Raw genomic sequence first — 54,460 nt, 5'->3', positions numbered from 1 at the left:
ACCGTGTCGATGAGGTAAACGGTGGCGTTGGCGGTCTGGACGCCGCCGCAGATGACCATCGAGTCGTTGACCATCCACTCCTCGCCCGAACCGGTGACCTCGACATCTGCACCCTGCACGGTGGTGTGCGTGCCGGCGATGTCGGCGGGCTCGATCTGGCCGGGAACGACGTGGTAGGTGAGGATCGACGACAGCGTCTCGGTGTCGGTCTTCAGCGACTCGATCGTGGCTGCGTCGATCTTCCCGAAGGCGTCATCGACGGGGGCGAAGACGGTGAACTCGTCACCGTTGAGCGTGTCGACGAGGTTGACGTCGGGGTTGAGCTGGCCGCTGACGGCCGCGACGAGCGTGGTGAGCAGCGGGTTGTTGGATGCCGCGACGGCGACCGGGTCCTGGGACATCCCCATGATCGATCCGTCGCCCTCCGGGACGGTCTCGGCGTACGCCTCACAGCCGGGGCCGACGAGGTTCGCCGCCGGGTCCATCATGTCGGTGGCCTCTTCCGAGGCCTCCGGCATCGTGGAGTCCATCGGCTCCTCGGCGGTGTCGCCGCTCATGGAACAACCCGACAGCACGAGAACGCTCGCGAAGCCGAGCGACAGAGCTGCGGTGATCTTCTTCTTGGTGCTGAACATGTCTACCTCCGGATGCTTGCAGCCGCGGAATTCCCGCGGCGTCGATGATTCTTCGGAATCCCCGATCGATCGGATGGGAACTCGACGAAAAAACTTCTCGGCAATCCGATTCGACCTCCGGGAGCGAATGACCGTGTGACGGAAGGCGAGGACATGGACCTCATCATCATCGGACTGCTCGGCGGTCTCATCACGGGAATCTCGCCGTGCATCCTGCCGGTGCTCCCGGTCATCTTCCTCACGGGAGGCGCGCAGTCCGCGCGCTTCGACGGCGAGGCATTGCCAGCCCGGCGCAGCCGCCCCTATCTGGTGATCGCGGGCCTGGTGTTCAGCTTCACGCTGGTGACGCTGCTCGGATCGATCGTGCTGGGCCTGCTCAATCTGCCGCAGGACATCCTCCGCTGGGCGGGGATCATCGTGCTGATCGTGATCGGCGTCGGCCTTCTCATCCCGCGGTTCGAGCAGTTGCTGGAGAAGCCGTTCCAGTGGTTGCCGCGGAGAGAGGTGCAGAACCGCGGGACGGGCTTCGGCGTCGGCCTCGCCCTCGGAGCCGTATTCGTGCCCTGCGCCGGCCCCGTACTGGCCGCGATCATCGTGGCGGGGGCGACAGGTCAGATCGGCGTCGGCACCGTCCTTCTGACGGTGTCGTTCGCGATCGGCGTCGCGATCCCCTTGCTCGTCTTCGCGCTCGCCGGACGCGGTCTCGTCGAGCGCATCCGTGCCTTCCGCAGTCGTGAGCGGGGTCTGCGCATCACGGCGGGCATCGCGATGATCCTGCTCGCCGTGGGGCTCGTCTTCAACGTTCCGCAGATGCTGCAAAGGCTTCTCCCGGACTACACCGCGGGTATTCAGGAAGATCTCGCCGACAAGCAGGCGGATGCGCTGGATCTCGGTGGCCTCGTCACGGATGAGAACCGTGAACTGTCGAATTGCACGAATGGTGCCGAGGAGCTCGAAGCCTGCGGCACGGCCCCGAGCATCCGGGGGATCGAGCAGTGGCTGAATACATCCGATGGCGCGGGCATCGATCTCGACGAGCTGCGCGGACAGGTGGTGCTCATCGACTTCTGGGCGTACTCGTGCATCAACTGTCAGCGCTCCATCCCGCACGTCGTCGCCTGGGATGAGGCCTATCGCGACGCGGGGCTCCAGGTCATCGGCATCCACTCGCCCGAGTACGCCTTCGAGAAGGACGCCGGAAACGTCGCATCCGGGATCCGGGACTTTGGCATCGAATACCCCGTCGCGCTCGACAATCAGCTCTCGACCTGGACCAATTACCGCAACCGCTACTGGCCCGCCCACTACCTGATCGACGCCGAAGGAGTCGTGCGCCACATCTCCTTCGGAGAGGGCAATTACGCAGCGACCGAGAAGATGATCCGGGAGCTCCTGCAGGATGCCGACGCGACGGTCGACCTTCCTTCCTCCACCGATGTCGTCGATGAGACACCCGAGAGGGGAACGCTGACCCGCGAGACCTTCCTCGGCTCGTCGAAGGACGTCAACTACGGCGGCGACGACGGATACCGTGCCGGCACGGGCGACTTCGGCTTCCCCGATGAGCTCGCCATTGATGCCTTCGCGCTGGAGGGGCGATGGGAGATCGCCACCCAGTACGCGGAACCGACCGCGGCATCCGGCCGAATCCAGCTGAACTACCGTGCCGCGGAGGTGCGGATGGTGCTGGCGGGAAGCGGCGAGATCATCGTCACGGGCGACGACGGCGAGACACGGAGGATCGCCGTCGACGGAGCACCGCGGTCCTATGAACTCCTCTCCCAGGACTCCCTCGGCGACGGAACGATCACCGTCGAGGTGCCCGCCGGCATCCAGGCCTACTCGTTCACGTTCGGATGATCCACGAACCGGCGCGTGCGCGCGCCCGAGGGAGATGATGCGGCATGCTTGTGGAGATGGTGATCGACGGCGTGGAGATGCCGGAGGACGGCACAGCGGGAGACCCCGTCGCCGACCTCCTCATCCGTGTCGCCACCGGCGATCAGACGGCCTTCGCCGAACTCTACGATCTGCTCTCCGCCCGTGTCTTCGGGCTCATCCTGCGCGTGCTCGTCAACCGCTCCCAGAGCGAAGAAGTGCTGCAGGAGGTCTTCCTCGAGATCTGGCAATCCGCCGGGCGCTTCGCTCCGAACAGAGGACAGGGACGCACCTGGGTCCTCACCATCGCACACCGGCGGGCCGTGGACCGTGTGCGGGCATCTCAGTCGAGCACCGACCGCGACATCCGCATCGGCATCCGCGATGTCGGCGTCGCCCATGACAGCGTCGCCGAGCAGGTGGAGCTCAGCCTCGAGGGCGAACGGGTCGTCGCGGCATTGGGGGCCCTGCCCGAGGCCCAGCGCGAAGCGATCGTGCTCGCCTACTACGGCGGTTACAGTCAGAGCGAGATCGCCGTCCTCACGGGCGCTCCGCTGGGAACCATCAAGACACGCATGAGAGACGGACTCTCGAGACTTCGCAACGAAATGGGGGTGAACGCATGAACGAGAAGGAATTCTCCGAGTTGGCCGCCGGCCGCGCGCTGAACGCGCTGTCGGATGCTGATCATCAGCGCTTCACGGACGCCCTCCGTGCGCACCCCGAGTGGTCGGCGATGCTCGAGCACGACCGCGAGACTGCTGCAGCTCTTGCCTCGAGCGCCGCCGCAGAGACACCGCCGCCGGCTTTGCGCGCAGCGCTTCTTGCCGAAATCGCGTCGACGGCTCAGGGGGAGGCGGAACCGGAGGGCGCTCCCGCCGCACCCGTCTCGAAGACCGCTTCTTCCACCGGCCGACCGAAGCGCCGCAACCGTGCGCTCTTCGCGCTCGCCGCAGCCGTGGTTCTCATCGCCGGTATCGGGATCGGCAGCGCGGTGCTCCTCCCACAGCTCACCGCCCCGGCATCCGTCGTCGCGCTGCAGGAGATCGAAGCGGCATCCGATGCGCAGCAGGTCACGGTCGAGCTCGAATCCGGCGCCCGGGCGACCGCGCACTGGTCCACGACGGTGGGCAATGCGGTGCTCGTCACCGACGGCCTCGACGACCTCGACGAAGGCCTGACCTACGAGCTCTGGTTCGTGCGCGGCGAGCAGCCGATCGCCGCGGGCGTGTTCGATCCCGACGCCGGGAGCGCGACCGCGCTGCTGGAAGGCGAGATGCACGCAGGCGACGTCATTGCCGTGACGGTCGAACAGGACGGCGGGTCTCCCGACGGACAGCCCACGACCGATCCGGTGATCGTCATCCCGACCGCCTGATCGGCGAGTAGCCTGGACGGATGCCCGAGCAGTTCCATCGCCCCGTCCGCCGCCCCTCGGCGTCCTTCGACAAGCTCGTCGGCGCGCGCGACTCGGCGGAGACGGCACGGGTCGCTCATGCCACAGCATCCGCTCTGCTCGCCCGTGCTCGCGCCGACGAGAGCGGGGAGAGCACCCGGCGACTGATCGCCTTCACCGCCGAGCACGGGATCGACGACATCGCCGAGCTCTGGGCGAGCGCCCCGGGCATCTCGCTTCCGGGTGCGTTGTGGCGGCTGTATCTGCTGCAGCTGTCGATCCACAACGACCCCGCCACCTCAGCGCTGCTTTACGAGCGCGGGCGCAACGAGCTCGCCTCGGCCGATGCCGTCATCGCCGGAGCGCCGATGCCCGCGTCTCCCGAGGAGATCGTCGCCCTGATCGACACGATCCTGCGCGGCGTCTTCCAGGGGGACTTCGCGGTCGCGCTCGAACGCGCCGCGGCATTCTGCCGCGTGCAGGTGTCGGGCGCCACGCACATCGCCGACGACTACGAGATGACGGAGCCCGAGCGTGCGAGTGAGCTGACTGCACGGGCGCGACGGCTGCACAGCTATTCCGGCGATCTCGCGGCGGCCGCGGGTCTCTGGCGCGTCGGCGATCTCGCCTGAGCGAGGCCTCCGCGGCACCCGCTTCCGGAGAAGGAAGGACCGGGCCGCAATAAACGCCTCTCGGCGGAAGGCCGCTCGCAGCGGCAGAATTTGGAGCCCGGGGTTATGCGGCCCGGCCACTCAATTGTAACGTGCCGCGGCACGCGCTATTCCCATCGGTCGGCTTCCCCGTAGAGTCGGGCGCATGGCACAGCGCTTCGCCCTCATCATCGCGCCCGTCGACACCGCTGATCCGCGCGATGACTTCTCCGAGACGTTCACGGTCATCGATCCGGATGCTCCGGCCCTCAGCGTGGGCGAGTTGAGCACGCAGCGCGGCGACGGTGTATTCGAGACGATCGGCGTGATCGATGCGCACCCGCAGGAGGTCGTCCCGCACCTGGAGCGGCTGGCGAACTCGGCGCGGCTGTGCGATCTTCCCCTGCCGAACCACGAGCAGTGGCGGCAGGCGATCGCCATGGCCGCCGCCCAGTGCCCGCCGGGGGAGGCCACGATCAAGCTCATCCTCAGCCGAGGCGTGGAGCACGGTCCGACCCCGACCGCCTGGGCCACCACGGGGCCGGCCTCGGACTTCTCTGCCGTGCGCGCCGCCGGCGTGCGTGTCGTCACTCTCGACCGAGGGTATTCGCTCGATGTCGCCGAACGTGCGCCCTGGCTCCTGCTCGGTGCGAAGACGCTGTCGTACGCCGTCAACATGGCGGCACTGCGTGAAGCGCGCCGCCGCGCCGCCGATGACGCGATCTTCCTCTCCAGCGACGGATTCGTCCTGGAGGCGCCGACGGCGTCATTGATCCTGCGGTACGGGGACCGCTTCGTGACGCCGGCGCCGAGCGGCGGCATCCTGCATGGGACGACGCAGCTCAGTGCTTTCGAATTCCTGACCGAGCGGGGCGTCGAAACCGGCTATGAGAGGATCCCGGCATCCGCGCTCGGCGAAGCCGATGCCGCCTGGCTCGTCTCCAGCGTCCGCCTCGCTGTCGCGGTGACCGCCATCGACGGCCATCCGCTCCCGGTCGATGCCGCTCTCACGGCCGAGCTCAACGGATATCTGCTCTCGCCGCGCGACTGACCGCCGGGCTCAGCCGAAGCGGCCGGAGACGTAGTCCTCGGTCGCCTGCACGCTGGGGGTCGTGAAGATCGTGGAGGTGTCGTCGTACTCGATGAGCTTGCCCGGCTTGCCGGTGCCCGCGATGTTGAAGAACGCGGTGCGATCCGAGACGCGCGAGGCCTGCTGCATGTTGTGGGTGACGATGACGACCGTGTACTCGTTCTTCAGCTCGCCGATCAGCTCTTCGATCGCATAGGTCGAGATGGGGTCCAGGGCCGAGCAGGGCTCGTCCATGAGGATCACCTCGGGGGAGACGGCGATCGCACGGGCGATGCACAGACGCTGCTGCTGACCGCCCGAGAGGCCGGAGCCGGGGCGGTCGAGACGGTCCTTGACCTCGTTCCACAGGTTCGCTCCGGTGAGCGCCTTCTCGACGAGCGCGTCCTGGTCGCTCTTGGCCATGCGGCGGTTGTTGAGCTTGACCCCGGCGAGCACGTTCTCCTTGATCGACATGGTCGGGAAGGGGTTCGGGCGCTGGAAGACCATTCCCACCTGGCGGCGGACGAGCACCGGGTCGACGCCGGGGCCGTAGAGGTCCTTGCCATCGAGGAGGACTTCGCCCTGCACGCGGGCACCGGGGATGACCTCGTGCATACGGTTCAGGGTGCGCAGGAAAGTGGACTTTCCGCAGCCGGACGGACCGATGAACGCGGTGACGCTGCGCGGCTGGATGTCGAGGGAGACGCCTTCGACGGCGAGGAAGTCGCCGTAGTAGACGTTGAGGTCGTTGACTTCGATGCTCTTGGACATGTGCGGTCTCTTTTCGGGTCGGAACGGCTCAGCGGCCGGAGGTCTTCGGGGCGAACCACTTGGCGATCAGACGCGCGGCGAGGTTCAGCACCATGACGATCAGGATCAGGGTGAGGGCGGACGCCCAGGCGCGGTCGAGCGCGGCCCCGGGGTTCGTGCCCTGGTTCATGTACTGGTTGTAGGCGAACACCGGCAGCGTCATCATCTGCCCGTTGAAGATGTTGGTGTTCATGCTCATGGTGAATCCGGCGGTGAGCAGCAGGGGTGCGGTCTCGCCGATGACGCGGGAGATCGAGAGCATGACGGAGGTCATGATGCCGGCGATCGACGTGGGCAGGACGACCTTGAGGATCGTCAGCCACTTCGGCACGCCGAGTGCATAGGATGCTTCGCGCAGCTCGTTCGGAACGATCTTCAGAAGCTCTTCGCTACCGCGGACGACCACCGGGGTCATGAGCACGGCGAGGGAGAGGGCGCCCATGATGCCCATGGAGATGCCGGGGCGGAAGAGCAGCGAGAAGACGGCGTAGATGAACAGGCCCGCCACGATCGAGGGGATGCCGGTCATCACATCGACGAAGAACGTGATGCCGCGGGCGAGCTTGCCGCGGCCGTACTCGACGAGGTAGATCGAGGTCATGAGCCCGACCGGCACCGAGATGACGGCGGCGGTGAGGGTGATGAGCACGGTGCCCCAGATGGCGTGCACGATGCCGCCGCCCTCGCCGACGACGTTGCGCATGGAGAAGGAGAAGAACTCGGCGTCGAAGCGGTGCAGGCCGTTCGTGACCACGGTCCACAGCAGCGAGACCAGCGGCAGCAGGGCGATGAGGAAGGCGGTGGCGACGAGCGCCGTCATCAGCCGGTCGACGGCCTTGCGACGGCTCTCGGCGATCGCCGAGGTGACGGTGACGAGCACCATGTAGATGAGGATGCCGACGATCGAGGCGCCGACGATGTTGAAATCGGCGAGGTCTTCGCCGATGCTCGCGACGCCGAAGACGGCGAAGGAGATGACGAAGGATGCCAGCAGCAGGGCCCACGGGGCCCACTTCGGCAGGCGGCCGGAGGTGAGGGATGCGGAGGCGGGGACGGTGATGACGGTCATGTCAGTTCGCTCCGGAGAACTCGGCACGGCGGGCGACGATCCAGCGTGCGAGGGCGTTGACCGCGAAGGTCACGATGAACAGGATGAGGCCGGTGGCGATCAGCGTGTTGACGCCGGTGCCGTGCGCTTCGGGGAAGGCGAGCGCGATGTTCGCGGGGATCGGCGTGGGGTTCGTGGCGGTGAGGACGAGGAAACTGACCACGGCCGAGGGCGAGAGCACCATCGTCACGGCCATCGTCTCGCCGAGAGCGCGGCCGAGGGCGAGCATGGCGGCGGAGACCATTCCGCCGCGGGCGAAGGGGAGCACGGCCATGCGGATCATCTCCCAGCGTGTCGCGCCGAGGGCGAGGGCGGCTTCCTCGTGCAGCGTCGGGGTCTGCAGGAAGACCTCACGGCAGATGGCGGTCATGATCGGGATGCACATGACGGCGAGGACGAGCGCCGCGGTCATGATCGTCTTCCCGGTGGAGGAGACCTGCCCCTGGAAGAAGGGGATCCAATCGGCGTTCTTGTTGAGCCACGCGTAGACGGGCTGCAGCATCGGCGCCAGGACGAGCCCGCCCCACAGGCCGAAGACGACGGAGGGCACCGCGGCGAGCAGGTCGATGATGTAGCCCAGCAGCGAGGCGAGGCGGCGCGGCGCGTAGTGCGAGATGAACAGCGCGATGCCGATCGAGATCGGCGCTGCGATGAGGATCGCCATGAACGAGGCCCACAGCGTTCCGAATACGAGCGGCCACACATAGCTGAGGAACGACTCGCCCCGCAGGATGTGGTTGTCGCTCGTGTCGATCTGGAATGCCGGCAGGCTCTGGATGATCAGGAACGTCGCAACGGCGGCGAGCACGATGAGGATGACGATCCCGGCCCCCAGAGCGGTGCCGGAGAACACGCGGTCGCCGAGGCGCTTCTTGGCCTGGATCGGCGCGGGTGGATCTGTCAGCGCGGGCGGCGCCTGCTCGGTCGTGCTCATGGTCTCCCTGTCTCGGGCGGAAGAGTGCGGATGGATCGGATCGGGTGTAGCGGCCGTGCTCGTGAATGCCCCCGCGTCACGGTGGACGCGGGGGCATTCACGTCAGAGGACGGTCATCAACCTGCCTGGATCAGGTCGACCGCGGCGATGACCTGCTCGCGCAGACCATCGGAGATCGGGGCGTTGCCGGCGTTCTCCTCGGCTGCGGCCTGTCCCTCGGCGCTGACGACGTAGCTGAAGTACTCCTTGACGAGCTCTCCGGTGTTCGCATCGTCGTACTGCTCGCAGGCGATCAGGTAGCTGACGAGTGCGATCGGGTAGGCGCCGCCGGTCGCTGCTGCGGGGTCGACGTCGAACACGAGGTCGCCGGCGCCGCGGCCTTCTGCGAGCGGGGAGTTCTCCACCAGCTTGGATGCCGCATCGGCGGAGTAGGCGACGTACTCGCCGTCGACCTCGACGTGGACCTGGCCGAGGTCGCCGACCTGCGAGGCGTCCGCGAAGCCGATCGCACCGTTGCCGGCGGTGATGGCCTGGACGACCCCGGAGGTGCCCTGGGCGGCTTCGCCGCCGGAGATGGGCCACTCGTCGGAGACCTCATAGGTCCAGACCTCGGGTGCGGCGGAGGCGAGGTAGGTGGTGAACGTCTCCTGCGTGCCCGAGGGGTCGGAGCGGTGCACGGGCGAGATCGCCAGATCGGGGAGCGTCGCGTCGGGGTTCTGCTCCGCGATGGCGCCGTCGTTCCAATTGGCGATCGTGCCGGCGAAGATGCTCGCGATGGTGTTCGCGTCGAGGTTGAGCGTGTCGACTCCGTCGATGTTGAACGCGAGGGCTACGGGGGAGATGTAGGCGGGGATCTCGACGATGTCGTCGGTGGTGCAGGCGCCGAAGCCGCCGGCGGCGATCTCGTCGTCGTTGAACGCGCGGTCGGAGCCGATGAAGTCGCTGCCGCCCTCGAGGAAGTTCTCGCGGCCGGTGCCGGATCCGGTGGGTTCGTAGTTGACGGTGACACCCGTGTGGGCGGTCTGGAATGCGGCGACCCAGGCCTCCTGGGCGGCGGCCTGCGAGGAGGCGCCGGTCGCGTCGATGGTGCCGGAGAGCGTCGAGCCGTTGCCCTCGTCGGTCGAGCCACCGGTCGAGCCGCCTTCGTTCGCGGCGCAGCCGGCGAGCGCGAGAGCGGCGACGGCGCCGATGGCGCCGATACGTGCGATTCGGGAGATCTTCACTGTGGATCCTTCGATCGTGGATGGTTGGGCCCGGTGCAGGGCACACAGTGACGCTAAGCGCGACGGTTAACGAGACTCTCCCGTGCAGGTAAACGGAAGGTGAACGGGGAGCGAACCGTCAGATCTTGGGAACGTGCGTTTCGATGGAGATGATGCCGGAGCCCGGGTTGGTCGATGACAGGTGGACGACCGAGAATGCGGCCAGATCCAGGGCTGAGGCGCTGCCGAGGTAGGAGCCGTGCATCGTGCCGGTCGCCAGGGCGATCTCGGAGAGGATGCCGGGGAGCACCGGTCCGTGACTGCACAGAACGGCGGGCTTGCGGGATCGTACGCGCTTGCCGATGACGCTGCGGATGTCGGCGACGCCGTCCTCCCAGGCGTCCTGGCTGATGTTCTCCGTCAGCACGGGTTCCCGCTTCAGCGCTCTCGCGAGCGGAGCGATCGTCTGCTGGCAGCGTTCGGCGTCGCTGGTGATGATCCGACGAACGCCGAATGCACGCAGGGGCGCCACGATGGCGCGCGCCTGCTTCTGTCCGCGTTCGATGAGCGGACGCGACGCATCCGACCGATCCCACTCCGAGCGGGACACAGCCTTCGCATGGCGCAGCGCGATCAGGGGGAACGTGTGCAGCACACCGTCGTCGACGAGCCGCTCGAACTCGTCGAGGATCTCGAGGTCGACCGGATAGCTCAAGAGCTTTCGGGCCTTCTTCAGCCCGACCCACTCCAATGCGGCGATCTCGCTGTTGGGAACGAAGCTCGACGCCCGGATGGCCTTCTCCGTGGCTTCGGCGGCCCAATAGTGAACGACCTTCTGTCGCTTCGGGCGCATGAAGTAGCGGCTCACACCGACGGGAACTCCGAGGTTCACCCGGATGCCGGTTTCTTCGAGCACCTCGCGCACCGCGGTCTGCGCGAGCATCTCGCCCGGGTCGACCTTGCCTTTCGGGAGGGTCACATCGCGGTACTTCGTCCGGTGGATCAGCAGGATCCGCAGTTTTCCCTCGACCAGGCGCCACACCACGGCGCCGGCGGCGTAGACGGCCTTGTCGTCGTTCATCTTCAGGGTCGTGGCCGTCATCGCACCGAGCGGGATCGGCGCCGGCGCCGGATCTGATTCATGGTCTTGTCCTGCAGGTCGATGAGCGGGTTTCCTTCGGAGTCCTCCGAGTGGCGCGTCCAGACGCCGCCCTCGCCGAGATGCCACGAATCGGTGCGGTCGTCCATGGCGAGGTCGAAGAACGCCAGCAGTTCGGCGATGTGCGCGGGGTCGGTGACGCGTACCAGAGCCTCAACCCGTCGATCGAGGTTGCGGTGCATCATGTCGGCACTGCCGATGTAGGCCTGCGGGTCGCCGTCGCCGCCGAAGGCGAAGATGCGCGAGTGCTCGAGGTAGCGCCCCAGGATGCTGCGCACGGTGATGTTGTCGCTCACACCGGGCAGGTCCACGCGCAGGCTGCAGATGCCGCGCACCCACACATCGACCTTCACCCCGGCCTGGCTGGCCCGGTACAGCGCGTCGATGATCTCCTCATCGACCATCGAGTTGACCTTGATGCGGATGCGCGCGGGCTTGCCGGCCTCGGCGATCTTGCGCTCGGCGTTGATGAGGCGCAGCAGGCCCTTGCGCAGGTGCAGCGGTGCGACGAGGAGACGCTTGAACTTCTTCTCGATCGCATAGCCGCTGAGCTCGTTGAACAGACGGGTGAGGTCCTTGCCGACCTGCGCATCGGCGGTGAACAGGCCGAAGTCCTCGTAGACCCGGCTGGTCTTGGGGTTGTAGTTTCCTGTCCCGACGTGGGAATAGTGGCGCAGCATGCCCTCCTCCTCGCGGATGACGAGGGCGAGCTTGCAGTGGGTCTTGAGGCCGACGAGCCCGTAGACGACGTGGACTCCGGCCTTTTCGAGCTTGCGCGCCCAGACGATGTTGTTCGCCTCGTCGAAGCGGGCCTTGACCTCGACGAGCGCGAGGACCTGCTTGCCGGCCTCAGCGGCGTCGATCAGCGCCTGCACGACGGGGCTGTCTCCGGAGGTGCGGTACAGGGTCTGCTTGATGGCGAGGACGTGCGGGTCGCGCGCTGCCTGTTCGAGGAAGGCCTGCACGCTCGTCGCGAACGACTCGTACGGGTGGTGCACGAGCACGTCGCTCTTGCGGATCGCGGCGAAGATGTCTGCGCGGGTGCTTGATCCCGCCGGCTGGAACGGCAGGGCCGTCGTGGGCAGGTGCGGGGGATAGCGCAGATCGGGGCGATCGACCTTCGACAGGGAGAACAGGGCGCGAAGATCGAGCGGTCCGGGGAGGCGGTAGACCTCCTGATCCGTGATGTCGAGCTCGGTGATCAGCAGATCGAGCGTGACATCATCCATGTCGTCGGTGATCTCGAGGCGGATCGGCGGACCGAAACGGCGCCGGAGGAGCTCGGCTTCGAGGGCCTGGATGAGGTTCTCGCTTTCATCCTCCTCGATCTCCACATCTTCGTTGCGGGTGAGGCGGAACGCGTGGTGGTCGAGCACCTCCATGCCGGGGAACAGGTCGTCGAGATGGTTGGAGAGCAGATCTTCCAGCGGGAGGAAGCGCTTGATCTCGCTGGTGCCGGGAACCTCGACGAGGCGCGGCAGCATCGCGGGCACCTTGAGTCGCGCGAACTCCTGGCGCCCGGTGCGGGCGTTGCGGATGCGGATGGCGAGGTTCAGCGACAGCCCGGAGATGTAGGGGAAGGGGTGCGCGGGGTCGACCGCCAGCGGCATGAGCACGGGGAAGACGTGCAGCTGGAAGTACTCGGTCAGGGCGCTGCGCTCGCTGTCGCTGAGCGCATCCCATTCGGAGATCTCGATCCCGGCATCCGCGAGTGCCGGGCGGACGAGATCGGTCCACGCGGCGGCATGGCGCAGCTGCAGAGCGTGCGCCTCGCGGGAGATATCGGCGAGCACGTCCGAGGGGGAGCGGCCGACGTTGGTCGGCACTGCGAGGCCGGTGAGGATGCGGCGCTTGAGGCCCGCGACGCGCACCATGAAGAACTCGTCGAGGTTGCTGGCGAAGATCGCCAGGAAGTTCGCCCTCTCCAGCTCGGGGAGCGAGGGGTCCTCGGCGAGCTCGAGAACCCGCTGGTTGAACGCCAGCCAGCTCACCTCGCGGTCGTGGTAGCGGTGATCCGGCAGCATCGAATCCGGCTTCTCGACGGCATCGAAGTCATCATCCTCGGCGTCGCCGAGTCCGGCGTCAGGGAAAGCGGGATCGATCATGCACTACATCTTGTCACCGGAGCGCGACGAGCGGGTGAATGAGATGCGACGGTTCAGCGCACCGGCGCGGGCGTCTGCTCGTCGTCGTAGACGTTGAAACGGTAGCCGACGTTGCGGACCGTGCCGATGATCTGCTCCTGATCGCCGAGTTTGGCGCGCAGACGGCGCACGTGGACGTCGACCGTGCGGGTGCCGCCGAAGTAGTCGTAGCCCCATACCTCGCTGAGCAGCTGTTCCCGGGTGAACACCCGAGAAGGGTGGGTGGCGAGGAAGTGCAGGAGCTGGAACTCCTTGTAGGTGAGGTCGAGAGGTTTGCCGTGAAGCTTCGCCGAATAGGACTGCTCGTCGATCGTGACGCCGGATGCCTGCACCCGGGCCGGAGCGGAGCTCTCGGCGCTGCGTGCCAGGGCGAGGCGGATGCGCGCATCGGTCTCGGCGGGGCCCGCATCGGCGAGCAGCACATCGTCGATGCCCCAGTCCCCGGAGACCGCGCTCATACCGCCCTCCGTGACCGCGAGGATCAGAGGCGCGTCCTGCCCTGTCGTGCGCAGCAGCTTGCACAAGGACTTCGCTGCGGCGAGATCTGTGCATCCGTCGACGATGACGATGTCGCTCTCGGGCGCGCTGACGAGCTGAGCCGGTTCTGCGGGGATCTGGCGCACGTGATGGCTGAGCAGCTCGAGCGCGGGAAGCACCCGTTTCGCGGGCGCGGGTGTCAGAACCAGGATCAGTGCCATGCGCACTCCTTCCCGGCGACGGATCCGGCGCCCTGAGCGGCGTTCGGGTACGGCGCCGTGGGCCCATGATATCGATCCCGAGAACCCGACTCGACGTCGCTGGGGCTGGTTCTGCGTCGGATGAGTAACAATGGAGTCATGTCCGAACCCGCACTCGCGCCGCGCAACCCTCTCATCGGCGTGGTCGCCGTCTGGGGTGCGGCGCTCATCGCTGCGATCGCCATCGGGGTCTTCGTGCCTGAGACATGGCGCATGCAGTGGCTGATCGTCGGCTTCGGCGGAGCCGTGCTGTTGTCCTTCGTGGTGCAGCTCGCGCACGGGCAGACGTCGGGCTTCATCTTCCGGACGGCGGCGAGCGTGACCGGCTCCCTCCTCCTGCTCGGCATCGTCTCCGCGGCCTTCGGGCTCGTCGCTCTGATCCCGGTCTGAGACGCGCACGGCCGAGAGGGGTAGAGTGGTGGCCATGGACCTCGTCGCTCTCGAATTCTTCTTCATCGGCCTGCTCGGTCTTGCAAGTCTCGCGATCGTTTTCGTGGCCGGTGTCGTGCTGCGCAACCTGTTCCGCGGCCAGCGCTGATCCGAGTCTTCCGTGCTCGAAATCCCCACCGATCTCCCCGCTGATCTCGCTCCGCTGAGCTGGCTCATCGGCGTCTGGGAGGGCTCCGGTGTGATCGACTACACCGCCGGCGACCAGCGGTATCAGGGCGAGTTCACGCATCGCGTGAGCTTCAGCCATGACGGTGCGGGCTATCTGAACTATTCGGCCACGGCGACGCAGACCTCCTCCGGTGCTCCGGATGAGGCCGTCGAGGTGTCGATCCCCCTCGTAGCCGAGACGGGGTTCTGGCGCCTGGCACGTCCGGCCGAGGCGACGGATGCCGGACCGGCGCTGCTTCCCGCCGTGGAGTCCGCGGCGGCGCGGACCGTCGACGACGTCGAGGCGCTGCGCGCAGCATCCGGCGGGTTCCCGATCGAAGTCTCGATCGCGCATTCCGACGGCGTGCTCGAGCTGTACATCGGCGAGATCAACGGCCCGCGCATCGACATCGGCAGCGACGCCATCGTCAGCCCGCCCGCGGGCAAGGCCTATGGCGCAGCCAGCCGCATGTACGGACTGGTCGACGGGCACCTCCTGTGGGCCTGGGACATCGCGGCGGTCGGCGGAGCGATGTCTTCGCACGCCTCTGCGCGCCTGGCCCGGGTCTGACATGACTCTTCTCGATTCCTTCGCCGCGCGTCCGGCGGCCGTGGTCGCCGACGGCGTCCTCGCCCATCTCGGCGATCCCCTGCGCGAACAGCGCGATCTCGCGCGCGGATCCGCGGTGGCACTGCTGGGCGATCGCGCGGTCATCGAGGTCTCCGGCGAGGATCGTCTCAGCTGGTTGGACTCGGTCACCTCTCAGTCCGTCGCGCGCCTGCGCGCCGGCGACAGCACGGAGCTCCTCGTGCTCGATCCGCAGGGGCGCGTCGAGCACGCCGCCGGCGTGCTCGAAGACGGAGCCTCTGTCTGGCTCATCGCCGACGCTGAGGATGCCCCGGGGCTGAGCACCTGGCTCGGCCGCATGGTGTTCCGCTCGCGGGTGACGGTGACGCCGCGCCCCGATCTCGAGCTCCTCGGCTTCTTCTCCGGAGGCGACGCCGAGCCTGTTGTGAGAGGGGCCGCCGCGTCGCCGAACGGCACTCCGCTGGTGTGGTCGGATCCGTGGGTCGCGGTCCAGACCGGAGGGCATCAGTATTCTGCCGCCGACGCCCACCCGGCTGCCGCGTACGCGTGGCGCGTGGCGATCGTCGGAGCGGATGCCGAGGCATCCGCTCTGGACGAGGTCGCCGTCGCGGGGGTGCTCGCCGCAGAGGCGCTGCGCGTCGCCGCGTGGCGTCCGCGCTGGACGACCGAGGTCGATGAGCGCTCGCTCCCGCACGAGGCCGATTGGATCCGCAGCGCGGTGCATCTGAACAAGGGCTGTTACCGCGGGCAGGAGACGGTCGCGAAGGTGCACAACCTCGGGCACCCGCCCCGCCGTCTGGCAGCTCTTCACCTCGATGGCAGCGATGCCGTGCTGCCCGAACCGGGCGCGCCGGTGTTTGCCGGCGAATCCGAGGTCGGCAGCATCACATCCGTGGCACGCCATTACGAGGACGGTCCGATCGCCCTGGCGATCCTGTCGCGACGGGCGCCGACCGGCGATCTGACGGTGCGCGTCGACGACGTCGAGATCTCCGCGGCGCAGCAGGTCATCGTCCCGGCTGACGCGGGGGCCGTCGCCGACGTCCCGCGTCTGACGCGTCTCTCGCGTCGCCCGGAGGGCCAGGACCCCCGCAAGGCCTGAGCTGCTCGCATCGCTCGGGTCGGTGGGAATCCGCTCAAAGAGGGCGGACGGCATCCCACGGCACGGTGAGCTCGCCGAGGCGCCAGCGGCGCGGACCACCGAGAACCGGCCACCCGGCATCGCGCACCGCGCGGACCGTCGCGAGGAAGCGCTGGGTCGCCCCGAAGGCAGACAGCGCGGCGGAGCGGTCCCACTCGCGGTCGAGAGCCGTGAGCAGATCGTGGATGCGCTCACCCGGCACGTTGCGGTGGATGAGTGCCTTCGGGAGGCGTTCGGCGACGATCCCCGGATGCTCGAGCTCGGCGAGGCGCAAGGAGATCGTGAACCGCAGAGGCTCGGCGGCGGAGGAGACGTCGACCCAACTGGCGATGCGGCCGATCTCGTCGCACGTGCCCTCGAACAGCATCCCGCCGGGGGCGAGGCGCGCGCTCATCGACCGCCAGGCGTCGGCGACGTCGGACTCGTCGTACTGGCGGAGAACGTTCATCGCGCGGATCGCGGCCGGCCGGCGATCTGCGGTGAGAGGCACCTCGAAACCACCACGGGAGAAGGCGACCCGCAGGTCGGGGGAGAACGGGGTTCGGCCCGCGCGGATGTCCTCGAGCTGCGCGGACGCGGTCGCGACGCGTGCCGGGTCGAGTTCGAAGCCGATCACCTCGGCGTCCGTCCGCACCTTCGAAAGGCGCGTCGCCAGCTCGAACGCGGTGACGCCGCTGGCCCCGTACCCGAGGTCGATCACGAGTGGGTCAGCGGCCCGGAGGAAAGCGTCGGATGCGGCGATCCACCGGTCGTTGCGGCGAAGCCGATTTGTTCCCGTGGTGCCTCGGGTGGGGTGTCCGAGGGGAGATGACGCCATGCTTCCATCCTGCCATCGCGGCGGAGCCCGCTGGATAGACTGGTGCCATGACGACGCGCACCCTGATCCTGCTCCGCCACGGCCAGAGCGAATGGAATGAACTGAACCTCTTCACCGGATGGGTGGATGTCCGCCTGACCGAGCAGGGCAAGGCCGAGGCCCAGCGCGGCGGCGAGCTGCTCGCCGAGACCGGCATCCTGCCCGATGTGCTGCACACGTCGCTGCTGAGCCGCGCCATCCAGACCGCGAACATCGCGCTCGACGCCGCCGACCGCCTGTGGATCCCGTTGACCCGCACCTGGCGCCTCAACGAGCGCCACTACGGCGCGCTGCAGGGCAAGGACAAGGCGCAGACGCTCGAGGAATTCGGCCCCGAGCAGTTCCAGCTGTGGCGCCGTTCGTTCGACGTGCCGCCGCCCGTCCTCGACGCCGACAGCGAGTTCAGCCAGGTGAACGACCCGCGCTACGCCGGCATCGACGGCGAGGTTCCCGGCACGGAGTCGCTGAAGATCGTCATCGACCGCATGCTGCCGTACTGGCACGAGTCGATCGTTCCCGACCTCGAGGCCGGCAAGACGGTTCTCGTCGCGGCGCACGGCAACTCGCTGCGAGGCCTGGTCAAGCACCTCGAGGGCATCAGCGATGATGACATCGCATCCCTCAACATCCCCACCGGCATCCCGCTGGTCTACGAGCTCGACGAGAACAACGTTCCCACGGGCCCGGGCCGTTACCTCGACCCCGAGGCCGCTGCCGCCGGTGCTGCCGCGGTCGCTTCGCAGGGCAACAAGTAACAGCGAGCCCCGTCTTACCGTCGAGCTCCCGCCGTACCTGCGCAGGTACGGCGGGAGCTCGACGTATAAGCCGGTGCTCGGCGAGGGCAGCAGACTCCGGCGATGACCGGATGCCGCGGATCAGTCCTCGAGCGTCGCGGCGTGCGCTTCGACCGCGAGGGGGATGTCCTCCTCTTCGACGGCCCAGTCGCCGGTTGCGAGATAGACGACCTTCTTGGCGATCGCGACCGCGTGGTCCGCGAAGCGCTCGTGGTAGCGGCTGGCCAGGGTGGCGTCGACGGTCGCCTCCGCCTCGCCCTTCCAACTGTCGCTGAGGACCTTCTCGAAGACGCGCGCGTGCAGTTCGTCGACGTCATCGTCCGCGTTGCGGATGTGGTCGGCCAGACGCAGATCTTGCGTGCGCAGCAGTTCGGACAGAGTACGGGCGATCTCGACATCCTGCTCGCCCATCTTCGTGAAGGTGCTCTTGAGGCCCTTCGGGATGGCGCGCTCGGGGAAGCGCAGGCGGGCGAGCTGGGCGATGTGCTCGGACATGTCGCCCATGCGCTCGAGCGAGGCGCTCACCCGCAGGGCGAAGACGACGATCCGCAGGTCGCGGGCGACCGGCTGCTGACGGGCGAGGATCTCGATCGCCTGCTCGTCGAGGGCGACGGCCTTCTCGTCGATGAGGCTGTCGTCGGCGATGACCTCTTCGGCGAGTGAGACGTCGCTCTGGGCGAAGGCTCGGGTGGCCTTGTCGATGGAGACCGTGACGAGATCGGCGATCTCCACGAGGCGGGACTGGAGGTCCTCGAGGGACTGGTGGAAGACTTCGCGCATAGCGACTCAACCTTTCATTCGATCGTGGATGCTCCGTGGCATCAGACGCAGGACTTACGGCGATTCGCGCCCGCGTCGATTCTCTGCGGCGAAGGTTAACGAATGGTGCCTGTTAGGTGAATAGTAGTTCTCCGCTTCGCGTTCTGGCGCGGAAACCCGCCGGAGGCGAGGTGAACGCGGCCTACGCTGTAGGCATGACCTCGCCGCAGATCGGGCTCCTGGGCCTCGCCATCGGACTGGTGATCGGCATCGGCCTCGTGGTGCTGATCCTGTGGGCCTTCCGCGCCCGGGCGCAGGCCGCCGAGCAGTCCTCGACGCAGGTGCCCCAGGGCACGGTCGATGTGCTCGACAGCATGGATGACGCGGCCTGCGTCATCGATGCATCCGGTCTGGTCCTGGCCATCTCGCATGCGGCGGCGCGCTTCGGAATCGAACCGGGATCGACGATCGACAACACGGAGCTGCGGCAGCTGGTGCGCACGGTGCGCACGACCTCGGCATCCATCACCGAGACGATGCGCATCGCCCGGCCGGGCGTCAGCCTCGATCCGCGATCGGTCTCGGCACGGGCGAGCGCGCTCGGGGCGCGTCTGACCCTCCTCATCATCCGCGACGTCACCGAGCAGGAGCGCCTCGAGCAGGTGCGCCGGGACTTCGTCGCGAACACCAGCCACGAGCTGAAGACGCCGGTGGGGGCGGTGAGCCTGCTCGCCGAGGCGATCGAATCGGCTGCGGACGATCCGGCCCAGGTGCGCATCTTCGCCTCGCGGATCTCCGCCGAGGCCGAGAGGCTGGGGAACCTGACCGGTCGCATCATGAGCCTGTCACGACTGCAGGCGGCGGATGGCGTGGCCGATTTCGATCCGGTCCCGATCGATGAGGTCATCGCGACATCCATCGAGGCGCACGGCGTGCAGGCCGACTCCGCCGGCGTATCCCTGGTGCGCGGCGGCGATCGGGGAGCGTTCGTGCGCGGTGACGCGCAGATCCTGGTCGAGGCCGTCAGCAACCTGATCGCGAATGCGATCGTCTACTCGTCGCAGAACTCGAGCGTGGGAATCGGCGTCCGTGTGGTCGGCGATACCGTGGAGATCGCCGTCTCGGATCAGGGCATCGGCATCACCGAATCCGACCGCGAGCGCATCTTCGAACGCTTTTACCGAGCCGATGAAGCCCGATCCCGTCGAACGGGCGGCACAGGACTCGGCCTCTCGATCGTCAAGCACGCGACCCAGCGCCATGGCGGCGAGGTGCGGGTATGGTCGCGCCCTGGCCACGGCTCCACCTTCACCATGGTCCTCCCGCGCATCGAGGCGCCGGCTGTGGATGAGAACGAACGCAAGAAGAAGAAGCGCGCGCGCAAAGCGCCCCTGACCGCACCGGTGCGCATCCGGAACGGAGAGAAAGCATGACTCGAATCCTTCTCGTCGAAGACGAGCCCGACCTCGCCGACCCGCTGGCGTATCTGCTGCGCCGCGAGGGGTACGAGGTCGAGATCGCCGAGGACGGGCCCGGGGCGCTCGCCGCATTCCGCACCGGTGGCGCGGATATCGTTCTACTGGATCTCATGCTCCCCGGGATGCCGGGGACCGAGGTGTGCCGGCAGATCCGCACGACGTCGTCGGTGCCGATCATCATGCTCACCGCCAAGGACTCCGAGGTCGATATCGTGGTGGGTCTCGAGCTCGGGGCTGATGATTACATCACCAAGCCCTATTCCTCTCGCGAGCTGCTCGCGCGCATGCGGGCCGTTCTGCGTCGCATCGTTCCCGGTGAGGATGACGTCGATGAGCGCATCCTCGAGGGCGGCCGGGTGGCGCTGGATATCGACCGGCACACGGTCGAGGTGGCGGGCGAGGAGATCAACATGCCTCTGAAGGAGTTCGAGCTGCTCGAGGTCCTCATGCGCAATGCCGGCCGCGTTCTCACGCGCGGCCAGCTGATCGACCGGGTGTGGGGGAGCGACTACTTCGGCGACACGAAGACGCTCGATGTGCACATCAAGCGGATCCGCTCCCGGATCGAGGAGAACCCCGGAGAGCCGGTGATGCTCGTCACCGTCCGTGGTCTGGGGTATCGCTTCGAGGGGTGAGAGCGAGAAGGACGAGAGAGGCCGTCACCCCGCGGGGTGACGGCCTCTCTCGTTGTCTGCGGGACGCGATCAGGCGTCGCCCTCGTCTTCCTCGTCGTCCAGGGGTGCCGGAACGAGGTCGCTGTAGTAAGGAGTCGTGCCGTCGAGCACGGGGACGGCGATGACCTCGCCCGTCTCGTCGCCGGACTGGAAGTAGACCTCGATGGTCGAACCCGGGATCGAGTCGAGGTCATCGATGCGGATGGGCTCGGCGTTCGTGCCGAGGCTGAGGACCTCATTGCCGCCGACGCGCACGGTGAACGGCTCGAGTCCGTCGATCTCGAACGTGAGGGTGGCGTCAGCGGCGCCCGGGTTAACGATGGCCGCGACGAGGTTGCCGGTCGAGCCGTCTTCGTTCGCCACGATGAGGGCGTTGCGCACCTCGAGGGGCCCGCCGGTGTTGACGTTGACGCCGTCGGAGGCGGCGTATTCGATCGTCGTCGACTGCGGGGTGATGAACGTGCATCCCGTCGCGCCGAGCAGAACGAGGGCGCTGATGGCGGCAGACGCTACAAGGCGCGATTTCACGAGTCCTCCTGGGAGCTTGGGGATATCCGCATCCATTCTAGGCGCATCCGAGGGGTGCTCCGGTATCGACGAGGGGGCAAACCTTAGCGCATGTCGCCTGTGGTATTCTGGAGGTTGCCGAAAGGACACGATTTTATGCTTTTTGAAGTTGGCGAGACGGTCGTCTACCCGCACCATGGCGCAGCGACGATCATCGAGGTCAAGGATCGCGTCATCAAGGGCGAGACCAAGAAGTACCTCAAGCTCAACGTGACGCAGGGCGATCTGATCATCGAGGTTCCGGCCGAGAACGTCGACCTGGTCGGCGTCCGCGATGTGATCGGCCAGGAGGGTCTCGACCACGTGTTCGAGGTGCTCCGCGCACCGTTCACCGAGGAGCCCACGAACTGGTCGCGCCGGTACAAGGCGAACCTTGAGAAGCTCGCCTCCGGTGATGTCATCAAGGTCAGCGAGGTCGTGCGCGACCTGTGGCGCCGCGATCAGGACCGCGGACTGTCGGCGGGTGAGAAGCGCATGCTCGCGAAGGCCCGTCAGATCCTCATCTCCGAGCTCGCGCTCGCAGAGAAGTGCGATGAGGAGAAGGCCGGCGAGCTGCTCGACAAGGTGCTCGCCTCCTGATCTGAAGATTCTCACGAAGGGCGGATGCTGCGGCATCCGCCCTTCGTCGTATCCGGGCTCATCCGGCAGAGCCCGGGCGGTAACGTGAGCACGTGAGCCTGATTCCCGTTCCCACGACCGCGATCATCGTCGTCGCCGCCGGTTCCGGCGCCCGTCTGGGCGCCGATGCGCCCAAGGCCTTCGTCGGCATCGATGACCGTAGTGTTCTGCGCCATGCGCTCGACGGCGTGTTCGCCGCGCAACCGATGCAGGTCGTCGTCGTCGCACCCGACACCCATGTCGGCGTCGCGCAGGCGGAGCTGCTCGCCGCGGCAGGCGATCGTGCCGAGCTCGGCAGCGTCGTTGGCGGCGGCGCCACTCGTCAGCAGTCCGTCGCGGCCGGCCTCGCCGCGCTGTGGGGCGATGTGACCCGCGTGCTCACCCACGATGCGGCGCGCGCCCTGACGCCGTCGGCGCAGATCGACGCCGTCGCCGGCGCCGTGACGGACTCCGGCATGATCCCCGCGCTCCCGGTGGTCGACACGCTCAAGCGGGTCGACGGCGATGATGTCGTCGCCGCCGTCGACAGGGAGGTGCTCGCGGCGGCTCAGACCCCGCAGGGCTTCCCGCGCCGGGCGCTCGACGACGCATACCGCACAGCCGCGGCATCCGGTGTCGAGTACACCGATGATGCCGCCCTGTTCGCGGCGGCCGGCGGCGCCGTGCGCCGGATCGCCGGAAGCGAGCGGGCCTTCAAGATCACCACCCCCGCCGACCTCGCCCGCGCACGGCAGCTGCTCGAGCCCGCCGTGCCACAGGGCATCGGCCGGGTCGGGATCGGCACCGACGTGCACGCCTTCGGGGGTGAGGGCCCGCTGTGGCTCGCCGGTCTCGAATGGCCGGGGGAGCCCGCGCTGTCCGGGCACTCCGACGGGGATGCCGTCGCCCACGCCATCGTCGACGCGCTGCTGGGCGCCGCCGGGCTCGGCGATATCGGCGAGCACTTCGGCACCGCGCATCCGGAGTACGCCGGCGCGCACGGCGCGGTCTTCCTCGCCCGCACCCGCGAGATCCTCGCCGAGGCCGGATTCGCGATCGGCAACGTGTCCGTGCAGTTCCAGGGCAACCGGCCCCGGTTCAGCGCGCGCCGGCTCGAGGCGGAGCGCGAGCTGTCGGCCGCCCTGGGCGGAGCGCCGGTGGCGGTGACCGCGACGACGACCGACGGCCTGGGCTTCACGGGCCGTGGCGAGGGCATCTCCGCGACCGCGATCGCCCTCGTGCACCGCATCGGGTAGGAAACGCCCAGCGGGGCACCGGTATCCTTGAGCGGTGACTCTCCGCCTCTATGACACCCGTGCAGCTTCGCTGCGGGACTTCGTGCCTCTCGATCCCGAGAACATCACGATGTACGTCTGCGGACCCACCGTGCAGTCCGGCCCCCACATCGGTCATGTCAGGGCGGCTCTGGGCTTCGACATTCTGCGCCGTTGGTTGACGCACTGCTACGGACGAGTCACCTTCGTGCGCAACGTCACCGACATCGACGACAAGGTCATCGACAACGCCACCGCCACCGAGCCGTGGTGGGCGCTCGCGTACCGCATGGAGCAGGAGTTCACCGCGGCGTACGCCGGTGTCGGCATCCTGTCGCCGACGTACGAGCCGCGGGCGACGGCATCCATCCCGCAGATGCAGGAGCTCATCGCGACCCTCATCGAGCGTGGGCACGCGTACCCGGCATCCGACGGCTCCGGCGACGTCTACTTCGACGTGCGCTCCTGGTCCGATTACGGATCGCTCACCCATCAGCGTCCCGAGGACATGGAGGCTGCCGCCGACGCGGACCCCCGTGCCAAGCGCAGCCCGCAGGACTTCGCGCTGTGGAAGGGCGCCAAGCCCGGTGAGCCGGCGGATGCCACGTGGCAGTCCCCCTGGGGCGCAGGGCGTCCCGGCTGGCACATCGAGTGCTCGGCGATGTCGCGGCGCTACCTCGGAGCAGAGTTCGACATCCACGGCGGTGGCCTCGACCTCCGCTTCCCGCACCACGAGAACGAGCTCGCCCAGTCGACCGCCGCGGGCGACGCCTTCGCGCGCTACTGGGTGCACAACGGCCTGGTCACAGTGAACGGGCAGAAGATGTCGAAGTCGCTGGGCAACTTCACCCTCGCCGCCGATGTGCTCGCCGGGCGCGACCCCCTCGTCGTGCGCTACGCGCTCGCCGCCGCGCACTACCGCTCGAGCCTCGACCTCAGCGAGTCCTCGTGGACCGAGGCCGAGGCTGCTCTCGATCGCATCGAGACGTTCCGCCAGCGGGTGCTCCGCCAGACGGATGCCGCGCCCGCCGCGGTCGCCGCCGGCGAGATCCCCGCAGCATTCGCCATCGCGATGGACGACGACCTCGGCGTGCCGCAGGCCCTCGCGGTCGTGCATGAGACGGTGCGCGCCGGCAACACCGCGCTCGATGCCGGAGACGCGGTCGCCGCGACGGGGGCCGCGGGCGCGGTCCAGGCGATGCTCGCGGTGCTCGGACTCGACACCGCGACCGCTGCGACGGGCGAGGGGAGCGGTGTCGAAGCATCCGCCCTCGACGCCCTCGTGCAGGCGATGATCACGCAGCGTGCGCAGGCGCGCGCTGACAAGGACTGGGCAGCGGCCGATCGCATCCGTGATGCGATCGCCGCTGCAGGAATCACGCTGGAGGACACTCCGGCCGGAACTCATTGGAGTATCGATGGCTAAGCCGAGTCGCCCCGGAGCGGGCAACAGCAAGAAGAAGGGTGCTCAGAAGGGCACCGGAGGAAACGGGCGCAAGTCGCTCGAGGGCCGCGGCCCGACCCCGAAGGCGGAGGACCGCGCCTGGCACGTCGCCGGCAAGCGCAAGGCGGCCCAGGAGCGCTTCGCGGCGGCGGGAGGCAAGGTGCGCCCCAGCGGCACGCGCACTCAGGGCGGCAACCCCAACCGCACTTCCCGAGCCAAGGCGAACGACGACATCGAGACGGTCACCGGCCGCAACTCGGTGCTCGAGGCCCTGCGCACGAAGATCCCCGCGACGGCGTTCTACATCGCGCAGCGCGTCGAGATGGACGACCGCGTCAAGGAGATGCTCTCGATCGCTACCGGCCTGGGCATCCCCGTGCTCGAGGTGACGCGACAGGAGCTCGACCGCATGGCCGGCTTCGACGGCGTGCACCAGGGCGTGGCCATCAAGGTTCCCGCCTACGAGTACGCGCATCCGCAGGACCTGCTCGAGCAGGTCATCGATCGCGGTGAGACACCGCTCTTCGTCGCGCTCGACGGCATCACCGACCCCCGCAACCTCGGTGCGATCATCCGCTCGACCGCGGCGTTCGGCGGCCACGGCATCATCCTGCCGCAGCGTCGTTCCGCGAGCGTCAACTCGGCGGCGTGGAAGACCAGCGCCGGCGCCGCTGCACGCCTGCCCGTCGCGATGGCCACGAACCTGACCACCCAGCTCAAGGAATTCAAGAAGCAGGGCGTCTTCGTCATCGGCCTCGATGGCGGCGGCGACGTTCAGCTTCCCGAGCTGCAGCTGTCGGATCGCCCCGTGGTGATCGTCGTCGGTTCCGAGGGCAAGGGCCTCTCGCGCCTGGTGACCGAGCACTGCGATCAGATCGTCTCGATCCCGATCTCGGCGGCGACCGAGTCGCTCAACGCCGGTATCGCGACCTCGGTCGCGCTGTACCAGGTGGCCACGGCTCGCGCCGCGAAGGGCATCTGAGCGGGAATAAACGCGCCCTTCCGGCGATTGGATGCTCAGTAAGACCCATCGTCGGAAGGAAGAGCATGTCCCGCATCGCTGTCATCGGAGGAACCGGTTACGCCGGATCGCACATCGTGAACGAGGCGGTGTCGCGCGGGCACTCGGTCGTCTCCGTCGCCCGAAGCGTTCCGGCCGATCGTGTCGAGGGCGCCGTGTATGTCGAGGGGACGATCCTCGACGTACCCACGCTCCTCACGCAGATCGGGGAGGCCGATGTCGTGGTCGCCGCGCTGTCGCCGCGCGGCGTGATGGCCGGCCAGGTACGCCCCGCTATTTCGGAGCTGCGTGCTGCGATGCCTGAGAACGTGCGTCTCGCGGTCGTCGGTGGCGCCGGCGGTAGCCTCGTCGCCGAGGGCGGACCGCGCCTCGTCGACACCGACTTCCCCGAGGACTACAAGGCCGAGGCGCTGGAGATGGCCGGTGTCCTCGAAGACCTGCAGACGGATGCCGGGGGAGCGGACTGGTTCCTCATCCACCCCGCCGGCGGCTTCGGCGCCTGGAACGTCGGTGAGCGCACCGGAGAGTATCGCGATGGCGGCAAGGTGCTCGTCACGGATGCTGCGGGTGAATCCTTCATCTCCGGCCCCGACCTCGCGGTCGCGGTCGTCGACGAGATCGAGAACCCGAAGCACAGCCGCGACAACTTCGCCGTCGGCTACTGACCCTCAGACGAGGTCGCGCCAGTCGATCTCCTCGTCGTCATCCGGCAGGAGCATCGCGCCGGTGACGACGGGGAGCGACATCGTCTCGGTCGGCGGCCCCATGATTGTCGCCTCATCGCGGCGGTGGCGGAGCACGTCGTTGATGTACGAGGTGAGCACTTCGGCCAACGGAACGGATCGTCTGCCCGCCTGCGAAAGGTACCAGCGGTGCTCGAGGACCTGGTGGAAGACTTCGGCGGGTTCGAGCTTGGCGCGCAGGTCGTAGGGGATCGCTCGAACCACGGGCTCGAAGACCCGGGTCAGCCACTCGTGGGCGTACATCTCCTCATCCGCCCAGTCCTTCTTCGAACGTGCGCGGAACTCGTCGAGATCGTTGAGCAGGCGCCGTGCCTGATTCTCCTCCACATCGAGGCCCGTGAGACGGATCAGGCGACGCTGGTGGTGTCCGGCATCCACGACCTTCGGCTGGATCTCGACACGCGTGCCATCGGCGGCGGCCGTCATCGACATCTCATCGATGTCGAAGCCGAGCGCGTTGAGGCGCTCGACGCGCTCGGTGATGCGCCAGGTCTCGCCCGCGGAGAACGATTCCTCGGCGGTCAGCGCCGCCCACAGCGAATGGTATGAGGAGACGATGCCGTCGGCGATGGCGACAGCATCCACTCCGTGCTCCAGGCGACCGCCCGCGGCGAGATCCATGATCTCGCCGGCGATGTTGGTGCGCGCCAGATCCAGGTCATAGAGGCGCTGCCCCTCGGTGAGACCCTCCTCGTGCAGCTCGCCGGTCTCGGCATCCACGAGATAGGCGGCGAAAGCGCCGGCGTCCCGTCGGAAGAGCGTGTTCGACAGCGACACGTCGCCCCAGTAGAAGCCGACATTGTGCAGACGCACGAGCAGCAGCGCGAGCGCATCCACCAGGCGCGTCGCCGTGTCGGGGCGGAGAACCCGCGTGAACAGGGCGCGGTAGGGCATCGAGAAGCGCAGGTGCGAGGTGACCAGGGCAGCGGCGAGGGCGTCGCCGCGCTCGTTGCTGCGACCGGCGATGACGGCGACACGTTCGACGCAGGGCACATCCAGGCGGGCGAGGTTGCCGAGCATGTCGTACTCGCGCTGGGCCATCTCCCCGGTGGTCTCCTTCACGGCCACCACACGACCCGACAGGTCGGCGAAACGGACGAGGTGGCGGGAGAGGCCCTTCGGCAGCGAGACGATCCGCTCCGACGGCCACTTCGCGAGCGGGGTCGACCAGGGAAGCGCGAGCAGGCCCGGATCGATCTGGCTGGCGGTGATGCGCAGGGATTCCGGCATGATGCTCCTGGGATGACGACGCGGCGCGGGCGGCCCGAAGGCCGGCCCGCGCCGCGTGGGAGAGAGGTCAGGAAGCGACGATGGCTTCCTTGTTCAGACGCTCGCCCGACTCGAGGTCGAAGGCGTGCACGTGGCCGGGGTTGGCCGCGAGGGTCACCGTCTCGCCCGCGTTCGGGTGGTTGCGGCCGTCGACGCGTGCGACGATGTCGGTGCGCTTGCCGGCGATCTCCGCGTGGCCGTAGAGGTAGCCGTCGGCGCCGAGCTCCTCGACGAGGTCGACGTGGACTGAGAGGCCCTTGCCGTCGGCGGGGCCGACCGTGATGTCCTCGGGGCGAACACCGATCGTGACCTGCGTGCCCGTGGCGCGGGCGACGATGTCACGGTCCAGCGGAACGATCTCCGAGCCGAACTGCACGCCGCCCTCGGCGAGGTCTGCGGTGAAGAGGTTCATGGCGGGGGAGCCGATGAAGCCGGCGACGAAGACGTTGCTGGGCTGCTCGTACAGGTCGCGCGGGGTACCGACCTGCTGCAGGAGGCCGTCCTTGAGGACGGCGATGCGGTCGCCCATGGTCAGAGCCTCGGTCTGGTCGTGCGTGACGTACACGGTCGTGACGCCGAGGCGGCGCTGCAGCGATGCGATCTGCGTACGGGTCTGGACGCGGAGCTTCGCATCGAGGTTCGACAGCGGCTCGTCCATGAGGAACACCTGCGGCTGACGGACGATCGCGCGGCCCATGGCGACACGCTGACGCTGACCGCCCGAGAGGGCCTTCGGCTTGCGGTTCAGGTACTCCTCGAGGTCGAGGAGCTTGGCGGCCTCGAGAACGCGTGCAGCACGCTCCTCCTTGCCGACGCCGGCGATCTTGAGCGCGAAGCCCATGTTCTCGGCGACGGTCATGTGCGGGTACAGCGCGTAGTTCTGGAAGACCATCGCGATGTCGCGGTCCTTCGGAGGCACGTCCGTGACGTCACGGTCTCCGATGAGGATGCGGCCGTCGTTGACCTCTTCGAGGCCGGCGAGCATGCGCAGCGACGTGGACTTGCCGCAACCGGAGGGGCCGACCAGGACGAGGAACTCGCCGTCTGCGACCTCGAGGTTCAGCTTGTCGACGGCCGGGCGGGTTCCGCCGGGGTACAGACGCGTTGCGGCGTCGAACGTGACAGATGCCATTGTTTTCTCCTTCACCGGCAGGTACGTGCCGGACGATCCGTTGTGATGGATGCGGCGGTGCGAGGCCCGCCGTGACCCGCCATCGGGTCGGAATCAGTATGGCACGAACCGCGGTACCTGGGTATTTCCCAGCTGTGCTGGTTAACATCGAAGGCGGCCCTGCTTCTGTTCGGGGTCATGGGGAGCCCGTCCCCACCAGACTTTCAAGAGGAACGATGTCGAGCGACGAAACGCCGAACGTCCCCGCCCCTCGCAATACTCGTGAGGCGGTTCGGGAGAAGGCCCAGCAAGTGAGTGCACAGCAGTCGCGTGCGCGTCTGATCCGACGGTTCACGATCGGTGCGATCGTGGTGGTCGCGGTTGCCGCGATCGGAACGGCGGTGACGCTCACCGTGTCGTCGTCGGTTTCCCAGCCCACGCTGAACCCGAGCGGCATGAGCGGCGACGGAATCGTCGTGCGCAGCGTCGCCGTCGCCGATGACGGCGCCGATGAGGTCGCCGAGGGCGAGGAAGGCGAGGCGGAGGGCGCCGAGTCGACGCCCGAGCCCGCAGAGTCCACCGCGGCCGTCGACGTGCACATTTACGTCGACTACCTCTCGCCCGGTGCCGGAGAATTCGAGCGCGCGAACACCCCTCAGCTGGCTGGGTGGATCAATGAGGGCGCCGTCTCGGTGACCTACCACCCAGTGTCGATGCTGACGGCGAGCTCGAACGGAACGAAGTACTCCCTGCGCTCCGCCGCAGCCGCCGCCTGCGTCGTGACGCACGCGCCGGAGTACTTCTACGCCTACAACCACGAGCTGCTCATCGACCAGCCCGCGGTCGACAGCAATGGCCGCACCGACGTTGAGCTCGCCGATCTCGCGGTCGCCGTGGGAGCGGAGAACTCCGACGTCCTGCGCGACTGCATCGAAGACGGCGACTTCACCTCCTGGGCCAAGGAGGCGACCTCGCGGGCGCTCGCAGGCCCGCTCGAGGGGTCGAAGGATCTGGTTCTGACCAGTGCGCCGATGGTCGTCGTCAACGGCGAGGCCTATGTGGGCTCGCTCAAGGATCCGGCCGAGTTCTCGCAGTTCGTGCTGACGGTCGCCAGCGACACCGAGATCACGCCGGCTCCCACGCCGACCGCGACCCCCTGAACTCAGGACCCTCCGGCGTATCGCTAAGCTGGAGGGGTTCGCCGACTTAGCTCAGCTGGTAGAGCACCTGTCTTGTAAACAGGATGTCACGGGTTCGAATCCCGTAGTCGGCTCCAATTGCTCTCGCGGCACTTCCATTTCATGCCGATGGTGGGAGCACGATCGTCGCAGCCGGACGCTACTGAGCGCTGTTCGGCTTGCGGCCGCGGCGGGGGCGGTTGTGCCAGGCCTCGACCGCTTCGGGGGTCAGATCATCGCGGTCCCAGAGGTAGCCGGAGACGTTGCCGATCGGGTCGATGAACGCGTCGCTGGCCGAGGACGCTTCACCGGCGTCACGGCGGCGCATCGTCTGGCGAAGCGATACGGGTGTGACGCCGAGGATTTCGGCGACTTCGTCGATCGTCGCGTAGCGGGCTGCGAAGCGCGGCTCGGCGGTGGCGTCGCGCAGAGCACGCGGTCGTGGCTTGTCCTCGGTCATCGCGTTCTCCTCGCTGTCTGCGGCTGTGCCCCTCACGATAGCCGGGCAGGGGTGAATCGTGGCTAGCATGTCGGCATGGACGATGTGGTCACCCGTTTGGACGTTCCGGGCACCTTCAACTTCCGGGAGGTCGCGCCGGGCGTGCTGACCCCGGGCCTCCTCTTCCGCTCGGACGCTCTGAACCGGCTCACCCGTGACGGACGCCGCAGCCTCGTGGACCTCGGGATCCGGGAGGCGATCGATCTGCGTTCGGGTTTCGACCGGCGCATCGGCGGTCGTGATCGTCTGCGCGGTACCGGCATCGAGCTGTTGCGCGTGCCGATGGACGGCGCCCCGCACGGCGTCGATCCGCGCACGCTCACCCTGCCGGTGGTCTACGCCGTCGTGCTCGATCGCCACCAGCAGGACATCGGCACGGTGATCCGGGCGATCGCCGATGCCGAGGGCGGGGCGGTCGTGCACTGCACCGCGGGCAAGGACCGCACGGGGCTGGTCGTTGCCCTCCTGCTCACGGCTCTCGGCATCGACAGGGACGTCATCGTCGCGGACTACGCGGCGACCGCCGCGAACCTGTCGGGCGAGTGGACGGAGCGGATGCTGCGCAAGATCCGCCGCTTCCGGGTGCCCGTCACGGACGAGCTCATCGAGGTGCTCGCGGGGTCGCCGCCGGATCTCATGACGCGGACACTCGCAGAGCTGGATGCTCGAGACGGCGGGATCGACGGGTATCTCTCCCGCGCCGGCGTCGATGATGGTGTGAAGAGCCGTCTCCGCACACGACTTCTGGCGGGCTGAAACGTCAGAAGAGGCGTTCTGCCGCGCCGCGGTCATCGGCACGCGCGGTCGCACGCACACGTTCGTCAAGGGATGCTGCAGCCACGAGCGCATCGTCGATGACACCGCGCCCGGCACCCGCTCGAAGCCACTCGTCGGCGAACGACGTCGGGATGAGAACAGGCATCCGGTCATGCACATCCGCCAGGTGCGGGGGAGAGGGGCGCATCACGAGGGAATAGCAGGTGTACTCCTCTCCGTCGGCGGTGCGCCCGTGCTGGGTGACGGCCGCCATGCCGAAGACGATGCCCGGGCCGAGCCCGAACTCGTGCCAGACCCGTTCCGGCTTGCGCATCTCCAACCATCCCGACGCCGGAACGATCGCCCGGTGACGGAGCGCCCCGGGCCGTTGCTGCAGTCTTTCTGAGCGCGTGTTGATGGATGGGTACGGTGCCGGGGCGCCATCGACGAGGTGCCCCCACCAGCCGGGCTGCAGCACGGGCGGCGGCCCCGGGGCGATCAGCGGATTCAGGTTGCGCCGGTTGCGGCCGGTCGGCCGCAACGTCTCACCGGCGTTGTGCTCGGCCCACTCGCGCAGACCCTCGAGCATCGCGGCATCCTGCTCGGCCAGCAGCTCGACATCGGTGAATCGCGGATCCAACCCGTAGCTCGCGCACATGTCGTCAGCGTATCCCCGGCCACGGACACTGTGCACGCCGCCGTGTCCGGGTGGCCTGCGCATTTCGATAGGGTTCTGTAGTGTCCGAGACCCGCAGAATCCCCGCGCCGCTCGCGATCGCCGCAGCGGTGTCGATCGGGGCCATGACCGCGATCCAGGCCCGCATCAACGGCGTGCTCGGGGTGCGCCTGGACGACGGAATCGTCGCCGGGCTCATCTCCTTCGCCGTCGGGCTCGCGATCCTCATCGTCGTCGTCTCGCTTCGGGCGCGGCACCGCGCGGCCTTCGCGCGTCTGCGCACCGGCGTGCGCACGCGCACGATTCCTCCCTGGATGCTCGTGGGCGGTGCCTGCGGGGCGCTCACGGTCTCCACGCAGGGGCTCACCGCCGGGGTGCTCGGCGTCTCTCTGTTCACGGTCGGCGTCGTGGCGGGTCAGACGATCCATGGTCTCGTGCTCGACCGGATCGGGTTCGGGCCGGCCGGCGTCGTGGCCGTCACACCGGGCCGTGTGCTCGGCGGCGTCTTCGCCCTCGCCGCGGTCGGCATCTCGCTCAGCGGCGACGTGCTCGACAACGCACCGCTGTGGATGCTCCTGCTGCCCTTCGCCGCCGGAGTCGGCATCGCCTGGCAGGCGGCGACCAACGGGCGCCTCGCGCAGCGCGTGCAGTCGCCCATGGTCGCGACGCTCACGAGCTTCATCGCCGGAACGACCGTCCTGCTGGCGGCGGCGACGGTCAGCGTCCTGCTGCGCGGTGCGCCGCAGGCGCTGCCGACCGAGCCCTGGCTCTATGTGGGCGGATTCCTCGGCTTCGTCTACATCCTGCTCGGCGCGGCGATCGTCGCGCACACCGGGGTGCTCCTGCTCGGGCTCGGGTCGGTACTGGGCCAGCTGACGGCCTCGGTCGTCATCGATGTGCTGTGGCCCGCGGCATCCGGCCCCGCGCTCTGGCAGCTTCTCGCGATGATCGTCGTCGCGGTGGCTTCCGTCCTCGTGGCTCTGCCCTGGCGACGTCGCCGGAACTGATCAGCCGGATTCGGGCATGCGGGTGAGCATGCTCTCCGCATCGATGGGTTTGCGGCGTCCGGGGGTCTTGCCCTCGGGTTTGCCGCCGACGTAGAGCCAACCCAGCAGCTCCTCGTTCTTCTTCAGCCCGTGCGCCTTGCGCAGTGGCTTGGTGCGGGTGTGCGACCCGGTTCGCCAGATCACGCCCCAGCCGGCCTCGTCCAGCAGCAGGCTGAGCGTGTGAGCGACGCCGGAGGCGACAGCCTCCTGCTCCCAGTGCGGAACTTTGTCGCTCTTGCGAAAGCTGGCGACCACGGCGATCAGCAGGGATGCGCGCAGCGGCTTCGTCGACGGCTTCTTGTCGCCCTGCGCCTTCGCGATCGCCGCACCCAACCGTTCACGGTCGGCGCCGCGCAACTCGATGAGTCGCCAGGGCTGCAGGAATGAATGGTCGGCGACGCGGCCCGCGGCGGCGACCAGCGGCAGCAGCTCCTCGCGGGTCGGGGCCTGCTCGGTGACCTCGGACCACGACTGCCGCGCACGCACAGCGTCGAGCGCGCTCACTCCGAATCGGACCCGGGCGTGAAGTTCAGAGCCAGCGAGTTCATGCAGTAGCGGTCGCCGGTCGGCGTGCCGAAACCGTCGGGGAAGACATGGCCGAGGTGGGAGCCGCAGTTCGCGCAGCGCACCTCGGTGCGCTGCATGCCCAGGGTGGTGTCCTCGAGGAGCTGGACCGCATCGGGGCGGATCGATTCGTAGAAGCTGGGCCACCCGCATCCGGAGTCGAACTTCGTGCCGCTCTTGAAGAGCTCCGCGTTGCAGGCGCCGCACGTGTAGAGGCCCGCACGGCTCTCATCGAGCAGCTCGCCTGTCCAGGCGCGTTCGGTCGCCGCCTGACGGAGAACGGCGAACTGCTCATCGCCGAGCTCTTCGCGCCACTCGTCGTCGGTCTTCTTCACGGTGTAATCCGTCATCACGCCTCCTGAGGTCTCTTCCATTGTGCCCCCGGGAACGTGTGCGCGGGTCATCCATGACGACGCGTGACAATGGATGCATGACGGATGCTGTTCGTGAACGCTACGCCCGCTTCGCCGAGGACGAGGCGCCCGGGCGCTCCGACCTCTACGCGGAATGGGCCCGCGGCGTGGCATCCGATCCGGTCGTGCAAGCAGTGCTCGCACGGATTCCGGCCATCCATCGCCAGCCTCCGCTCGTGTTCGCCGTGACCCGCATGCTCGGCGCTCCCCTTGTCGGATACGACGGCTGGCGCCGGTTCGTGATCGACAATGCCGATGACGTCGTCGCCGAGAGCAGCGCGCGCCGGGTGCAGACCAACGAGCCCCTGCGTCTGGCGGCCCTGCTTCCGGTGCTGTCCGAGATCGACGGACCGATCGCCCTGCTCGAGGTCGGCGCGTCGGGTGGCCTGTGCCTGTACCCGGACCGCTACTCCTACCGCTTCGTGGACGACGCTCGAACGGTGCGCGCCGCCCTCGACCCCGAGGACGGGCCGAGCCCCGTCGTCCTCACCAGCACCGTGCGCGGAGAGCTCCCGCCGCTGCGCATGCCGGAGATCGTCTGGCGCGCGGGAATCGACCTCGACCCGCTCGACGCCCGCGACGCCCGCGACCGCGCCTGGCTGCGCGGCCTCGTCTGGCCCGGGGAGACCGGGCGCGAGGAGCGGATCACGGCGGCGCTGGATATCGTCGCCGAGGATCCGCCGCTGATGGTGGGCGGGGATGCCGTCGACGGGATCGGTGCGCTCGCAGCATCCGCACCCGCCGATGCGACGCTCGTGATCACCACGCCGGGCGTCCTCGTGCACATTCCGCGCTCGCGGCGCGAACAGCTCATCGATGGCATCCGCCGTCTGCCCGCGCGCTGGATCACGATCGACGCCCCGGCCCTTCACGACGGATGGAATCCGCCTGTGGACGCGCAGAATTGGCGCGGATCCGTCGTCGCCCTCGACGGATGCGTGCGCGCCGCAGCGGACCCGTTGGGCCGGTGGTGGGAGTGGCGTGCCGCCGGCGGCACGACGGACGCTTAGCCTGAAGACATGCTCGGAGACCTCACCGATCGCGATCGCGCGATCCTGACGCTGGAAGGCGCCTGGCCGCGTCACAACGGCGCGAAGGAGGAGGCGATCCGGTCGAACCTCGGTATGAGCCCGGCGCGGTACTACCAGTTGCTCGGCAGGCTCATCGACACCGAGCAGGCGCTCGAGTACGACCCGCTGCTCGTTCGCCGTCTGCGTCGGCTGCGCGAGAACCGCACCGACAAGCGCGTGTCGCGGATGCGCGGCTTCGCGGGCTGATCCGGCATGCTCCGGCCCGCTGTGTGGGGATTCCGAGGCATTGCCGGATAACATCGACGGGTGCCCAAGCCCGACAGAGACCGTTTCGATGATGTTCCCCGTTCGCCCGGACGCGTCGGAGCGCACCGCGCCGAAGCCCCGGGGATGAACGGTTGGGTCGTTCTGCTGTGGTCGGTCGTCGCCGCGCTCGTCATCGTGGTCGTCGGCATCTTCGTCTCGCTCGTCCTGATGGGACGCATCGTCCTGTCGCCCGAGGTCGAGCCGACCGTTGCGCCCGCGCCGCAGGAGACCGGCGTCGTCGACACGAGCTATTCGGTGCTCGTGCTCAACGCCACCTCCGAGGAGGGCCTCGAGGTCCAACTGCGCGACACCGTCATCAACGGGGGCTGGCCGGCGGAGGACGTGAGCTCGGGCAGCACGGGTGCGGAGGACTTCCCGGAGACGACCGTCTACTACGTATCCGAGGATGACGAACTCGCCGCTCTGGGCCTGGCCGATCTGATCGGCGGCGCGCGCATCGAGCAGAGCGACTTCTACGCCGACCCCAACGATCCCGAGCTGAAGCAGCTCGTCATCGTCGTCGGCCTCGACCGCGCGAGCAGCGCTCCGCAGTCCGATGAGGAAACCGTCGAATAGTCTCCCTCCGCGGCTTGCACTCGCTGGGGTCGAGTGCCAGAATGGGCGTTAGCACTCTCGTACTGTGAGTGCTAAACAGAACGTCTACGTCCAGGAGGGACGACAAAACTCATGGCAAAGATCATCGCTTTCGATGAGGAGGCCCGTCGCGGTCTCGAGCGCGGCCTGAACATCCTCGCCGACGCTGTCAAGGTGACCCTCGGCCCGCGCGGTCGCAACGTCGTGCTCGAGAAGAAGTGGGGCGCTCCCACGATCACGAACGACGGCGTTTCGATCGCCAAGGAGATCGAGCTGGACGACCCGTACGAGAAGATCGGCGCGGAGCTCGTCAAGGAGGTCGCCAAGAAGACCGATGACGTCGCCGGTGACGGAACCACCACCGCGACCGTCCTCGCCCAGGCGCTCGTGCGCGAAGGCCTGCGCAACGTCGCGGCCGGTGCTGACCCGATCTCCCTGAAGAAGGGCATCGAGAAGGCGGTCGCGGCCATCACCGCCGAGCTGCTCGCCAGCGCCAAGGAGATCGAGTCCAAGGAAGAGATCGCCGCCACGGCATCGATCTCGGCCGCTGACTCCTCGATCGGCGAGCTCATCGCCGAGGCGATCGACAAGGTCGGCAAGGAAGGTGTCGTCACCGTCGAGGAGTCGCAGACCTTCGGCACCGAGCTCGAGCTCACCGAGGGCATGCGCTTCGACAAGGGCTACCTGAACCCGTACTTCGTGACGGACCCCGACCGCCAGGAGGCGGTCTTCGAGGAGCCCTACATCCTCATCGCCAACTCGAAGATCTCCAACATCAAGGATCTTCTCCCCGTCGTCGACAAGGTGATCCAGGACGGCAAGGAGCTCGTCATCATCGCCGAGGACGTCGAGGGCGAGGCTCTCGCGACTCTCGTGCTCAACAAGATCCGCGGCATCTTCAAGTCGGCCGCCGTCAAGGCTCCCGGCTTCGGCGACCGCCGCAAGGCCCAGCTGCAGGACATCGCGATCCTCACGGGTGGTCAGGTCATCACCGAAGAGGTCGGTCTCAAGCTCGAGAACACCACGCTCGACCTGCTCGGCCGTGCTCGCAAGGTCATCATCACCAAGGACGAGACGACGATCGTCGAAGGCGCCGGCGACGGCGACCTGATCGAGGGTCGCGTCACGCAGATCCGTCGCGAGATCGAGAACACCGACAGCGACTACGACCGCGAGAAGCTGCAGGAGCGCCTGGCGAAGCTCGCCGGTGGTGTCGCCGTCATCAAGGCCGGAGCCGCGACCGAGGTCGAGCTCAAGGAGCGCAAGCACCGCATCGAGGACGCCGTCCGCAACGCGAAGGCTGCCGTCGAGGAGGGCATCGTCCCCGGTGGTGGCGTCGCGCTGATCCAGGCCGGCACCAAGGCTCTCGACGGGCTCGAGCTCGAGGGTGACGAGGCCACGGGCGCGAACATCGTCCGCGTCGCGATCTCGGCTCCGCTCAAGCAGATCGCCCTGAATGCCGGCCTCGAGCCGGGCGTCGTCGCGCACAAGGTCTCCGAGCTGCCTGGCGGCCAGGGCCTCAACGCGGCAACGGGCGAGTACGTCGAGATGTTCGCAGCGGGCATCATCGACCCCGCGAAGGTCACGCGTTCGGCTCTGCAGAATGCCGCGTCCATCGCTGGTCTCTTCCTCACGACTGAGGCCGTCGTCGCAGACAAGCCCGAGAAGGTCGCGGCTCCGGCCGGCGACCCGACGGGTGGCATGGACTTCTGAGTTCAGATCCAGCAGAAAGAATGCCCCGGCCTTGCGGCCGGGGCATTCTTTCGTTCACTGCCGGAACAGACTGGCCGAGTACTGATCGGCGTCGGAGTACTGCGTCGCAGCGGATCCGAGTGCGATGCCGATGGAATCGAGCACCTGCTCGACGTGCAGCTGTGCGGCGCTCCACTGGTCGCTGCAGCCCTGGAAGGCGAGGGATGCGGCACCGGTCCAGGAGGACTGGAGTTGGGTGAGCTGGGCCTTCAGCGCCTGTGATTCGCTGCGCAGTCGCTCCATGGTGGCGCGGGCTGCGCCGTTGGCGGCGAAGACGGCTTCGGTGTCGACGGTGTAGACGGACATGGGTTCTCCTCTTCTCGGAGTTCCCACGGTAGGAGCGTGCGCTGGCCGGGTGCTGCCCGGATGCCGGGCTCGGGGGAGAACACGGCCGGAGCGGGCGCCCGTGGAGGACGAGTGGCCCTCACGGTCACAGGCCGTCGAGGTCCAGACGGTCGAGAGGCTGCGTGTCCTCGAGCAGGTGCTCGGGCGTGGACTGCGCGGGGGCGAGGGGGAAGGTCACGGTGAATGTCGCACCGCCTCCGGGCGTCTCATCGACGTTCACGCTGCCGCGCAGCGCCGAGACGATGGATGCCACGATCGCGAGGCCGAGTCCGGAACCGCCCGTCTCGCGGGCCCGCGAGGTGTCGGCGCGCCAGAAGCGCTCGAAGATCTGCTCGCGGATCTGCGGCGGGATCCCCTCGCCGTGGTCGACGATGGCGATGCTGCCGGTGCCGGCCATGCGGTCCGAGTCGATCACGAGCTCCAGGGGGCTGTCCTCGGCCGAGAATCGCCGTGCGTTGCCCAGCAGGTTCGTGATCACCTGACGAACCTTGTTCTCCTCGCCGAGGATGATCGGCGGTGTGCGCACCGGGGTGTCCTCGGCCTCGGAGAAGTCGATCTGCGGCATGAGCTGATCGGCGTTGCGGGGCTTGCGCCGCAGTCGGCTGAGCGCGCCGGTACGGGCCTTGGCCAGCGGCGTCGACACGGTCTCGGGTGCCGGAGGCTTCAAGCGCGGCATCGAGCCGGTCGGCGTCGCATCCAGCGTGCGGTCGATCACGGTGATGGTGCGGCGCGGGGCGGCCGCACGCAGGTCGAGCGCGGCGTCACGGGCGATCGGACGCAGGTCGAGCGGCTGGATGTGCAGCTCGCGCTCCTCATCGAGGCGCGCGAGATCGAGCAGGTCCTCCACGAGCACGCCCATGCGGATCGCCTCCTTCTCGATGCGCTCCATGGCCCGCGCGGTGTCCTCCTCGCCGCGGATCGCCCCCATGCGGTACAGCTCGGCGTATCCGCGCACGCTCACCAGCGGTGTGCGCAGCTCGTGGCTGGCATCGCCGATGAAGCGTCGCATGTGCTGCACGGTGCGGTCGCGCTGGGCGATCGACTGGTCGATGCGGTCGAGCATGGTGTTGATCGCGAAGTTGAGCCGGCCGACCTCGGTGGTCGGCTCGAGGTCGGTGAGACGCTGGCTGAAGTCGCCGGAGGCGATGAGCATCGAGGTGGACTCCACCTGGCCGAGGCGTCGGAAGGTCAGGGTGACGAGTCCTCGGATCAGCAGAGCCGCGACGAGGACCGTGCCGAGGGCGACGGGGATGTACACGGCGAAGTACTGGCCGATGATGCGGTCGGCCTCTTCGAGAGGGAGCGCGACGTACTGCACGTAGAGCGTTCCGCCGGGGCCGTCGCTGACGACCACGGATCCGAGGAAGCTCGATCCGTCTGCGCCCGAGAGCGTGAGCGTCTGCTCCTCCTGGGCGTGGGCCTCGGCGATCGTCATCGTGTCGGGGAAGATGGGCGGTTCGAGCTGCGCAGCGCCGCCGGCCTGTGCGAGGAAGGTGCCGTCGGCGGAGTAGACGGCGAAGAAGTAGTCCGCCGAGCGCGGAGCGGTCTCTGCACCGGTCACGGTCAGCGAGCCGTCGACGACCTCCATGTCGAACCACCTGCTCGCGAGGTCGCTCGTGAGGAGCGCGGGAAGCTGGGCATCGATGTTACTGACGAGCGAGTTGCGCAGCAGTGGGACCGTGCCGATGCCGGCGACGAGCAGCCCGAGCGCGAGGACGGCGACCGTGACGCCGGTGACCTTCGCGCGCAGACTGATCCGTCGCCACCAGGAGGTGACGGCGTCAGGCTTGTGGGCCATGAGCGCCCTTTCCCCGGGTTACTTGCCGACCTTGAGCATGTAGCCGAAGCCGCGCTTGGTCTGGATGACGGACTCGTCGGTGAACGGGTCGATCTTGCGGCGCAGGTAGGAGATGTAGCTCTCGACGATGCCGGCGTCCCCGTTGAAGTCGTACTCCCATACGTGGTCGAGGATCTGGGCCTTGGAGAGTACACGGTTGGGGTTGAGCATGAGGTAGCGCAGCAGCTTGAACTCGGTCGGGCTCAGCTCGATGGGCTCCTTGCCGACGGAGACGTCGTGCGTGTCCTGATCCATCGACAGCTCGCCCGCGCGGATGATCGACTCCTCGTCGGCCTGCATCGTGCGTCGCAGGATCGCCTGTGCACGGGCGACGATCTCGTCGAGGGCGAAGGGCTTGGTGACGTAGTCGTCGCCGCCGGCGTTCAGCCCCTCGATCTTGTCCTGCGTGTCGTCCTTCGCGGTGAGGAAAAGGATCGGGGCGGTGAAGCCCGCACCGCGCAGGCGCTTGGTGACGCTGAACCCGTTCATATCGGGGAGCATCACATCGAGGATGATGAGGTCCGGTTCCTCTTCGAGGACGGCGGAGATCGTGGCGGCGCCGTTCGCGACCGTCTTCACCGAGAAACCGGCGAAGCTCAGGCCCGTGGACAGCAGGTCGCGGATGTTGGGCTCGTCGTCGACGACAAGGATGCGCGCGTCAGTCATGACCCCATTATGGTGACTTCGGCCCTGCAGTGGCTGATTGTCTTGCGGAGTGGTGCAACTCCCGTGGATCGCGGCTTCGGCGGTGAGGGGGTTCCGGATGCGGTTTCCGGGGTATCGGGAATGGCTGCCGGGAGTAGCCTGGCCGCATGAGCGATGACGACATGGGCGGCGATTCCGCCTGCTGGCTGTCGAAGGTGTGCCCCGAGTGCGGAGCGATGCTCGACCACTGTGGCGCACTGTGCTGGCGCTGCGGCACGGCGCCCAGCGCAAAGGACTGATCGGGACGAAGGCGCGCGATCAGGCCGCGTCGTGCACGCAGATCGCGATCTGCACGCGGTTCTGCGCGGGCAGCTTGTCCATGATGCGCCCCACGTGCGTCTTCACGGTCGCGATGCTGAGGAAGAGCTTCGCGGCGACCTCGGCGTTGCTGAGACCCAGGGCGACGGCATCCGCGATCTCCCGCTCGCGCGCGCTGAGGCGTGCGAGGCGCTCCTGCGCGGCCTGTCGCCGTCCGCTCTCGCGCCCGTTCGTGGCAGCGTCGATGACCTGCGCGACGACCGACGGGGAGAGGCGGATGCGGCCCGCTGCGACCTCGAGGACGGCCGACACGAGTTCGGCGGGAGGGGTGTCCTTCAGCAGGTATCCGACGGCGCCGCTCTCGAGCGCGCCGAGCACCTGGGCGTCGGCGTCGAAGGTGGTGAGCATCATGATCCGGGCATCCGGTGCCTCATGCAGGATGCGCTCGGCGGCGCGGATCCCGTCGAGATGCGGCATCCGGATGTCCATGAGGATCACGTCGGGGCGCAGGCGCCGTGCGAGGGCGATCGCGTCGAGGCCGTCGGTGGCCTCGCCGACGATACGGATGCCGTCGGCGCCGTCCAGCAGCAACCGCAGTCCCATCCGCACGAGGCGCTCGTCGTCGACGAGAAGCACGCTCACATCGGCCACGGCAGCACCACCTCCACGGTGAAGTGACCGTCGCCGTCGTCGACGGTCATCGCGCCGCCGGCGTGCTGCGCCCGTTCGGCGATGCCGGTGAGCCCGTAACCGTCGCCGCCGCGGGGCGCAGTGCGCGCGTTGCGCACGACAAGACGGATGCCGTCGCTGCGGCCCGCGGTGAGACGCAGCCGCACCGGGGAGTCCGGCGCGTGCCGGCGTGCGTTGGTGAGGAGCTCCTGCACGATGCGGAAGAGCTGGCGTCCCGTGCCATCGGGGATGGTGTCGGTCTCGAGTGCGTCGACCTGGATGGCCGTGCCGGTGGCGCGCGCGGTCTCGATGAGGGCCGGCAGATCCTGGGCGCGCGGCTGCGGTCCGCTCTCGGCCTCGGCCCCGGTATCGCTGCGCAGAACGCCGAGCACATCGCGCAGGTCCTCGAGCGCCCGGTGCGAGCTCTCCCTGATCGCGGATGCCGCCTCGGCGGTCTGCTCGCGCGTGAGATCGTCGCGGTACTCGAGGGCGCCTGCGTGCACCGCGATCAGCGACAGCCGGTGGCCGAGCACATCGTGCATCTCGCGGGCGATGCGGTTGCGCTCCTGACGCTGCGCGCGCTCGATCTGCGCCGTCTGCTCGGCGGCGATCGACCGCACCTGCTCGACCTGCAACCGCCGACGGGCGCCGATGAAGAGTCCGATCGCGATGAGCGCGGCCTCGACGATGGCGATCATGACGACGAGCTGCCAGAACGGCATCTGCTCGGCGAGCGGATCGAGGACCGCGGAGATGTACCCGGCGATGAAGAACAGGACGGCGGCGAGGATGAGGTCGCGCCGGCGGTGGCGGGCGGCGACCGAGATCAGTAGAGCCGCCGCGGCCGGGGCCGCGAACGCCGAGAATCCGGATGCGGCGATCACGAGGCACGGTGCGAGCAGCGGCATCCGGTGCCGGAGGCCGACGAGCACGAGCGCGACGATCCCGATGGCGAGGTCTGCGAGCATCCGCGTCGCCATCGCATCGGCTGCGGGGGAGTCAATCGGCACCGACTCGAGCATGGAGCCATAAACGAACAGAGCGCACAGCAGGCCGGCGACCGCGAGCAGGGCGATGCGCCAGGTGCGGCCCCACCAGCCGTGACGCGTGGATTCGGCGGCGGCAGGGAGCATCCATCCAGCGTAGGCGAGCCGTCTCGGCGGTCCCCTCCACCGAAAGGATGACCCCGGGCTCGGGGAACCATACCTCAGCGCGATGCATGCGGCCGGAGTCGCGGGAGACGATGGATGCATGAGTACTTCCGCATTCCCCGAGCCGGTCGCCGCAGCCGTGCCCGCTCCGCTGCCCTACCACCGCCTGGCCCTCGCCCGGGCCCGGCGCACCTGGTGGCAGCCGCTGCTGACCGGCGTGCTCGCCCTCGCGTTCTACGCCGCGATGATCGCGATCCTGTTCATCGGCCTCATGATCGTCGCCTTCGAGGTACCGGCGGTCGATCGGGTCGTCGAGAGCATGCTCGTCACCGATGCGTGGTTCGACCTCGATCAGCCGGGGCTGTTCGTGCTGCTCGTGGTGCCGCTCATCCTCATGATCCCGGCGCTGCTCGCCGCTTCGCGCATCGTGCAGGGACGCGGCGTCGGGATGCTGTGGTCGGTGGCCGGGCGGATCCGCTGGTCGCTGCTCGGGCGGACGCTCGTCGTCGCCTTCGTCATCATGGCCGCCTTCTTCGCGGCATCCCTCGGCCTCGATGCGCTCAGAGGGGAACCCATCGTCTTCGAAGCGACGCATCCGGGCATCCCGGCCATGCTCATCCTCGTAGTGCTGCTCGTGCCGTTCCAGGCCGCGGCCGAGGAGTACGTCTTCCGCGGGTACCTCATGCAGCTCATCGGCCGGTGGCTGCGGCATCCGGCATTCGCGATCCTTCTGCCCGTGCCGCTGTTCGTGCTCGGCCACGGCTACGACATCTGGGGCTCCCTCGACATCGCCGCCTTCGCGATCATCGCCGGCTGGCTGAGCTGGCGCACGGGCGGCCTCGAGGCCGCGATCGCGATGCACATCGCCAACAACGTGCTCATCTTCGTGATGGCATCCTTCTCGCTCGTCGACGGCAACGCGACCGAGGGCACGCCGATCGGACTCGTGTCGAGCGTGATCATGATGCTCGTCTACGCCGCGATCGTCGCGCGGCGCGGTGGTGCAGAGCGGCCTCAGGCTGCGTCGAGGTCTTCGGCGTCGAGGATCGTGTAGCTGTACCCCTGTTCGGCGAGGAAGCGCTGGCGGTTCTGCGCGTAGTCCTGATCGACCGTGTCACGGGCGATGAGCGTGTAGAAGCTCGCCGTGTGGTTCGACTTCTTCGGGCGCAGCAGTCGTCCGAGGCGCTGGGCCTCCTCCTGCCGGGAGCCGAACGACCCGGAGACCTGGATCGCGACGGATGCCTCGGGCAGGTCGATCGAGAAGTTCGCGACCTTCGACACGACGAGCACGGGGATCGTACCTTCGCGGAACGCCTGGTAGAGCTGCTCTCTCTCATCGACCGGCGTCGCTCCGGTGATCTGCGGGGCGTTCAGCGCCTGCGACAGCGTCTCGAGCTGGTCGAGGTACTGGCCGATCACGAGGATCTGCTCATCGGGATGCTTCGCGATGAGTTCGCGCGCCGCATCGATCTTCGCGGGTGCGGAGGCGGCGATTCGGTAGCGGTCCTCATCGGTGGCGGCGGCGTACTCCATTCGCTCGTCTGGCGGCAGGTCGACGCGCACCTCGTAGCAGGCTGCGGGGGAGATGAAGCCCTGCGCCTCGATCTGCTTCCACGGCGCGTCGAACCGCTTCGGCCCGATGAGGCTGAACACATCGCCTTCGCGGCCGTCCTCGCGTACGAGCGTCGCGGTCAGGCCGATGCGGCGACGGGCCTGCAGATCGGCGGTGAGCTTGAAGACCGGGGCGGGGAGCAGGTGCACCTCGTCGTAGACGATGAGTCCCCAGTCGAGCGCGTCGAGCAGCGCGAGGTGGGCGTACTCGCCCTTCCGCTTCGCGGTGAGGATCTGGTAGGTCGCGATCGTGACCGGCTTGACCTCCTTGGACTGCCCCGAGTACTCACCGATCTCCTCCGGCGTGAGCGAGGTGCGCTTGAGCAGCTCGTCGCGCCACTGGCGGGCCGAGACGGTGTTCGTCACGAGGATGAGTGTCGTCGTCTTCGTCGCGGCCATGGCCCCGGCTCCGACGATGGTCTTGCCCGCGCCGCACGGGAGCACGACCACGCCGGATCCGTCCTTCGAGAACGCGCTGACGGCATCCTGCTGGTAGGGACGGATCTGCCAGCCGTCCTCGGCCAGCTCGATCTCGTGCGGGGTGCCGGGTGTGTAGCCGGCGAGGTCCTCCGCGGGCCAGCCGATCTTCAGCAGCTCCTGCTTGATCTGTCCGCGGGCCCAGGCATCGATCACGAAGCTGTCGGGGGAGGGATGCCCGATGAGCAGCGGCTGCACGCGCTTGTTGTTCGCGACCTGCGAGAGCACCGCCGCGTCGTTCGAGCGCAGCAGCAGCGTGCCCTCGTCATCGCGCTCGATGACGAGGCGCCCGTAACGGTTCACGGTCTCGCGCAGATCGACCGACACCGACGGCGGTACGGGGAAGCGCGAGAAGCGGTCGAGGGTCTCGAGCATGTCCTCGGCGGTGTGCCCGGCGGCCCGCGCGTTCCACAGACCCAGACGGGTGATGCGGTAGGTGTGGATGTGCTCGGGCGCGCGCTCGAGCTCGGCGAAGATCGCCAGCTCGTGGCGCGCGGTCTCGGCATCGGCATGCGCGACTTCGAGCAGGACGGTGCGATCGCTCTGGACGATCAGGGGGCCATCAGACATAGCAGGCCAGTCTAGCGGCTCACCCGGTGCTCGGCCCCGGAACGGTTCAGGAATCGTCCCCGGCCGGTTCGACGAGACGGGCGGAACGGATGCTGCGCACAGGCAGTGTGCGTTCGACATCGGCGGCGCGATCCCGGCCCCGCAGACGGCCCCCGCCGAGCCCGCTCGCCTCGAGGATGAGCTCGCGCGTTGACCCGTCGGGCATCCCGATCTCGATGGCGAGGACCGCCTTCGCGCGGACGGCGGCTTCGAGCTCGCGGTCGAGCCAGGCGGCATCCGCATCGGGGCCCTGGTGGTCGCGCAGCCGTGCGATGAGGTCCTCGTAGGAGAGGGGCTCCGAGGGCTCCTCCGGCGGTGCCGGGTGCCGATCGATGACGTGCGGTCGGCCCTCGGAGTCCACGATCGTCGCCGGGTATCGGGCATCGGTGAGCGACCAGTAAACGGTGTCTCGGCTCACACGGGACGTCAGAGCGTCGCCATCGCGGGCGAAGGCGAGGGGGCGCAACCCCTGATCGACGGACATCGCGTCCAGGAGCGTCCGGTCGCTGCTGGCGACCCGTGCGCCGTCGCCGTCCTCGTCGGTGGACACGCGCACGAGCCCGTGGCGCTGCGCGGTCTGCATCACGAGATACTCGAGGGGTTGCGGAATCCCCGTCAGCGAGATCCGGCCCAGGAAATCGAGGATCTCCGGCGCGGTCTCGCCCAGGGCCAGTGCATGGGCGACCGACTCGGCGGTGAACCGGTACATCGAGGCCTGTGCGGCGGACTCCCGCGCGGCGATCCCGCGCAGACGAACGTCCAAAGCCGGTTCCAGCGGGCCCGGTGCGATCGCCGAAAGATCGTTCTGCAGGAAGATGCGATCGACCTCGGTTGGCAGCAGCCGCTGCAGCTCGGCGGCATCGGCTGTGCCGCCTTCGCGCAGGGCCGTGGCCCACGGAGGCTCTGCGCCTCCGTCGGTGACGAGGCCGAGCAATCGGGCGCGCTCGCGCAGCTGCTCGCTGCGCTCGGCCCAGGCCGGATCCCAGGGGTGCTGCGATGGCCAGGAGCTCATCGGAGGCCATCCTCCGGAGGGCGTGCGCAGCCCCCGCGGGAGCGCATCGCGGAAGGAATTCGCAAGGTGCGCCCAACGCATCGAGGCGGGCAAGCGCAACCAAGCCTCGCCGGCCTCTGTCAGCCGCACGCGCCGGGCCGCGGCGCGAGTCAGCCCGGACTCCGCGGCGAGCACGAGCAGGTCGTCGATGATGTCGGAGCTCACGCCGATCTCGTTCAGGCGCCGCCGCTCTCCGGCTGACAGCGCGCCGGTCGTGAGCAGTGCGAGAGGCGCATCACGGGTGATGAGTAGCACATCGGCGAGTGTCGCCACACTCGTGAAAGCGCGCTCGGCGGCGTGCGCCGCGTCGTCGTCAGCGGCGGCGGGATCGAGGGACGACGCGATCGGATCGGGGAGCGGTCGAGCGAGCACCGACTCCGTCACCGGCGCCGGAGGAGTTCCGTCGGCACGCAACAGCGCGAGTGAGATCAGGTCGTCGGATGCCGCACCCGCGTCGTCGCCGGTCGCGGCGAGGCGCAGCGCGTGTGCTTCGCGGGCGGTGAGCTGGGGGAGCATCCGCTCGATCGAGCTCGCATCCAGGAGTGCCTCGGCCGCATCGAAGAAATCCGACCAGGGGGCCTCCGCGCTGATTCCGCGCGCACGGAAGAGTTCGGTCAGCTGCCAATCGGGCGCAGCAGCCAACCACACAGCGAGCGGGCGGGCATGCGTGCTCATGTCAGGACTGCTGGGCAGCGCGACCCTTGCGCACGAAGCTCATCACGAGCAGCGTGATGATCAGGACGAAGGCGAGCGGCAGGCCGAATGGCGGGATCGCGACGACCGCGGGCCAGATGCCCGTCGTGAAGGCCTCCTGCGTCATGCCCGCCGCGCTTCCGAAGATGATGGCGAAGAAGCAGATGACGGACAGCGCAGCCAGCGTCAGCGCCGTGAAAGCGAGGATTCGGTCGACCCGACGAACGGCGACGTCCGCGGTGGTCTTTTTCGTGCTCATCCGTCTCAGCCTAGCCCCTCGAACCCGGGTAGGCTGGGTGATGATCGCGCGCATGCGCGGAGTACGACAGCATCAGCACACAGCGAGGTTCTCCCATGCCCACCGGCAAGGTCAGGTTCTACGACGATGAGAAGGGCTTCGGCTTCATCGCCAGCGACGACGGTCAGGATGTCTTCCTGCACGCCTCGTCGCTGCCCGCCGGCGTCACGGTGAAGACCGGCGCCCGCGTCGAGTTCGGCGTCGCCGACGGCAAGCGGGGTCTTCAGGCGCTGTCCGTGCGGGTCCTCGAGGCCCCCGTCAGCCTCTCCAAGGCCAAACGGAAGCCGGCCGATGACATGGCGATCATCGTCGAGGATCTCGTGAAGCTCCTCGACGGGATCGGCGGCGACCTGCGCCGCGGCCGTTACCCCTCCGGGGGGCAGGGGCGCAAGATCGCCGCTGTACTGCGGAAGGTCGCTGATGACCTCGAAGCCTGAGCCCGACGCCGCACTCATCGGCGCGCACGACGTCGCCCTGGCGGCGTTGCGCGAGATCACGCCATCCAGCACGATCGGCCCGGCAGCGGGATACCTGCTCGAAGACGACGGCTCGGTTTCGTTGCGCTTCGAGAACAGGCTCCCCGGTTACCCCGGGTGGTATTGGACCGTGACGCTCGCCCGCGTCGAGGACTCCGATCCAACCGTTCTCGAGGTCGAGCTGCTGCCCAACGAGGGCGCCCTGCTCGCGCCCGAGTGGGTGCCGTGGGCGGAGCGCCTCGCAGAGTACCGCGCCCACCAGGCCGAGCTCGTGGAGCAGGCGGCCGCAGAAGCGGCATCCGGTGACGACGAATCGGGCGATGACCACGACGACGTCGATGAGGACGATGTTGACGACGAGCACGGCGTGGGCGATCTGCTCCACGCCGGTGATCTCGACGGCGTCGACATCGATGAGCTCGATGATTCCACGGCAGACGAAGACGAGGACTCGGACGAGGGCGCTCCCTCGGACGACGCATCCGACGAAGAAGAATGACCTGACGTCTTCCGGCCGATCTGGCGGGAAGCGGATATGAGAAGAGGGCCGGCGGATGCCGGCCCTCTTCTCATATCCGTGATTCAGGAAGCAGTGTTCTCGAGCACGTAGTCGATCGCACGGATCAGCTGGCGCACGTCGTCCGGCTCGATCGAGACGAAGGTCGCGATGCGCAGCTGGTTGCGGCCGAGCTTGCGGTAGGGCTCGGTGTCGACGATGCCGTTGGCGCGCAGCGTCTTCGCGATGGCGGCGGCGTCGATGCTGTCGTCGAAGTCGATCGTCGCGACGACGGGGGAGCGGTGCGCCGGGTCGAGCACGAAGGGCGTCGCGACCGACGAGGCCGTGGCCCAGTCGTAGAGCAGCTGGGAGGACTCCTCCGTGCGGGCACCGGCCCAGGCGAGGCCGCCGTTGTCGTTGATCCAGTGCAGCTGCGTGTCGAGCAAGTGGAGGGTGGTCAGCGCCGGAGTGTTCAGCGTCTGGTTCAGCCGCGAGTTGTCGACGGCGTTCTTCAGGCTGAGGAACTCGGGGATGTAGCGACCGGATGCTGCGATCTTCTCGATGCGCTCGATCGCGGCCGGCGACACCGCGGCGAACCACAGGCCGCCGTCGGAGCCGAGGTTCTTCTGCGGGGCGAAGTAGTAGACGTCGGCCTGCGCCATGTCGAAGTCGATGCCGCCGGCTGCGCTGGTCGCATCGATGACGGTGAGGGCGCCGTCGGCGGCGACCCGCTGAACCGGAGCCGCGACGCCCGTGGACGTCTCGTTGTGGGGCCACGCATAGACGTCGACCCCCTCGACGATCTCTGCCCCGACGAGCGAGCCAGGCTCGGCGGAGCGCACATCGGGCGCCTCGAGCCAGGGGGCGCCGGCGGCCTTGGCGAACTTGCCGCCGAACTCTCCGAAGGTGAGGTTCTGGCTGCGCTTCTCGATGAGGCCGAAGGCCGCGGCATCCCAGAACGCGCTCGAGCCGCCGTTGCCGACCAGGATCTCGTAGCCCTCGGGTAGACGGAAGAGCGCGGAGAGCTGCTCGCGGACGCTGCCGACGAGGTTCTTCACGGGGGCCTGACGGTGGGACGTGCCGAGGATGCTCGCGCCGGAGGTGACCAGGGCTTCGAGCTGCGCGGCTCGAACCTTGGAGGGACCGCAGCCGAAACGGCCGTCGACGGGCAGGAGGTCACGGGGAATCTCGATCACCATGGGTCGATTCTAGGGGTGCGGATGCCGGAGCGAATGCATGTCTTCCGAGGCGAGCGTCCGCGCGAGTAGGTAGGCTTGCCTAAGAACCCTCGGAGGCAGCATGACCGATCTGATCGACACCACGGAGATGTACCTCCGCACCATCCTCGAGCTCGAGGAGGAGAACATCGTGCCCCTGCGCGCGCGCATCTCGGAGCGACTGGGCCACTCGGGCCCGACCGTCTCGCAGACCGTGGGACGCATGGAGCGCGACGGACTCGTCATCGTCTCCGAGGATCGCACCCTCGAGCTGACCGAGTCGGGCCGGCGGAAGGCGATCGACGTGATGCGCAAGCACCGTCTCGCGGAGCGCCTGCTCTCCGACGTCATCGGTCTCGACTGGGCCTATGTGCACGAAGAGGCCTGCCGGTGGGAACACGTCATGAGCGAGCAGGTGGAGCGCCGCCTCGTCGAGCTGCTCGGACATCCCACCGAGTCGCCCTACGGCAACCCGATCCCGGGCCTCGACCAGCTCGGCGATGTCGCCGCACGGACCTTCGACGAGGGGGTCATCGGCCTCGTCCAGAAGCTGAACGCGAGCGGCGCCGAGGAGATCGACGGTACGGTCCGCCGACTCGCCGAACCCGCCCAGGTCGACCCCGAGCTGCTCGAGCAGCTGCGCGACGCCGGCGTCATGCCCGGGGCGCACGGAACGTACCGCTACAACGAGGGATACGTCCTCATCCAGATCGACGGACAGGATGAAGGGCTCGAGCTTCCGGTCGAGCTCGCATCGCACATCTTCCTCGTCGCCGACGCCGCCTGAACGGGGCTTTTGGGTGATTGTCAGGAACTGAGGGTGACAGGATCGTTATCTTCCGGTAACCTCGGACAGGTCGCCAACGGACAATACCGTGGGCGGCATACCCGCGGGGGTTGCCTTTCAGGCTCGTCACCCTCGCGGTCAGATCGCACAAAGTACCCCGAGCTAGTGCCACGAGAAGCAGAGTGCCGACGAGCCAGCGCACCCGAGCGCCCAGGCGCAGGAGGATCAACTTTTGGCCGCTGACATCGAGCAGACCGCGAAGACATCTGAAGAGATCCTGAAGAGCAAGCGCGCCGCGGCACCCCGCGATGGCGCTCGCAAGATGGTCAAGCCGTTGCGCTCGATCGCCATCTTCGGAGCCGTGGGCGCTCTCGTCGCCGCTGTGGCGCTTCCCGCCTACGCGGCCACGGGCATCCCCGGCGATACGACGGCGACTCTGCAGCAGCTCGCTGTCGATGACGCCCAGTCGCTGGTCGTCGCCTCCGAGGCCACCGCCGCACCGCTCGATCGCGGCACGTACGACGCGACGAGCGCGACCGAAATCGAGAAGAAGAAGGCCGAAGAGGTTGCTGCCAAGCGTGCAGCAGCAGCTGCGGCCGCTTCCGCCTCGACGGCATCCACCAGCAATTTCGACGTCGGCAACTACGCTCTCGTCTCACCCGGCTCCGGAGAAGTCCGATACCCGCTTCCGCGTGGTTCCTACAGCGTGAGCCGCACGCTCGGCGGCGCCCATGAGGGCGCGGACATGCTGGCACCGGCCGGAACCCCGATCTACGCGGCAGCGGCCGGCACCGTCCGCGTCTCGACCGAGAGCGTCGGCGGCTACGGGGTGGGCGTTTTCATCGATCACGTTGTTGGCGGCCAGGTCGTCTCCACCGTCTACGGGCACATGCTCTACGGGTCGCGCCAGGTGCAGGTCGGCCAGCAGGTCGCAGCCGGTCAGCTCATCGGTTTCGTCGGCAGTACGGGACGATCGACCGCGAACCACCTCCACTTCGAGGTTCGCGTCAACGGCGGTCTCGTCGAGCCCATCGGCTGGTTGGCCGCCAACGCCGGCTGAGTGTTCACCCGTCGTTCCCGTATTCATCGGCTTCATGGGCTAACCTGAACCCGTCGTCGCACGGACGGGAGAAAGCCGATGGAACGAATACCGTGCATCCGCACCATGGATGCGCTCGGTCGTTACGTCCTTCGGCATTGCCCGCAGGGATGCACGGAGCTGTTCGCGTGTTGAAGGCGCTGTCTGGAAAGACAGCGCCTTTTTTCGTCCCTGCGGAGCGCTTTCATCCGCGTGACGTCGTGTGAGTCGAGAGTGCCGGGAAGCCGTCCCGGCGGATCGAGAGGATGACGACGATGCGCACACTGGTCCTGAACGCCGGATACGAACCGCTCGCGGTGGTCTCGTTCAAACGAGCCCTCGTGCTCGTGATGAATGACAAGGCCTCCGTGATCGAACGGGTGGAGGACGACCCCGTCTGGGCTGCGGGCGGCGCCTATGACCGTCCCGCCGTCATCATCCTGACGCGCTACGTGCGTGTGCCGATGAGCCGCCGCGTGCCCGTCACCCGTCGGGGCGTCCTGCGCCGCGATGACCACCGCTGCGGGTACTGCGGCAGCCCGGCATCCACCATCGATCACGTGATGCCGCGCTCGCGCGGCGGCAAGGACTCGTGGGAGAACCTCGTCGCCTGCTGCCTGCGGTGCAACAACGTCAAGAGCGATCGCACTCCGCAGGAGATGCGCTGGGAGTTGCGGACCATCCCGCAGCCACCGCGCAGCGGCAGCTGGACGGTGCGGGGAACCGAGCGCAGCGACCCGTGCTGGGAGCCGTACCTGGCGCTCGCGGCGTAGCCGAGAGCGGTGGATCACTGGGTAGACTGGTCTTGCCAGCCTCTGTAGCTCAATGGAAGAGCAGTTGCGTCCTAAGCAAACGGTTGGGGGTTCGAGTCCCTCCAGGGGCACCAATCAGCAGCACAGGATTCGCGGGAACGAAAAAGCCCCGACCGTTACCACACGGCCGGGGCGAGACGGATGAGAAGTTCCGCCTATCGAGATCAAGCATACCCTGTGATCACCTGGTCGTCGGCACCCGGTTCTCGGCGCTGACCATCCACGCGAACTGCTCGAGGCTCTCGAGAACTTCGTGCAGGATGTCGGCGCTGGTGGGATCCTCTTCATCGACGGCGTCATGGACGTCGCGGCAGGTTCCCACGGTCGCTTCGAGGCGCTCGGTGACGAGATCGACCACATCGGTCGTCGAGATCTCCCCGGTTGGGAACTCCGGCAACGAGGTCGTCTCCGCGACGGTGTCGCTGCGTCCGTCCGGAACGGCGTGCAGGGCGCGCATCCGCTCGGCGATCGTGTCGCTGAAGCCGCGAGCCGCGTCGATGATCTCGTCGAGCTGGCGGTGCGTGTCGCGGAAGTTCTTTCCGACGACGTTCCAGTGCGCCTGCTTGCCCTGCGACGCCAGTTCGATGAGGTCGACGAGCACCTTCTGCAGGTTGTCGCTCAGGCTCTTCGACGCGGTGAAGCCGCTCTCGGCGTTCTGCTCGTCGGTCAGCCGCGCGCCCCGGGCGGGACGGCGCTTGTTCTTCGTCGTGTTCGCGGTGGTGGCCATGGTCATTCCTCTCGTTGGATGGTTTCGGGTTCGACCTGCGGGCGTCCGATGATGCCGATGCCCACGGCTTCGTGGCTGGGCTCGGGTTCCGCGCGCTCGGGCGCAGTCGGAGCCTCCTCCGGCTCCTTCTCGGTGCTCGGCTCCTGGAGCTCCTCGGTCGAGGGCATCTCGTCGGAGTCCGGCGGTGCCGGTTCGGTGGGGTCGGCACCGGTGCTCGGGGCGGGATCGCTCATGATGGCTCTCCGTTCGGTCGTATTCGGTCAGGGGTGCAGGACGACTTTGATGCAGCCGTCCTCCTTCTGCTGGAAGGTCTCGTACAGCTCAGGGGCATCGTCGAGAGGCGCGTGGTGAGTGGCGAGGTCCATCACTCCGAGCGGGTCGGCAGGCTCCTCGATGAGCGGCATCACATCTTCGACCCAGTGCTTGACGTTGCACTGGCCCATGCGCAGGCTCAACTGCTTGTCGAACATCGTCTTCATCGGCATGAGATCCGCATCGCCGGCATAAACACCGCTGAGGGAGATCGTTCCGCCGCGTCGAGCGAGATCGACGGCGGCGTGGAGGGCTGCCAGCCGGTCGACTCCCGCGCGATCGAGCAGCTTCTGGGCGACCCGGATCAGGCAAGAGCCCCGTTGCCTGCTGCGCGAACTTCGCAACGGGCGACCCGTGCGCCTCGAGCCCGACGGCATCGACGACCGAGTCCGCCCCGCGTCCTTCCGTCAGGTCTCGGATCTCGTCGACGACCGAATCGGTGAGGTCGTAGGTGAGGATGCCGCGGTGCTCCGCCATGGCACGGCGCTCGGCGACCGGCTCGATGGCGAGCACCCGATACCCCCGGTGCACGCCGGTACGGGATACGAGCTGGCCGACGGGCCCCAGACCCAGCACGGCCAGAGTTCCGCCTTCGGGGACCTCGGCGTACTGCACGCCCTGCCAGGCTGTGGGCAGGATGTCGCTGAGATACAGGTACCGGTCGTCGGGGAGCTCCGCCCCGACACGGATGTGGTTGTAGTCGGCGAGGGGCACTCGGAGGTACTCCGCCTGCCCTCCGGGGATCTGGCCGTACAGCTTGGTGTATCCGAACAGGGCGGCGCCGCTGCCGTACTCCCGCACCTGCGTGGTCTCGCACTGCGACTGCAGGCCGCGCCGGCACATGAAGCAGTGCCCGCAGGCGATGGTGAAGGGAATCACCACGCGGTCGCCGACGGCGAGCTGCGTCACCTCGGAGCCGATCGCCACGACTTCTCCCATGGGCTCGTGGCCGAGGACGTCGCCGCGATCCAGGAACGGTCCCAGCAGCTCGTACAGGTGAAGATCGGAGCCGCAGATCGCCGAGGACGTGATGCGGACGACGGCATCCGTCGGCTGCTCGATGGTGGGATCCGCCACTTCCGAGATCTCCACCTTGCGCGTTCCTTGCCAGGTCAATGCCCTCATCGTGATGTTCCTCCGTCTCGTCGTCCGTGCCAGCATGGCGCGATCGGGATGTGCGGCGTACCGGGTTGACAAAACCGGCTCTTCGTAATTGAAGGTGTAGTCGGGGTGCGCGCGGCGATTGGTGGATAGGGGTCGAGGTCTTCCAGGATGGAAGTTCCTACGCTGTCCACCGGAAAGACCTCGACGTGTTCCACGCTACCTTTGCCGCGCCCGATCTGACCACCTTCTGTCGCCTTGACGAGCTCGGCCTGCAAGCTGTCGGGCAGCGCCTGGAG

58 protein-coding genes, 2 tRNA genes and 1 pseudogene (1 of these 61 cut by a window edge) are annotated in these 54,460 nt (G+C 68.0%); 32 read left to right on the top strand and 29 right to left on the bottom strand.

Annotation, left to right across the window (positions count from 1 at the left end; all coding sequences use genetic code 11):
• Window positions 1–635: the 5' portion of a fasciclin domain-containing protein gene (locus tag ACWAUG_RS10730; protein WP_298038883.1), read on the bottom strand. Its footprint begins 22 nt before the window's first position; the window shows 635 of its 657 coding nt (coding positions 1–635); it begins with the start codon at window positions 633–635; its stop codon lies beyond the left edge, outside the window.
• A 153-nt stretch (window positions 636–788) separates the two neighbouring features.
• Between ACWAUG_RS10730 and ACWAUG_RS10725 the strand changes: the two genes are divergently transcribed.
• The 5 genes from ACWAUG_RS10725 (at window position 789) to ACWAUG_RS10705 (ending at window position 5,610) form a co-directional block, all read left to right on the top strand.
• A complete protein-coding gene (locus ACWAUG_RS10725; RefSeq protein WP_460802393.1) occupies window positions 789–2,495 on the top strand; it encodes a cytochrome c biogenesis protein DipZ in 1,707 nt (568 codons plus the stop codon).
• Between the two features lie 44 nt (window positions 2,496–2,539).
• Window positions 2,540–3,139: an ECF RNA polymerase sigma factor SigK gene (sigK, locus tag ACWAUG_RS10720; protein WP_298038879.1), complete on the top strand. Its 600-nt coding sequence runs from the start codon at window positions 2,540–2,542 to the stop codon at window positions 3,137–3,139.
• Entirely contained in the window at window positions 3,136–3,891 is a 756-nt protein-coding gene (locus ACWAUG_RS10715) for an anti-sigma factor (protein ID WP_298038876.1), read from the top strand. Before sigK ends, ACWAUG_RS10715 begins: the two co-directional genes overlap by 4 nt.
• Before the next feature lie 20 nt (window positions 3,892–3,911).
• Entirely contained in the window at window positions 3,912–4,541 is a 630-nt protein-coding gene (locus ACWAUG_RS10710) for a DNA-directed RNA polymerase subunit beta (protein WP_298038873.1), read from the top strand.
• A 184-nt stretch (window positions 4,542–4,725) separates the two neighbouring features.
• On the top strand, window positions 4,726–5,610 hold the full coding sequence (locus ACWAUG_RS10705) for an aminotransferase class IV (RefSeq protein ID WP_460802391.1): 885 nt from the start codon (window positions 4,726–4,728) through the stop codon (window positions 5,608–5,610).
• A gap of 9 nt (window positions 5,611–5,619) precedes the next feature.
• Here ACWAUG_RS10705 and pstB read toward each other — a convergent pair whose 3' ends face one another.
• From pstB to ACWAUG_RS10670, 7 genes are all read right to left on the bottom strand, one after another.
• On the bottom strand, window positions 5,620–6,399 hold the full coding sequence (gene pstB, locus ACWAUG_RS10700; RefSeq protein WP_298038867.1) for a phosphate ABC transporter ATP-binding protein PstB: 780 nt from the start codon (window positions 6,397–6,399) through the stop codon (window positions 5,620–5,622).
• Window positions 6,400–6,427: 28 nt separating this feature from the next.
• Window positions 6,428–7,507, bottom strand: a complete 1,080-nt coding sequence (pstA, locus tag ACWAUG_RS10695) for a phosphate ABC transporter permease PstA (protein WP_298038864.1) — start codon at window positions 7,505–7,507, stop codon at window positions 6,428–6,430.
• Window position 7,508: 1 nt separating this feature from the next.
• Complete coding sequence (gene pstC, locus ACWAUG_RS10690; protein WP_298038862.1) at window positions 7,509–8,480, bottom strand: phosphate ABC transporter permease subunit PstC; 972 nt, start codon at window positions 8,478–8,480, stop codon at window positions 7,509–7,511.
• Between the two features lie 116 nt (window positions 8,481–8,596).
• Window positions 8,597–9,703: a phosphate ABC transporter substrate-binding protein PstS gene (locus ACWAUG_RS10685; RefSeq protein ID WP_460802390.1), complete on the bottom strand. Its 1,107-nt coding sequence runs from the start codon at window positions 9,701–9,703 to the stop codon at window positions 8,597–8,599.
• Between the two features lie 118 nt (window positions 9,704–9,821).
• On the bottom strand, window positions 9,822–10,784 hold the full coding sequence (locus ACWAUG_RS10680; RefSeq protein ID WP_460802389.1) for an NUDIX hydrolase: 963 nt from the start codon (window positions 10,782–10,784) through the stop codon (window positions 9,822–9,824).
• A complete protein-coding gene (locus ACWAUG_RS10675; protein WP_298038854.1) occupies window positions 10,781–12,946 on the bottom strand; it encodes an RNA degradosome polyphosphate kinase in 2,166 nt (721 codons plus the stop codon). Before ACWAUG_RS10675 ends, ACWAUG_RS10680 begins: the two co-directional genes overlap by 4 nt.
• A gap of 53 nt (window positions 12,947–12,999) precedes the next feature.
• Window positions 13,000–13,683, bottom strand: coding sequence for a response regulator transcription factor (locus ACWAUG_RS10670; protein ID WP_298038850.1), 684 nt, complete (start codon window positions 13,681–13,683; stop codon window positions 13,000–13,002).
• Between the two features lie 138 nt (window positions 13,684–13,821).
• Here ACWAUG_RS10670 and ACWAUG_RS10665 point away from each other — a divergent pair, with 138 nt between their 5' ends.
• The 3 genes from ACWAUG_RS10665 (at window position 13,822) to ygfZ (ending at window position 16,010) form a co-directional block, all read left to right on the top strand.
• On the top strand, window positions 13,822–14,112 hold the full coding sequence (locus ACWAUG_RS10665; RefSeq protein WP_298038848.1) for a hypothetical protein: 291 nt from the start codon (window positions 13,822–13,824) through the stop codon (window positions 14,110–14,112).
• Window positions 14,113–14,272: 160 nt separating this feature from the next.
• Entirely contained in the window at window positions 14,273–14,890 is a 618-nt protein-coding gene (locus tag ACWAUG_RS10660) for a heme-binding beta-barrel domain-containing protein (RefSeq protein ID WP_298038846.1), read from the top strand.
• A gap of 1 nt (window position 14,891) precedes the next feature.
• Complete coding sequence (gene ygfZ / locus ACWAUG_RS10655; RefSeq protein ID WP_460802388.1) at window positions 14,892–16,010, top strand: CAF17-like 4Fe-4S cluster assembly/insertion protein YgfZ; 1,119 nt, start codon at window positions 14,892–14,894, stop codon at window positions 16,008–16,010.
• 34 nt (window positions 16,011–16,044) lie between these two features.
• Here the strand turns inward: ygfZ and ACWAUG_RS10650 are convergent, their stop codons facing one another.
• The gene (locus ACWAUG_RS10650; protein WP_298038841.1) at window positions 16,045–16,866 is read right to left on the bottom strand and encodes a methyltransferase domain-containing protein; all 822 of its coding nucleotides are present in this window, start codon (window positions 16,864–16,866) and stop codon (window positions 16,045–16,047) included.
• A gap of 47 nt (window positions 16,867–16,913) precedes the next feature.
• Here ACWAUG_RS10650 and ACWAUG_RS10645 point away from each other — a divergent pair, with 47 nt between their 5' ends.
• Entirely contained in the window at window positions 16,914–17,660 is a 747-nt protein-coding gene (locus ACWAUG_RS10645; RefSeq protein WP_298038839.1) for a phosphoglyceromutase, read from the top strand.
• A 120-nt stretch (window positions 17,661–17,780) separates the two neighbouring features.
• Here the strand turns inward: ACWAUG_RS10645 and phoU are convergent, their stop codons facing one another.
• Window positions 17,781–18,479, bottom strand: a complete 699-nt coding sequence (gene phoU / locus ACWAUG_RS10640; protein ID WP_298038836.1) for a phosphate signaling complex protein PhoU — start codon at window positions 18,477–18,479, stop codon at window positions 17,781–17,783.
• 194 nt (window positions 18,480–18,673) lie between these two features.
• On the opposite strand from phoU, the gene ACWAUG_RS10635 reads away from it, so the two are divergent.
• Window positions 18,674–19,891 (top strand): sensor histidine kinase, encoded by a 1,218-nt coding sequence (locus tag ACWAUG_RS10635; protein ID WP_460802387.1) that lies wholly within the window; start codon window positions 18,674–18,676, stop codon window positions 19,889–19,891.
• Window positions 19,888–20,571 carry a response regulator transcription factor gene (locus ACWAUG_RS10630; RefSeq protein WP_298038832.1) on the top strand — a complete coding sequence of 228 codons (684 nt, stop codon included), beginning with the start codon at window positions 19,888–19,890 and terminating at the stop codon, window positions 20,569–20,571. The genes ACWAUG_RS10635 and ACWAUG_RS10630 overlap by 4 nt, the downstream gene beginning before the upstream one ends.
• Before the next feature lie 69 nt (window positions 20,572–20,640).
• On the opposite strand, the gene ACWAUG_RS10625 is transcribed toward ACWAUG_RS10630, so the two are convergent.
• Window positions 20,641–21,138 (bottom strand): DNA modification methylase, encoded by a 498-nt coding sequence (locus tag ACWAUG_RS10625; RefSeq protein ID WP_298038830.1) that lies wholly within the window; start codon window positions 21,136–21,138, stop codon window positions 20,641–20,643.
• Window positions 21,139–21,273: 135 nt separating this feature from the next.
• On the opposite strand from ACWAUG_RS10625, the gene ACWAUG_RS10620 reads away from it, so the two are divergent.
• The 5 genes from ACWAUG_RS10620 to ACWAUG_RS10600 all read left to right on the top strand — a co-directional run bounded on the left by ACWAUG_RS10620 (window position 21,274) and on the right by ACWAUG_RS10600 (window position 26,178).
• Window positions 21,274–21,756 carry a CarD family transcriptional regulator gene (locus tag ACWAUG_RS10620; RefSeq protein ID WP_298038829.1) on the top strand — a complete coding sequence of 161 codons (483 nt, stop codon included), beginning with the start codon at window positions 21,274–21,276 and terminating at the stop codon, window positions 21,754–21,756.
• A gap of 92 nt (window positions 21,757–21,848) precedes the next feature.
• Window positions 21,849–23,030, top strand: coding sequence for a 2-C-methyl-D-erythritol 4-phosphate cytidylyltransferase (gene ispD / locus ACWAUG_RS10615; protein ID WP_460802386.1), 1,182 nt, complete (start codon window positions 21,849–21,851; stop codon window positions 23,028–23,030).
• A gap of 34 nt (window positions 23,031–23,064) precedes the next feature.
• Window positions 23,065–24,474 carry a cysteine--tRNA ligase gene (cysS, locus tag ACWAUG_RS10610; RefSeq protein ID WP_460802385.1) on the top strand — a complete coding sequence of 470 codons (1,410 nt, stop codon included), beginning with the start codon at window positions 23,065–23,067 and terminating at the stop codon, window positions 24,472–24,474.
• Window positions 24,467–25,474, top strand: coding sequence for a 23S rRNA (guanosine(2251)-2'-O)-methyltransferase RlmB (rlmB, locus tag ACWAUG_RS10605; protein WP_460802384.1), 1,008 nt, complete (start codon window positions 24,467–24,469; stop codon window positions 25,472–25,474). Before cysS ends, rlmB begins: the two co-directional genes overlap by 8 nt.
• A 65-nt stretch (window positions 25,475–25,539) precedes the next feature.
• Window positions 25,540–26,178, top strand: a complete 639-nt coding sequence (locus tag ACWAUG_RS10600) for an NAD(P)-dependent oxidoreductase (RefSeq protein WP_298038818.1) — start codon at window positions 25,540–25,542, stop codon at window positions 26,176–26,178.
• 3 nt (window positions 26,179–26,181) lie between these two features.
• Here ACWAUG_RS10600 and ACWAUG_RS10595 read toward each other — a convergent pair whose 3' ends face one another.
• A complete protein-coding gene (locus ACWAUG_RS10595) occupies window positions 26,182–27,486 on the bottom strand; it encodes a DUF4032 domain-containing protein (RefSeq protein ID WP_298038815.1) in 1,305 nt (434 codons plus the stop codon).
• A gap of 67 nt (window positions 27,487–27,553) precedes the next feature.
• Window positions 27,554–28,657, bottom strand: a complete 1,104-nt coding sequence (locus tag ACWAUG_RS10590; RefSeq protein WP_460802383.1) for an ABC transporter ATP-binding protein — start codon at window positions 28,655–28,657, stop codon at window positions 27,554–27,556.
• Window positions 28,658–28,872: 215 nt separating this feature from the next.
• On the opposite strand from ACWAUG_RS10590, the gene ACWAUG_RS10585 reads away from it, so the two are divergent.
• Together ACWAUG_RS10585 and ACWAUG_RS10580 are read left to right on the top strand one after the other, a co-directional pair.
• Entirely contained in the window at window positions 28,873–29,796 is a 924-nt protein-coding gene (locus ACWAUG_RS10585) for a thioredoxin domain-containing protein (RefSeq protein ID WP_460802382.1), read from the top strand.
• A 40-nt stretch (window positions 29,797–29,836) separates the two neighbouring features.
• Window positions 29,837–29,912 (top strand) — tRNA-Thr (locus tag ACWAUG_RS10580).
• Between the two features lie 62 nt (window positions 29,913–29,974).
• Here ACWAUG_RS10580 and ACWAUG_RS10575 read toward each other — a convergent pair.
• The gene (locus ACWAUG_RS10575) at window positions 29,975–30,274 is read right to left on the bottom strand and encodes a hypothetical protein (protein WP_298038808.1); all 300 of its coding nucleotides are present in this window, start codon (window positions 30,272–30,274) and stop codon (window positions 29,975–29,977) included.
• Between the two features lie 75 nt (window positions 30,275–30,349).
• Between ACWAUG_RS10575 and ACWAUG_RS10570 the strand changes: the two genes are divergently transcribed.
• Window positions 30,350–31,069, top strand: coding sequence for a tyrosine-protein phosphatase (locus ACWAUG_RS10570; protein WP_460802381.1), 720 nt, complete (start codon window positions 30,350–30,352; stop codon window positions 31,067–31,069).
• 4 nt (window positions 31,070–31,073) lie between these two features.
• Here the strand turns inward: ACWAUG_RS10570 and ACWAUG_RS10565 are convergent, their stop codons facing one another.
• A complete protein-coding gene (locus ACWAUG_RS10565) occupies window positions 31,074–31,727 on the bottom strand; it encodes an SOS response-associated peptidase family protein (protein WP_298038803.1) in 654 nt (217 codons plus the stop codon).
• Between the two features lie 80 nt (window positions 31,728–31,807).
• Between ACWAUG_RS10565 and ACWAUG_RS10560 the strand changes: the two genes are divergently transcribed.
• Window positions 31,808–32,752 (top strand): DMT family transporter, encoded by a 945-nt coding sequence (locus ACWAUG_RS10560; protein ID WP_298038800.1) that lies wholly within the window; start codon window positions 31,808–31,810, stop codon window positions 32,750–32,752.
• Here the strand turns inward: ACWAUG_RS10560 and ACWAUG_RS10555 are convergent, their stop codons facing one another.
• Entirely contained in the window at window positions 32,753–33,295 is a 543-nt protein-coding gene (locus ACWAUG_RS10555; RefSeq protein WP_460802380.1) for a nitroreductase family protein, read from the bottom strand.
• Window positions 33,292–33,705: a peptide-methionine (R)-S-oxide reductase MsrB gene (gene msrB, locus ACWAUG_RS10550; protein ID WP_298038796.1), complete on the bottom strand. Its 414-nt coding sequence runs from the start codon at window positions 33,703–33,705 to the stop codon at window positions 33,292–33,294. Before msrB ends, ACWAUG_RS10555 begins: the two co-directional genes overlap by 4 nt.
• Window positions 33,706–33,785: 80 nt before the next feature.
• On the opposite strand from msrB, the gene ACWAUG_RS10545 reads away from it, so the two are divergent.
• The 4 genes from ACWAUG_RS10545 (at window position 33,786) to groL (ending at window position 37,412) form a co-directional block, all read left to right on the top strand.
• Complete coding sequence (locus ACWAUG_RS10545) at window positions 33,786–34,778, top strand: DUF2332 domain-containing protein (RefSeq protein ID WP_298038795.1); 993 nt, start codon at window positions 33,786–33,788, stop codon at window positions 34,776–34,778.
• 9 nt (window positions 34,779–34,787) lie between these two features.
• Complete coding sequence (locus ACWAUG_RS10540; RefSeq protein WP_298038792.1) at window positions 34,788–35,045, top strand: DUF3263 domain-containing protein; 258 nt, start codon at window positions 34,788–34,790, stop codon at window positions 35,043–35,045.
• Between the two features lie 60 nt (window positions 35,046–35,105).
• Window positions 35,106–35,681, top strand: a complete 576-nt coding sequence (locus ACWAUG_RS10535) for a LytR C-terminal domain-containing protein (protein ID WP_460802379.1) — start codon at window positions 35,106–35,108, stop codon at window positions 35,679–35,681.
• Between the two features lie 111 nt (window positions 35,682–35,792).
• Entirely contained in the window at window positions 35,793–37,412 is a 1,620-nt protein-coding gene (groL, locus tag ACWAUG_RS10530) for a chaperonin GroEL (RefSeq protein ID WP_460802378.1), read from the top strand.
• A gap of 54 nt (window positions 37,413–37,466) precedes the next feature.
• Here the strand turns inward: groL and ACWAUG_RS10525 are convergent, their stop codons facing one another.
• From ACWAUG_RS10525 to ACWAUG_RS10515, 3 genes are all read right to left on the bottom strand, one after another.
• Window positions 37,467–37,757, bottom strand: a complete 291-nt coding sequence (locus ACWAUG_RS10525) for a WXG100 family type VII secretion target (protein WP_298040734.1) — start codon at window positions 37,755–37,757, stop codon at window positions 37,467–37,469.
• Between the two features lie 124 nt (window positions 37,758–37,881).
• Complete coding sequence (locus ACWAUG_RS10520; protein ID WP_298040735.1) at window positions 37,882–39,594, bottom strand: sensor histidine kinase; 1,713 nt, start codon at window positions 39,592–39,594, stop codon at window positions 37,882–37,884.
• A gap of 18 nt (window positions 39,595–39,612) precedes the next feature.
• The gene (locus tag ACWAUG_RS10515) at window positions 39,613–40,299 is read right to left on the bottom strand and encodes a response regulator transcription factor (RefSeq protein WP_298040736.1); all 687 of its coding nucleotides are present in this window, start codon (window positions 40,297–40,299) and stop codon (window positions 39,613–39,615) included.
• A 146-nt stretch (window positions 40,300–40,445) separates the two neighbouring features.
• On the opposite strand from ACWAUG_RS10515, the gene ACWAUG_RS10510 reads away from it, so the two are divergent.
• Window positions 40,446–40,577, top strand: coding sequence for a hypothetical protein (locus ACWAUG_RS10510; protein ID WP_298040737.1), 132 nt, complete (start codon window positions 40,446–40,448; stop codon window positions 40,575–40,577).
• A gap of 19 nt (window positions 40,578–40,596) precedes the next feature.
• Here ACWAUG_RS10510 and ACWAUG_RS10505 read toward each other — a convergent pair whose 3' ends face one another.
• Window positions 40,597–41,247, bottom strand: a complete 651-nt coding sequence (locus ACWAUG_RS10505) for a response regulator (protein ID WP_460802377.1) — start codon at window positions 41,245–41,247, stop codon at window positions 40,597–40,599.
• Window positions 41,235–42,398: a sensor histidine kinase gene (locus tag ACWAUG_RS10500; protein ID WP_298040741.1), complete on the bottom strand. Its 1,164-nt coding sequence runs from the start codon at window positions 42,396–42,398 to the stop codon at window positions 41,235–41,237. The genes ACWAUG_RS10505 and ACWAUG_RS10500 overlap by 13 nt, the downstream gene beginning before the upstream one ends.
• Before the next feature lie 118 nt (window positions 42,399–42,516).
• Between ACWAUG_RS10500 and ACWAUG_RS10495 the strand changes: the two genes are divergently transcribed.
• The gene (locus ACWAUG_RS10495; protein ID WP_460802376.1) at window positions 42,517–43,470 is read left to right on the top strand and encodes a lysostaphin resistance A-like protein; all 954 of its coding nucleotides are present in this window, start codon (window positions 42,517–42,519) and stop codon (window positions 43,468–43,470) included.
• Here ACWAUG_RS10495 and ACWAUG_RS10490 read toward each other — a convergent pair.
• From ACWAUG_RS10490 to ACWAUG_RS10480, 3 genes are read right to left on the bottom strand one after another with little or no spacing between them, the layout of a single operon-like run.
• The gene (locus ACWAUG_RS10490; RefSeq protein WP_298040745.1) at window positions 43,431–45,074 is read right to left on the bottom strand and encodes a DNA repair helicase XPB; all 1,644 of its coding nucleotides are present in this window, start codon (window positions 45,072–45,074) and stop codon (window positions 43,431–43,433) included. The genes ACWAUG_RS10495 and ACWAUG_RS10490 overlap by 40 nt on opposite strands.
• 46 nt (window positions 45,075–45,120) lie before the next feature.
• Window positions 45,121–46,839: a helicase-associated domain-containing protein gene (locus tag ACWAUG_RS10485; RefSeq protein ID WP_460802375.1), complete on the bottom strand. Its 1,719-nt coding sequence runs from the start codon at window positions 46,837–46,839 to the stop codon at window positions 45,121–45,123.
• 1 nt (window position 46,840) lies between these two features.
• Window positions 46,841–47,116, bottom strand: coding sequence for a multidrug ABC transporter ATPase (locus tag ACWAUG_RS10480; RefSeq protein ID WP_460802374.1), 276 nt, complete (start codon window positions 47,114–47,116; stop codon window positions 46,841–46,843).
• 95 nt (window positions 47,117–47,211) lie between these two features.
• Here ACWAUG_RS10480 and ACWAUG_RS10475 point away from each other — a divergent pair, with 95 nt between their 5' ends.
• Together ACWAUG_RS10475 and ACWAUG_RS10470 are read left to right on the top strand one after the other, a co-directional pair.
• On the top strand, window positions 47,212–47,592 hold the full coding sequence (locus tag ACWAUG_RS10475) for a cold-shock protein (RefSeq protein WP_460802373.1): 381 nt from the start codon (window positions 47,212–47,214) through the stop codon (window positions 47,590–47,592).
• Window positions 47,576–48,130: a DUF3027 domain-containing protein gene (locus tag ACWAUG_RS10470; protein ID WP_460802372.1), complete on the top strand. Its 555-nt coding sequence runs from the start codon at window positions 47,576–47,578 to the stop codon at window positions 48,128–48,130. Before ACWAUG_RS10475 ends, ACWAUG_RS10470 begins: the two co-directional genes overlap by 17 nt.
• A gap of 83 nt (window positions 48,131–48,213) precedes the next feature.
• On the opposite strand, the gene serC is transcribed toward ACWAUG_RS10470, so the two are convergent.
• Window positions 48,214–49,326 (bottom strand): phosphoserine transaminase, encoded by a 1,113-nt coding sequence (gene serC / locus ACWAUG_RS10465; protein ID WP_298040754.1) that lies wholly within the window; start codon window positions 49,324–49,326, stop codon window positions 48,214–48,216.
• Window positions 49,327–49,426: 100 nt separating this feature from the next.
• On the opposite strand from serC, the gene ACWAUG_RS10460 reads away from it, so the two are divergent.
• From ACWAUG_RS10460 to ACWAUG_RS10445, 4 genes are all read left to right on the top strand, one after another.
• Window positions 49,427–50,131 carry a metal-dependent transcriptional regulator gene (locus tag ACWAUG_RS10460; protein ID WP_298040756.1) on the top strand — a complete coding sequence of 235 codons (705 nt, stop codon included), beginning with the start codon at window positions 49,427–49,429 and terminating at the stop codon, window positions 50,129–50,131.
• A gap of 232 nt (window positions 50,132–50,363) precedes the next feature.
• Complete coding sequence (locus ACWAUG_RS10455) at window positions 50,364–51,191, top strand: M23 family metallopeptidase (RefSeq protein ID WP_460802371.1); 828 nt, start codon at window positions 50,364–50,366, stop codon at window positions 51,189–51,191.
• A gap of 293 nt (window positions 51,192–51,484) precedes the next feature.
• On the top strand, window positions 51,485–51,982 hold the full coding sequence (locus ACWAUG_RS10450) for an HNH endonuclease (protein ID WP_460802370.1): 498 nt from the start codon (window positions 51,485–51,487) through the stop codon (window positions 51,980–51,982).
• Window positions 51,983–52,020: 38 nt separating this feature from the next.
• A tRNA-Arg gene (locus ACWAUG_RS10445) sits at window positions 52,021–52,095 on the top strand.
• Window positions 52,096–52,202: 107 nt separating this feature from the next.
• On the opposite strand, the gene ACWAUG_RS10440 is transcribed toward ACWAUG_RS10445, so the two are convergent.
• The 3 genes and pseudogenes from ACWAUG_RS10440 to ACWAUG_RS10430 all read right to left on the bottom strand — a co-directional run bounded on the left by ACWAUG_RS10440 (window position 52,203) and on the right by ACWAUG_RS10430 (window position 54,185).
• Entirely contained in the window at window positions 52,203–52,748 is a 546-nt protein-coding gene (locus tag ACWAUG_RS10440) for a Dps family protein (protein WP_460802369.1), read from the bottom strand.
• Between the two features lie 2 nt (window positions 52,749–52,750).
• On the bottom strand, window positions 52,751–52,981 hold the full coding sequence (locus ACWAUG_RS10435) for a hypothetical protein (RefSeq protein WP_460802368.1): 231 nt from the start codon (window positions 52,979–52,981) through the stop codon (window positions 52,751–52,753).
• Window positions 52,982–53,008: 27 nt separating this feature from the next.
• Window positions 53,009–54,185, bottom strand: a pseudogene (locus ACWAUG_RS10430) (alcohol dehydrogenase catalytic domain-containing protein).
• Window positions 54,186–54,460 lie beyond the last annotated feature (275 nt).

It is taken from the genome of Microbacterium sp. GXF6406, from assembly GCF_054798215.1.
This window is presented reverse-complemented; position numbering and strand designations above follow the sequence as displayed.

Coding starts and splice junctions, on each gene's coding strand:
- serC (WP_298040754.1), bottom strand. CDS start 49,326: ATGGTGATCGAGATTCCCCGTGACCTCCTGCCCGTCGACGGCCGTTTC.
- ACWAUG_RS10440 (WP_460802369.1), bottom strand. CDS start 52,748: ATGGCCACCACCGCGAACACGACGAAGAACAAGCGCCGTCCCGCCCGG.
- pstB (WP_298038867.1), bottom strand. CDS start 6,399: ATGTCCAAGAGCATCGAAGTCAACGACCTCAACGTCTACTACGGCGAC.
- ACWAUG_RS10540 (WP_298038792.1), top strand. CDS start 34,788: ATGCTCGGAGACCTCACCGATCGCGATCGCGCGATCCTGACGCTGGAA.
- ACWAUG_RS10585 (WP_460802382.1), top strand. CDS start 28,873: ATGTCGAGCGACGAAACGCCGAACGTCCCCGCCCCTCGCAATACTCGT.
- ACWAUG_RS10630 (WP_298038832.1), top strand. CDS start 19,888: ATGACTCGAATCCTTCTCGTCGAAGACGAGCCCGACCTCGCCGACCCG.
- ACWAUG_RS10590 (WP_460802383.1), bottom strand. CDS start 28,657: ATGGCATCTGTCACGTTCGACGCCGCAACGCGTCTGTACCCCGGCGGA.
- ACWAUG_RS10545 (WP_298038795.1), top strand. CDS start 33,786: ATGACGGATGCTGTTCGTGAACGCTACGCCCGCTTCGCCGAGGACGAG.
- pstC (WP_298038862.1), bottom strand. CDS start 8,480: ATGAGCACGACCGAGCAGGCGCCGCCCGCGCTGACAGATCCACCCGCG.
- ACWAUG_RS10500 (WP_298040741.1), bottom strand. CDS start 42,398: ATGCTCCCTGCCGCCGCCGAATCCACGCGTCACGGCTGGTGGGGCCGC.
- ACWAUG_RS10725 (WP_460802393.1), top strand. CDS start 789: ATGGACCTCATCATCATCGGACTGCTCGGCGGTCTCATCACGGGAATC.
- ACWAUG_RS10570 (WP_460802381.1), top strand. CDS start 30,350: ATGGACGATGTGGTCACCCGTTTGGACGTTCCGGGCACCTTCAACTTC.
- ACWAUG_RS10450 (WP_460802370.1), top strand. CDS start 51,485: ATGCGCACACTGGTCCTGAACGCCGGATACGAACCGCTCGCGGTGGTC.
- ACWAUG_RS10475 (WP_460802373.1), top strand. CDS start 47,212: ATGCCCACCGGCAAGGTCAGGTTCTACGACGATGAGAAGGGCTTCGGC.
- ACWAUG_RS10680 (WP_460802389.1), bottom strand. CDS start 10,784: ATGACGGCCACGACCCTGAAGATGAACGACGACAAGGCCGTCTACGCC.
- ACWAUG_RS10595 (WP_298038815.1), bottom strand. CDS start 27,486: ATGCCGGAATCCCTGCGCATCACCGCCAGCCAGATCGATCCGGGCCTG.
- ACWAUG_RS10485 (WP_460802375.1), bottom strand. CDS start 46,839: ATGAGCACGCATGCCCGCCCGCTCGCTGTGTGGTTGGCTGCTGCGCCC.
- ACWAUG_RS10470 (WP_460802372.1), top strand. CDS start 47,576: ATGACCTCGAAGCCTGAGCCCGACGCCGCACTCATCGGCGCGCACGAC.
- ACWAUG_RS10435 (WP_460802368.1), bottom strand. CDS start 52,981: ATGAGCGATCCCGCCCCGAGCACCGGTGCCGACCCCACCGAACCGGCA.
- ygfZ (WP_460802388.1), top strand. CDS start 14,892: ATGACTCTTCTCGATTCCTTCGCCGCGCGTCCGGCGGCCGTGGTCGCC.
- phoU (WP_298038836.1), bottom strand. CDS start 18,479: ATGCGCGAAGTCTTCCACCAGTCCCTCGAGGACCTCCAGTCCCGCCTC.
- msrB (WP_298038796.1), bottom strand. CDS start 33,705: ATGACGGATTACACCGTGAAGAAGACCGACGACGAGTGGCGCGAAGAG.
- ACWAUG_RS10620 (WP_298038829.1), top strand. CDS start 21,274: ATGCTTTTTGAAGTTGGCGAGACGGTCGTCTACCCGCACCATGGCGCA.
- ACWAUG_RS10675 (WP_298038854.1), bottom strand. CDS start 12,946: ATGATCGATCCCGCTTTCCCTGACGCCGGACTCGGCGACGCCGAGGAT.
- ACWAUG_RS10650 (WP_298038841.1), bottom strand. CDS start 16,866: ATGGCGTCATCTCCCCTCGGACACCCCACCCGAGGCACCACGGGAACA.
- ACWAUG_RS10520 (WP_298040735.1), bottom strand. CDS start 39,594: ATGGCCCACAAGCCTGACGCCGTCACCTCCTGGTGGCGACGGATCAGT.
- ACWAUG_RS10490 (WP_298040745.1), bottom strand. CDS start 45,074: ATGTCTGATGGCCCCCTGATCGTCCAGAGCGATCGCACCGTCCTGCTC.
- sigK (WP_298038879.1), top strand. CDS start 2,540: ATGCTTGTGGAGATGGTGATCGACGGCGTGGAGATGCCGGAGGACGGC.
- pstA (WP_298038864.1), bottom strand. CDS start 7,507: ATGACCGTCATCACCGTCCCCGCCTCCGCATCCCTCACCTCCGGCCGC.
- ACWAUG_RS10460 (WP_298040756.1), top strand. CDS start 49,427: ATGACCGATCTGATCGACACCACGGAGATGTACCTCCGCACCATCCTC.
- ACWAUG_RS10525 (WP_298040734.1), bottom strand. CDS start 37,757: ATGTCCGTCTACACCGTCGACACCGAAGCCGTCTTCGCCGCCAACGGC.
- ACWAUG_RS10510 (WP_298040737.1), top strand. CDS start 40,446: ATGAGCGATGACGACATGGGCGGCGATTCCGCCTGCTGGCTGTCGAAG.
- rlmB (WP_460802384.1), top strand. CDS start 24,467: ATGGCTAAGCCGAGTCGCCCCGGAGCGGGCAACAGCAAGAAGAAGGGT.
- ACWAUG_RS10635 (WP_460802387.1), top strand. CDS start 18,674: ATGACCTCGCCGCAGATCGGGCTCCTGGGCCTCGCCATCGGACTGGTG.
- ACWAUG_RS10600 (WP_298038818.1), top strand. CDS start 25,540: ATGTCCCGCATCGCTGTCATCGGAGGAACCGGTTACGCCGGATCGCAC.
- ACWAUG_RS10575 (WP_298038808.1), bottom strand. CDS start 30,274: ATGACCGAGGACAAGCCACGACCGCGTGCTCTGCGCGACGCCACCGCC.
- ACWAUG_RS10715 (WP_298038876.1), top strand. CDS start 3,136: ATGAACGAGAAGGAATTCTCCGAGTTGGCCGCCGGCCGCGCGCTGAAC.
- ACWAUG_RS10495 (WP_460802376.1), top strand. CDS start 42,517: ATGAGTACTTCCGCATTCCCCGAGCCGGTCGCCGCAGCCGTGCCCGCT.
- ACWAUG_RS10665 (WP_298038848.1), top strand. CDS start 13,822: ATGTCCGAACCCGCACTCGCGCCGCGCAACCCTCTCATCGGCGTGGTC.
- ACWAUG_RS10480 (WP_460802374.1), bottom strand. CDS start 47,116: ATGAGCACGAAAAAGACCACCGCGGACGTCGCCGTTCGTCGGGTCGAC.
- groL (WP_460802378.1), top strand. CDS start 35,793: ATGGCAAAGATCATCGCTTTCGATGAGGAGGCCCGTCGCGGTCTCGAG.
- ACWAUG_RS10515 (WP_298040736.1), bottom strand. CDS start 40,299: ATGACTGACGCGCGCATCCTTGTCGTCGACGACGAGCCCAACATCCGC.
- ACWAUG_RS10705 (WP_460802391.1), top strand. CDS start 4,726: ATGGCACAGCGCTTCGCCCTCATCATCGCGCCCGTCGACACCGCTGAT.
- ACWAUG_RS10710 (WP_298038873.1), top strand. CDS start 3,912: ATGCCCGAGCAGTTCCATCGCCCCGTCCGCCGCCCCTCGGCGTCCTTC.
- ACWAUG_RS10670 (WP_298038850.1), bottom strand. CDS start 13,683: ATGGCACTGATCCTGGTTCTGACACCCGCGCCCGCGAAACGGGTGCTT.
- ACWAUG_RS10565 (WP_298038803.1), bottom strand. CDS start 31,727: ATGTGCGCGAGCTACGGGTTGGATCCGCGATTCACCGATGTCGAGCTG.
- ACWAUG_RS10645 (WP_298038839.1), top strand. CDS start 16,914: ATGACGACGCGCACCCTGATCCTGCTCCGCCACGGCCAGAGCGAATGG.